Origin of the sequence: Perspicuibacillus lycopersici (genome assembly GCF_025660475.1) — a bacterium.
GTDB classification, from domain to species: domain Bacteria; phylum Bacillota; class Bacilli; order Bacillales; family Caldibacillaceae; genus Perspicuibacillus; species Perspicuibacillus lycopersici.
Map to the genome: position 1 here is coordinate 576716 of NZ_JAOUSF010000002.1, position 57671 is coordinate 634386.

Consider the following 57671-nt stretch of genomic DNA (forward strand, 5'->3'; position numbering starts at 1 on the left):
TAGCGATTTTACTAGCCAAAATCGCGATAATTTCTGTATTACTCACATGAATTTGTAGAAATGCTACAGAATAAAATTTTTTTCAGTAAAATTTTTTCGTTAGATTTTACTAAAAATATTTATCGTAAGTACGTAATTATTCGCATAATTACTCCTTTTTTATAGAGGGAAAAGGATTTTTCATGATAAAGTAGAAATATACCTATAACAATTGGTCGACGCGAGGAGAGATTTCGATGAAAACCTTTAAAATTGTTACTTTTCAGCTTTTCAACAAGATGGGTGCGTATATAAATATCCCGTTTCTAGATTCGTTAATCATCAATAATGAAAATGATAAAAACACATGGTTACTGGAGATTTTTTTCGAGGAAGCATATGTTACACCTTTTGAAGAATTTGCACCTGGTGAAGCGATCAACGTAGAGGTTATCATAACAAATAAGCAAAACGCTCCCGCGGTTTTAACTATGAAGATGATTTCTTTAAAGAAAATTGATACTTATTTCAGTGTGCTATTAGAGGGCTCCTTACATCACGGAAAACATGACTATGCCGAGCGATTACTGGAGAGCTTAATTGAAAAAGGCTTATCTGGTGAAGCACTATTAGAGGCATTTCAACAAAAAATAAAATCCAATTAAATCAAGAGAGACAGGGAGACTGTAATCCCCCTGTCCAGCAGTTATTATTCGTCTTTATTATCGTTATCGTTCATATCTAAGCCGTCTTCCACTAGATCTTCTGCAGGGGTGTTGTTGTCAACGCCTGTATCTCCGTCCCCATTAATATTTACATCGTTTGTTCCTGTACCATTACCATCTGTACTATCTGTACCATTTGTTCCAGTTGTACCGTTGCCTGTACCACTAGTTCCATCTGTACCATTTCCTGTGCCATTGCCTGTACCATTTTCAGTAGTACCAGCACCGCCATTTGTTCCTCCATCAGTGTCGGTATCTGTTGTAATATCGTCATTAATGTTTACATCATCATCTTCTGGAGGAGGATTCTGATCATCATCATTATTCGCACAGCCAACTAATAGCATAGCTGACAATAAAGTACCACCGAAAATTTTCAAAAATCGGTCCATTCGTCTACCCCTTTCAAAAAATATATTGACCATCTCAGTAGGTCAGTTGTTATATTGCCCAAAATAATAAAGAACTTACAGAAGTTTATGGGCAATTAATACAAATAATGGAAGTTGATCAAAAATTTATCGGATGATGTGAAATAGAGGAAGACAGAAATCTTTTTTTTGCAAAAAAAATGCTCGTCCATGTCGACAAGCATTTAACACTGTTTTTATTCTTTTTTGTCACCAAGTGCAAAGGTAATATCCGTCTCACAAGCAATTTCACCATTGACCGTTGCTATCCCTTTACCTTTTCCAATCGGACCACGAATTCTTGTAATTTCCACTTCTAAACGTAATTGGTCGCCTGGCTTTACTTGTCTTTTAAAGCGGCAATTGTCAATTCCAGCAAAAAATGCCAGTCTCCCGCGGTTTTCCTCTTTTTTTAAAAGTGCAACTGCTCCAACTTGAGCTAGTGCTTCTACAATAAGGACACCTGGCATTACCGGATATTCTGGGAAATGACCAGTAAAGAATTGTTCATTCATTGTTACGTTTTTCAAACCGACTGCTCGTTTTTCCTCTTCTACTTCTAAAATTTGATCAATTAATAAAAACGGATATCTATGCGGAATGATTTTTTGAATTTCTGTAATGTCTAACATAAATATACCTCCTGGTTTTAGTAGTTACTACTAATTGTACTGAAATAAAAAAAGAAATGGAAGACTTCGCTCCCATTTTTTCATATTTGCTATTATTTATTCGGCTCGGTTCCTTCATTCACAATATCAATAATATGTGTCCACGTGCCTTTTTTTAAGACATCCATTGGATTTCCATCTCCAATGATACCGTAGCCAATCATTGATCCGATGATGAAAAAGACAATAATTAAAACGAGAACAATTACTACTCGTAGCCAAATTGGGATTAGTCTTACCCGTAATTTCTTTGGCTTACTTTTTCTTTCTTCTCTCGATTCGTCATCTACTTTTTTTCCCTTTTTAACTGCGGATACTTCCTTCAGCTTCTTAAGGTCTTCACGCGATTGAATTTTTAATTCCGTATTTTCCACTTGGCCAAACCCCTTTAAAACATGGATTAGTCAGTACATCGTTTCCATCTCTGACTTTTCTCTTGCCATCTATTGTTAACCATCATTTTTCGCTCGGATTGTGATTATTCCATTTTATTACCGGATACCATTAATTAGTCCTTGCATTTGATCCGATAAAGTCACTGCTCTTGATTGGAATTGATATGCCCGTTGGGTTTGCATTAGGTTTGTCATTTCTACAGAGATGTCCACATTCGATTGCTCTAAAGCACCTTGCTTTATCCCAACCTGTTGTCTACCGGCTCCCTCTAAATTCGTCAATATGTCCGCTTCTTGACCAGCAAACGCATCAGGTATTGCTAATAAGTTATTTCCCGTGTTCATCAGCGCATTCGGATTATGGACCTGGACAACACCTAGCGTAAACTGTTCAGTTTGCCCATCGGTATTTACGACAGAAAGCTGGCCAGATTGATTTACTGTTAGTTCCGATACATTTCCGTTAATGATTATCGGGTTATTTTGTTCATCTAATACTTGATAGCCGTCACTCGTTACTAATGCCATTTCATTATTATTCATTGGGGATAAATAAAAGGCACCATCTCTCGTGTACTGTACTTGAATAGTATTACCATTTGGAACTAATACTTTAAAAAATTGATCTGCCTTTGTTAAGGCAAAATCTAATTGTCTTCCGGTATCAGTAACCGCTCCTTGTGATAAATTTGTTTGTACTTGTCCAATTCGGGCACCAGAGCCTTGACGAATGCCCCCTGGCGTTAATCGCCCAACCTCGTTTTCTATACCTGATTGATTATTAAATTGTTGATACATCAGCTCCGAAAACGAAACATTTTTCGATTTATATCCTGTTGTTTGGGAGTTGGCAATATTACTACTAATAATATCTAACTGCTTCTGTAATTGATCCATTGTGTTAGACGCGGTTATCATCATTCGACTCACTGCTATCACCTCATTTCGATTTTACATTTCATCCGAAACTATTTATTTAAAGGAAAGCTTTATATTTTACCTACATCATTCACTGCTTTGTCCAAACTTTGATCATAAGCCTGTAGTACTTTTTGATTTGCCTCAAAACTGCGATAGGCAGCTAACATTTCTGTCATTGTTTGCGAGGAATTAACATTGGAACGTTCTGTGTAGCCTTGATTAGTTGTAAACGAGAGACCATCAACCGTGTAAGCAGAAGGTAATTCTCCCTCAAAACTATAGTACCCATTATCGCCTTTCGTTAGTTGATTTGGATTTTCCGCAAAAGCTACCCCTAATCTTGTTACTAATTGGTTATTTTGCTCGATCCAACCATTTTGCGAAACAGTAAATTGATCACTTGCTAGCTGAATCCGATTGCCAGCCGCATCAAGAACATATTGTCCGTTCGGAGTGGTTAAATACCCGGAAGCATCTAACGTGAAATTGCCATTTCTTGTATATAAATTGCCCTCTTCCGGATTTTCAATCGTGTAGAAAATCGAACCAGTTATTCCCTCTTCCGTTGTTGGCATTATGAAACCATTGAGAGCAATATCTGTATTCACACCAGTTTCTCCTAAATCCCCTTGTTTAAAGTTCGGCGTCATGTCTTGAACGTAAACCCCGGTGTTAACTGCACCGACTAAAGTACTCGTCGGAATAGACGCATTTGAGCTTGGAGAAATGGATTGATTTTCCATCCGTTGAAGTAGCATTTCTGGAAATGCCCTAACCGAAGATTGATCTGCTTTAAACCCCGGAGTATTTACATTTGCTAAATTATTCGTTAACATTTCTGTACGTTTTTGCTGTGCAATCATTCCAGAAGCAGCGGTATAAAATCCTCGAAGCATGTCCTCACCTCATTTTTTGGTAAATTGGTTAATGTTCATTACATACGATTTTGTAACATTTATGTATACCGTTCTTTTTTCTATACTTCTTTTTATTATAAACGATTTTTCATATTTCGACATTATTTTTTTCAAAACGTGGCGGGAAATTATAAAAGTGTGTCGCGGTTTGAACGTAGTTTTGTTGTAGGAGGTTGGCGATGTGGAAGGATAGATTGGAAGTTATTTGTAATAAAGACCGCAAACTGAATACACTTCTCTCATTCATTCGAGCGAACAGACTAGTTTTCAAAAAAAAACACCCGCTAAAATTAGCGGGTGTTTTGCTCTCTATTAAACCAATTTCCGGTTAGAAATCCGATCAATATTATCTAGCATAATACCTGTTCCGTTTGCTACGCAATCCATCGGATTTTCCGCAACGATTACTGGTACTTTTAGCTCTTCACTTAATAGGCTGTCAATGCCATGAAGGAGTGCTCCGCCGCCAGTTAAAATAACACCGCGATCAATGATATCTGCAGAAAGCTCAGGTGGTGTCCGCTCCAATACTGACTTAGCTGCTTGGACGATTACGGATATTGATTCACGAAGGGCGCCTTCAATTTCAGCGGAATTGACTGTAATTGTTCGAGGAAGACCTGTTACCATGTCGCGTCCACGAATTGCCATTTCTTCATTGCGTGATCCTGGGAATACAGTACCGATATTAATTTTAATATCTTCCGCTGTACGTTCCCCGATAAGTAATTTATACTTGCGCTTAATATGTTGTAAAATTTCGGCGTCGAATTTATCTCCAGCCATTTTAATAGAGGAAGAAGTAACAATATCCCCCATCGATAATACCGCAATATCTGTTGTACCCCCACCAATGTCAACAACCATGTTGCCTGTTGGTTGGAAAATATCCATACCAGCACCAATAGCCGCTACCTTTGGCTCTTCTTCTAGGTACACTTTTTTGCCACCGCTCTTCTCTGCAGCTTCACGGATAGCTTTTTGTTCTACGCTAGTAATATTTGTTGGGCAACAAATTAAAATTCTTGGTTTTGATAAAAGTCCTTTGACATTTAACTTGTTAATAAAGTATTTTAACATTGCTTCCGTTACTTCAAAATCCGCAATTACGCCGTCTTTTAGTGGGCGAATTGCCACAATGTTTCCAGGTGTACGACCAACCATTTTTCTTGCAGCTTCACCAACCGCTAATACTCGATTTGTATTTTTGTCGATTGCGACAACCGCTGGCTCATTAAGAACAATTCCTCGGCCTTTTACATTTATCAAAACATTGGCAGTCCCTAAGTCAATTCCAATATCTCTGGCAAACATACCTATTAGCTCCTCCTTACACTAGTCCGTGCATTCAATCTTACTAATTGATTATTTTATCACATTTGCTACCGAAAATGGAGGATTTTCGTCATTTTTTTTATTATTTCTAAAAAAATTGCTGAATTGTAGTAGATATTCTATTATTTTGTCGAAAACTAATTCAACTCACACTAATAGTTTGCCCAATTTTACGCCAGAAAAATAGGCGCTGCTAGAAAGACAGCACCCTATTTTTCAAGAACTGTTTCTTTTGTACCCTTTTTATATTTTAATTTTGTTGCTTCTCCTCCCCGTAAATGTCGAATGGATTTATGGTAATCGAGAATATCCTTTACCTCATTCGCTAAATCCGGGTTAATTTCAGGTAACCTTTCTGTTAAATCTTTGTGGACAGTACTTTTGGACACGCCAAACTCTTTCGCAATCACGCGAACCGTTTTTCTCGTCTCCACGATATACTTTCCAATCTTGATCGTCCTTTCCTTGATGTAATCGTGCACACCACTCGCCTCCCTCTTTGGATGTGAGAAGTGTGAAATGAGACTCGCTCTCGCTTTGACGAACTACTATTTAATCCGCATAAAGAACGGTTCAATCCAAAACATTTGTCCTATTCGATATCATGCTGTTTTTTTATTTATGTACATTTGGTGGAAAAACTTTATGCGGCAGAAAGTAAATACTTTCTGTTTGTCTGATTTCTTTCCTTGGTCCCCACACCATCTAAGCTGCCATTTTACGATTCCTCACCTCAAACACTCTCTTCTTTCTTGAATGATATTCGCAAGGCTTTCCTGGGGTAAAACTTCCATTCCAGCATACACCCATTGACCTGCAGAAAATGGACAAACATCCCCAATTTTTCACCTCGCCTTTTTTTCTTATACGGTTGGCAAAGACCTCAGCTCGGTTTTTATTAACTATCTGCATGAATAGTACTCGAACTAGCTTGACCCTCCGTTTTTTCGAAAAAATTATTTCCAAGTATCGGTCACGAGGTTGGAACTGCTTCGTTTCAATTTGTTTAATAACAGGGGAATTTTGTCCCCTCGGAAACGAAACATCGTACCCCTATATCGTCACCTCACTTATTGGTTTTGTAACAGTTTATTAGCCTGTGCAAGGGAATATGCACGAAAAGCATAATAAGGACAAGGTGTCGCATAATTAATTTTTAATTTTCAATAGTTATTCTTTTATATGCAAATGATAGGATGAAGTGTGAGCAGATGACAGATGGACTGGAAAGGAATTTGCTTTTTGCTTTAACTATATATTTCTATCGGACAGATACTGTAGTTATTTTTTACTAAGTTTCTGAGTTATAAATAGAATACACATTTTTTCAGCGACAACATTCGACTACTTTCTATGCATTGGTTTATTTCCCTTGTCATACTTTTTGTATTTCCCAAGAAATATGTCGGAACTTGCTTTCAATGTCCATCGTAATTTCAATAAATTTTTTATACTTACAAGAAAAAGGGGCCTCCTATAGGAAGCCCTAACAAAATTTCTGCCACTTTCACAATTCCTCGTATGTATTGCCTATAAGCATTCAATCGCAAGGCAAATTCCACGAACGAGATCTTCATTTGACCAGCTTGGTATAGATCTTTTACTTTCAACCGCCAATGGATGTGATGCTGGAACATGAATAAATCCTGATGGAATATCGAGACCTTTCGTTGCTAAATAGTGTAATCCGGTATACATGACATTGTTGCACAGATAGGTTCCTGCTGTGTTGGATATTTGGGCAGGCAACTGATTTTCTCTTAACGTATTTACGATGCTGCGGATCGGTAATTTTGAAAAATATGCCGCTGGACCATCTGCTGCTATTAGTGCATCCTCATATTTCACACCATTATTGTCTGGTTCCCCATCCTTGCAGTTAATTGCCACCCGCTCTGGTGTAATACAATTTCTTCCACCCGCTAATCCGAGCGAAAGTATAGCATCTGGTTGCTCCTTCTCAATCGCCTCTAGCAAACGTTGAGGACTTTTTTCAAAATCAACAGGTAAGAGAACGCCACGGATTTCATATTCTCCGATGATTGCTCTATCTAGCTTCTGCACAATATGCTCGGTTGGATTTATCGGAAACTGTAAAAAAGGTTCAAATCCTGTAAGTAATAGTTTTTTCATATGTCATCCTCTCCCTTTATAAAACGTGATTATTATTTATTTTGTAATCGTATCACTTCCTCTTGTTTTTGAATACCCTTAATTTTTTGATTTATTGATAAAAATTAGAGAATCCACTATATTTCACACTTTTACTACTACCTACCCATCGCTATCGTCTTGGTTAACAGTAGATAACTAGTCATACTTCCATTTCCGCATTCATATCATGGTAAAAATTACATTTCTATGTCGAATAATTTTTGAAAGGATCATTTTAATTTCGTATTTTCATTGGAAAAAGTGAATGCATGCTTGTGAACTATTTTGTAGGGGGGAGATAGAATGAAACCGATTATTCAGATCTCACTAGATTTAACAAATATAGAAGAAGCTTTAGAGATGGCAGAGATTGCTGTTGCGGCTGGAGTCGATTGGTTAGAGGCTGGAACACCATTATTGTTAGCAGAAGGGTTACAGGCAGTGCAGGCATTACGGAGGAGATTTCCTAATCATCCAATTGTCGCCGACTTAAAAACGATGGATGGCGGCTATTTAGAGGCAGAGATGATGGCAAAAGCTGGCGCTACCCATGTTGTTGTCATGGGTGTGGCACATCCTGCTACTATCCGTGCAGTAGTGAAGGCGGCTAAAGATTATAACATTCAAGTAATGGGGGATGTGTTAGCAGCAGCAGATAAAGTAGCAACCGCGAAGCTATTAGAAGCTTGTGGGGTTGATTATATTATTGTTCATACTGGATTTGATGAAAGAGGAGAAAATCCTACATTAACACCGCTAGATGACTTAGCAAGTATTTTGAAAGCGGTATCTTTACCTCTCCAAGTGGTGGGCGGATTATCGATTACACAGGCTGCAAGTACGCCGAGACTAGGGGCACCACTTGTAGTAGTTGGTGCCCCATTAGTAATTGATCAGCAAGAATTTAGTCCTAGCACGAACAAAGCGGAACTACAAAAGATTCTCGAAACCTTAGTTCGTGAAGTAAAACTACAAGCATAAGGAGTTATCGCAATGAATAAAAAGCCACGAATATCTGTCTTTCCAAAAGGATTAATGGAAGAGCTCATCGACGGTCGAATGAGTGTGTTTGAGTGGATTATGCTCGCTGGTACACTTCATGCAGATGGATTAGAGATGTATCCTGCCTTTTTAAAGGAGACGAGTGACACATATTTAACACAAGTCAAAAAGGCAGCTGAAGCAGAATCATTACTTATTCCAATGATGTGTTCTTCCCCTGATTTTACCCATCCAGATGAAGCATACCGAGCTAAGGAAATAGAAAAAATGAAAGTCATGATTGATGTAATGGCTTTTTTAGGGCCAAGTGATTTTCGAAGCTGTAGAGTGTTATCCGGACAAAGGAGACCAGGGGTATCTGATGCAGATGGCGTGTTCTGGACAGTAGGTGCGATTAAGGAATTGTTACCGTATGCAGCAAGTAAGCAAGTCCATCTTGTTATGGAAAATCACTATAAGGATGGTCAATGGGTATTTCCGGAATTTGCGCAGAAATCAAGTCTTTTCTTACAGATTATTCAACAGATTGACTCCCCTTGGTTTGGCGTCAATTTCGATCCGTCTAATGCGATTTTTGCCGGAGAAAATCCGTTAGTTTTACTAGAACAAGTAAAAAATCAGCTCATTACGATGCATGCAAGCGATCGTTATGTGAAGGATGGATATTCGCTAGCAGATATAGGGGAGCATTCGGAAATCGGTTATTCCGAAGCATTGGCACATGGTGTAATTGGAAAAGGAATGAATGACTATGATGCGATTTTCGAAACGCTCCGTTCCATTAATTTTTCCGGTTGGATTTCGATTGAAGATGGTGTGAATGGTCTTGATGAATTAAAGGAATCTGTTGAGTTTTTAAAGGCGAAAGTAGAACAGTTTTTCCCATAATGGAGCACCGCATTTCGATTAATTTTAAAAGGAGTGAATAACATGAAGAAAAAGAAAACCAGTACGTTGCTTTTATTTTTCATCGTACTCGTATCAGGGCTATTATTTGCCTGCTCTAATGGCAACGACAATGGAGATGGATCTGTCGAGCTTCGCTTTATTGCAGCAAACCATCCTTGGACAGAAGCTATCGAACCATTACTACCTGAATTTGAAAAAGAAACTGGAATTAAAGTGAAATTTGAAAAGTATTTTGAAGACCAGCTAACGCAAAAATTAACGACTGAATTTACAGCAGGTTCAACAAGTATTGATTTATTTATGATGCGCCCGCTTCAAGAGGGGAAATTATTTAATTTAAATGGCTGGGTGGCAGACATTTCTAGTTATACTGACGATGCAGATTGGGAATACGGCGATTTTACTGATCCATCAGTGAACTCTTTAAAAGCGGATGACGTTTTATTTGGCATTCCAATCGTTACAGAGCGAGAGATTCTTTATTATCGCAAAGATATTTTTGAAGAAAACAATATTGAGGTTCCAAAAACAGTCGAGGAATTAATGAATGTCGCAAAACTTTTGAATGATCCTGCAAATGATTTTTACGGATTTGTTGCCAGAGGCCAAAGCGCAGCAGCTGTTACGCAATTTTCGAGCTTTTTATATGGGTTTGGTGGTGACTTCTTTGTTGACGGTAAGGCTACTTTAGATACTCCGGAAGCAATTGAAGCATTTCAATTTTACGGGGATATGTTAAGAGAATATGGCCCTCCAGGTGTACTTAATATGAGCTGGCCACAAGCTGCTGGATTGTTTGGCCAAGGGAAGGCTGCGATGTATACAGATGCAGATAGTATTTATCCGAACTTAACCGATCCAGAAAAATCGGTTGTTGGTGACAAGGTTGGGTTTACATTATTCCCTGCTGGTCCAAATGGGCAAACACCGTATAATGTCACCTCATGGGGGCTTGCGGTAAATAGTAAATCGGAAAATAAAGATGAAGCCATGGAATTTATTAAATGGGCAACAAGTAAAGAAGTAGTAGCAAAATTACAGGATAACGGTGTACCGGGACCTCGCCAATCGGTTTGGGATAACCAACAAGGAACAGATACATTCCCTTCCGAGCTAGTAGATGTTATTAATCAAGCAAATGCGATTGGTCGTGAGTATGATAGACCATTAGTGATTAAAGTAAATGATGCTCGCGATATTATCGGTACGGTCATTGTTGCTGCCATTCAAGGGGAGGATGTCGAAGCAGCAGCAAAAGCAGCAAACAAACAGTTCCAGGAATTACTAGATGATGAAAAGTAAATAAACGTATAGTGATAAGGTTCGAGGTCATCTCTCGTCGTCCTCGGACCTCCCTTGCTATGTACAGCGGACAAACTTATCAAAATCCGAAGGAGGGGTAAGCTCATGGGAATGTGGATTGAGAGGCATTTGAAATTTATTTTTCTCTTTCCTTCAATTATTTTCGTTTTACTAATGATTGCTTATCCAATTGGATACACCTTTTATCTTAGCTTCTTTGAATGGAGCATGTCGAGTCTCCAGCCACCAGAATGGGTCTTTTTCGATAATTTTAAAGCATTACTATTTGATGATCCACGATTTTGGCCAGCGTTTTTCCGAACCTTTTATTTCACTGCTTTAGCATTAGTATTTCAAACTGTTCTAGGAGTTGCTATTGCAATACTATTTAATCGGAAATTTCGAGGGAATCAGCTTGTTAAAACATTATTTTTACTACCTATGGTTGCTACTCCTGTTGCAGTCGGTTTAGTTTGGCTACTCATCTTTGAACCGTCCATCGGCTTTGCAAACCAATTTTTAAATTCACTTGGGATTAACCCACAGCTTTGGATTGCTTCACCTGAGCAGGCACTACCCTCCATTGCTCTAGTCGATACGTGGCAATGGACGCCAATGATTACTTTAATTACACTGGCAGGATTGTCTTCGATTCCTAGCGAATATTATGAAGCTGCCGCAGTGGATGGTGCGAATTCGTGGCAAAATTTTTGGAAGGTTACTTTTCCACTGTTGCTACCAACCATTTTTTCAGCTGTATTGCTACGTGTTATTGATGCGATTAAGCAATTCGACTTAATTTACGCGATGACACGTGGAGGTCCTGGATTTTCCACGGAAACATTGAATATTTACGGATTTGTTAATGGGTTTCAATATTTCAAGCTAGGTTATACAAGTGCCATTTTAGTGCTCTTTTTTATGATTGTTTTAGGCATTAGCTCCATCATTATGATTTTACGAAAGAAAACGGAGGTGACATTATGAGAAAAGCCAAACGTCTCACATATTTTAATTATGTACTCATCATTTTGGTAACGCTCATTTTTATTTTTCCGTTTATATGGATGCTAATTGCATCGTTTAAAACACAGGCACAAATTATGTCTACAGATACTGCTTTATTTTTTCAGCCTACATTCGATAATTACCGCTCCGTTTTCGGCGAGCATAATTTTCTTACGTATATAATCAATAGCTTTATCGTTGCTTTTGTTTCTACTGTTTTTGGGCTAATTTTAGGATTGCCTGCCGCCTATGCAATAGCCAAATATAAGCAACAAAAGCTTGGCTTTGTCATTTTGATTGCACGGATCATTCCTGGAATATCCTTTATGATTCCGTGGTTTATTATTTTCACGAAACTAAATTTAACAGATTCCTATACTGCTTTAGTGCTTAGCCATATGTTAGTTGGCCTACCATTTATTATCTGGATTATGATTCCGTCCTTTGAGGGATTACCTGCCGAATTAGAGGATGCTGCGCGGGTAGATGGTTGTACCCTGCAGGGGGCATTTGTGAAAGTGCTACTGCCACTAGTGATGCCTGGGATTATTACGTCTTCCTTAATGTCGTTTATATTGTCTTGGAATAATTTTATGTTTGCTCTCGTTCTATCAGGTGAAAAAACAAAGACATTACCTATTGCCATCTTCAACTTCATGTCCTACTCCGAGATTAATTGGGGTGCACTTATGGCAGCTGCTGTAATTATTACATTCCCAATTATTATCATCTCCTTATTTGTTCAACGGTATATTATTAGCGGAGTAACAGCAGGTGCGGTAAAAGGATAACAAAGAAATCTACTAATATTGTTTCACAAATTTGTCCAACGAATAGGAGCCGATCAAATGCTGATTGATTTAAAGGAAAAAGTAGCGATTATTACTGGTGTCGCAAGAGGAATAGGAAAAGAAATATTTTTAATGCTTGCAAATGAAGGGGTTAAAACGGTTGGTTTGGATCGAAATGCTGCCGATATAACAGCACTTGAAAGTGAAATAGCAAGGAAAAATTGGGACTATAAAACAGTAGTTTGCGATATTCGCAATAGTGAAGAGATTGCAAAAGCGGTACAAGATACGTTGGAGCATTATGGTAGGATCGATATTTTAGTAAATAATGCCGGGATTAGTGGCGATGGTTTGATTGAAAATTTACCAGAAAATGAATGGGATTTTTGTCATGAGGTGAATTTAAAGGGCACATTTCTGATGTGCAAGGCTGTAATTCCGACAATGAAAAAACAAAAATTTGGACGAATTATTAATGCTGCATCATTCGCCGCTATCATCCCTTCCATTGGTAGTGCTGCCTATGCATCCGCTAAAGCAGGCGTCGTACAATTTACAAGAGTGCTTGCAGGAGAGCTTGGACCTTGGAACATTACAGTAAACAGCTATGCACCAGGAATGATACCAAGTACATTAAATCATTTTAAAGAATTACCAGACGAGAGACAAAATCAGCTACTAGATACTTTAACCATTAGAAGATGGGGCGAGGAAAAGGATATTGCAAACCTTATTTGCTTCCTAGCATCTGATGCAGCCAGCTATATTACTGGTACATTAATCGATTGTAGTGGCGGGAAATACGCTACCCAATTTCCGAGTGTAGCCTATACCTAATTTGAGTATCCATCTATTTTAAGGAAGGAAGTTTTTCTATGAAAAATACCGATTTGTCTGGAAAAGTAGCGTTAGTAACAGGTTCTAGCCGTGGACTAGGAAGGCATTATGCACATAAATTAGCAAGTGCTGGAGCTGATATTATTATTCATGATATTCGTTCCGATGCAGCAGCAGAGTTTGGGGAAGCTCCCTCTGGTGAAGCAGTTGCCGAAGAAATTCGCCGTTTAGGTAGTGAGGCGATTTTTCTAACTGCCGATCTTACTGACCCTATCCAAGTAAAAGAGCTTGTTCAAACTGCCATCAATCATTTTGGTAAAATTGATATTCTTGTAAATAATGCTGGTGGCGATATTGGGGCAAATACACCAAGACCAAATCCAAATGATGCACTCGATATTGCCGTAGAAGATATCGAGTCTGTTGTAAGTCGGAATCTATTAACGACGATGTATATGTGTAAATTTGTCGGTAAGCATATGCAGCAAAGACAGACCGGAAAAATTATTAATATTGGTTCTGGGGCTGGTCATGTTCCGACGACAGAAGGTATAATCTATGCAAGTGCAAAGGCTGCCATTTCCCATTATACACAGTGTTTAGGTGAACAGCTTCGTCCCTTTAATGTGAATGTGAATTGCCTTGCGCCTGCTTCCACCTATACTGGTAGATTTCTTGCAACACGTAGTGTTAATAATCAAGAAGGATTATCCCGCTTACAGCAAATTGCCCAACCAAATGATATGGCAGAAATCGTATTATTTTTAGCTAGTGCCCCTTCCGATTATTTAACGTGCGAGACGATTGTTTGCAGGTAACCTCGAAATTTGTGAGAAGCATAATGATTCTTGGAATTGAAAAAAGACCTATCCACCCGGACATTTTCCGTTTGGATAGGTCTTTTCCATTGTATTTTTAACACTATGGATTGAACTTTTTTACTAATTATGATGCGCTTGTTTCATTGGCATCTTCTTCAGTAGTGTCTTCCTCTTGAATTGAGTCTTGGTGTTGTGGACCGTTGTCAGGTTGCATTTCGTCCTCGGTCTCTTCACCATTTACATTTTCGTCTTCTGTTGCACTATTTTCATCAGAAGCACTTTCTGTATTCTCTACATCAAGATTTTGTAAAGTAGTTAATGATTTTTCAAAAAACGCTAATGGGTTCACTGGTACATCATCTTTACGGATTTCGAATTGAAGATGTACTCCTGCTTCTTGGTTCAACAAGCTTTTTCCTGCTTTACCTAAAACTTGGCCTTGTTTAACTTGATCACCGACAGTAACTTGGACATCATCAAGGGATTGGTAACGTGTTTCAATACCTTCTGAATGTTCTACAATTACAACGTTTCCAAGCACGGTGTCTTGTTCAACTGCTTTTACAGTTCCACTTAAGGCAGCTAACACATCAAATGTTTCACCATTTTTCGCTACGACCGCAATACCAGTATTTGGTTGGAAGCTATTTTCGTAGGAAAGTAATGCTGCCTCTTGTTCTTCTTCAGAAGCCGCTGCATCATAGAATGGTGTTTTTACTTCTACATCATCTGCATTTGCTACTGGCCACTTAAAGTTTTCTACAGGACTGTTTACTTCTAATGCATCTTCTCCACCAATTTGATTACCTGGATTGTTTTGATAGCCAAATTGATTTTCCTCTGCATCATCTGTCCCTCTACCTTGGAACCAAAGGAAAGACGTCAAAATTATTGCTGCTGCCCCAATGTAAATTGCAGGATAAACCCAACGTTTTTTAAAGAATTTTTGTATGCCAATTTTGCGAGAAGGTTGTTTCTTTTCTTCCTCTCTCATTTTCATCACCTCAAAAACATTTTGAACAGAAAACTAGAAATATATACTTCAAAAAAATTTTTTTTGGTTATTTTTTGATAAAACTTATGATTTTATGCATAAATACGATATATTTTTATTTACAGGTGATAAATTTACTTACATATATTCATTAGACCTTAAGCAAAGAGGTCGTAATCCTTACCTATAAAAGGCTGATTGAATAATCATGAAATGGATCGTAGAGAAAATTATCAATAGAAAAGGTGGGAGTTTATTTGAAAAAATTATTGTGGTTTTTAGTGAAATTAGCACCGGTTCTTTATATGGGGCTTATTTGGACATTGTCTAGCTTTCCTTCAGATGCGGTTGTTACGTTTAATGTTGCAGATACTATTATTAAAGAGTCGCTTCATTTAATAGAGTTTGCCATTCTTTATGTATTGCTTGTATTATTCTTTTTAGTAGATGGAAAGCTAACAAAGAGGATAAATCTTTCGATCGCATTATTTGCTTGCTTTTATGGATTATTGGACGAAATCCATCAATATTTTGTCCCGTCTCGGACGTCAACTGTTATTGATTTAATAAAAGATGTGACTGGGGTTGCCATTTGTTATTGGGTAGTGTATCGAGGGTATTTATTAAAGAAAAATACATTCGGAAATTTCCTTGCTTCTATAGAAAAGTTGTTTTCAAAGTAATCGATATTTTTCTATAAAAAAAGGCGAAATCCGGTCCAATAAATCAATCCAGATTTCGTCTTTTCTATTAGTTATCATTTTTTTACTACATATTGTTCTAGTAAATGGTCAGCTTTTGAAATAGCAACTCCTTGATAGTAATATTTTATAATATCCTCATAGGTTTTTCCTTCTTTTGCCATACCATTGGCTCCATACTGACTCATGCCAACACCATGTCCGTATCCTTTTGTTGTAATGACGATATCATCGCCTTCTCGAACCCAGGAAAAGTCTGCAGAGCGTAGACTAAGCTTATCACGAATTTCTCTACCGGTAAGCTCTTTATCCCCTATTTTTACTTTTTCCACTCGTTTTCCCGGTGTACGTGATTCAATTTCTCCTATTTCTGAACTACTTACAGTTACCCCTAGCTTTTCTTCAAATTGTGCCACAGGGATTACCGTTTCTGCAGTAAACTCTTTTGATTCTGTGTCCCATGGACTTTCCACACTTTTTAAATATGGAAATGGATTGGTCCAATATGCTTCTGAGTTTTCCGTGTATCCGTTACTAGTCGAGAAATAAGATGCTGTAATCGGTTGATTGTCATATACGACGATTTGGCCTCTTGTTTCATAGACCGACTTTCTTATTTTTTCGATATATTTATTATAGTTGGCTCCCCATTTTTCTCTTAGTTCCTTATCATTTGTATATACTTGGTAGCCTTGATTGTCACCGACATCGGCTCCTTTTAATAGCGCTGGTTTTTGATCTGCCATAAGCTGCCTGACAATAAAAGTTCTTGCAGCTAAGCTTTGTGCTTTTAGTGCTTCTTCTTCAAATTCTGCTGGCATTTCCGAAGCAACTACGCCGACAATATACTCTTCTAGTGGAACGGTTTCTACTTTATCATTTGCACTTCGATAGACGGAAACGTCCACAGGAGATGCCTCCTTTAATAAAGCTTCCCAATCTTGCTTTGGTTCTGCTTCTGCTATTTTTCCACTTGCCTTTTCATGTGAAAACGGGAGAACTAGTACGCTAGGAATGGTTAGAATGGCTACAAATAGTAAAATAAAGACAATGACGATTGGTTTAACTTTTATCATATTTTTCTCCTCCCATATGATTTATTTTTGATTTTTTCTATACTACATCATATGGAGTAGGATAGGTATTTATACCAATCTATTAAAAAAACTACTAATTTGTTCGTCGAATTTTGGACTAGTCTAGTAAAGGCAGGTTGTTATTTTTTTCCAGCGGTGAATATATTATGTATTCGTTTGGGATACTGACGAAGTATAGTTGGTGTGATGGTTTTTTTCGAAAATTTTATCGATTAATTATCTAAAAATTATTAATAATTAATTTAATGTCTGCGTATTATTTATAAAAAGGAGTTATAAGCAACGGATAAGTCCACAGAGTAATAAATCCGCTCAAAAGTAAAATAAATTTTTTTCTTTAAAAATTTTCATTCTTATTTTATCAAAAAACGACAGAAAATGGATTAATAATATTTATGATCAATCGCATTTCTGTCATTTGAGTGTTTGTTTTTGTTAATTTTTTGTTTGTTTGTAATTAAAGTAAAAGGTTGGGTATTTGTTCAATATCCAACCTTACCTTTACATTATTTACTTCATGTTTGCAGCTATTTTTGATACGAGGATTGTTTCTTCCACTTGTTCTTCTTCTGTGATGCGTTCGATGTCTGCACCCAGTGCTGCTAGTTTGCCATGGAAGTTTACGTATCCACGATCAATGTGCTTAAGCTCCGTTACCTTTGTAATACCATCTGCAGCGAGTCCTGCAATGATTAATGCAGCTCCTGCACGAAGATCTGTAGCACCTACTTCTGCTCCTTGAAGGTTGGATGGACCATTGATAATGACGGATCTACCTTCGATTTTGATATCAGCATTCATACGACGGAATTCTTCAACATGCATAAAGCGGTTTTCGAATACTGTTTCGGTAATCATACTTGTTCCTTGCGCACGTAGAAGCAAAGCCATTACTTGTGCTTGCATATCGGTAGGGAAACCAGGATATGGCATTGTTTTAATATCCACAGCTTTAAGCTTTTCTGGTCCAATAACACGTAAGCCATCCTTTTCCTCGATAAACGTTACGCCCATTTCCTCTAATTTTGCAATCAATGACGAAATATGCTCTGGTACTGCACCTTTTACATATACATTGCCACCAGTTATTGCAGCTGCCGTAATGAAAGTACCTGCCTCAATTCGATCAGGAATAATCGTATGATCTGCACCATGTAAACTTTCTACCCCTTCAATTCGAATCGTTTCAGTTCCAGCACCTTTTACGATAGCTCCCATTTCAGTTAAATAATTTGCTAAATCCACTATTTCTGGTTCTTTTGCACAGTTTTCAATAATGGTTGTACCCTCTGCAAGTGTTGCAGCCATCATAATGTTTTCGGTTGCGCCAACACTTGGAATATCTAAATAAATTTTCGCACCTTTTAGTCTGCCAGATACTTGTGCGTCGATAAAGCCATTTCCAACTTTAACTACAGCACCCATTGCTTCAAATCCTTTTAGATGTTGGTCAATTGGTCTTGAACCAATTGCACATCCACCTGGTAAAGCAACCCGAGCACGGCCTAAACGTGCAAGTAATGAACCCATTACTAAAACGGAAGCGCGCATTTTGCGAACATATTCAAATGGAGCTTCTTCTGTTAACTCGCTTGATGCATCGATATGAACGGTATTATTTTCAAATGTTACTTCTGCATTCAAGTAACGTAAAACTTCATTAATTGTGTATACATCTGAGAGAGCCGGAACATCTCTAATAATACTTTTTCCGTTACTTGCTAATAATGAAGCGGCGATTACAGGTAAAACGGCATTTTTGGCTCCCTCAACTTTAACTGTGCCGTTCAATTTATTTCCGCCGCGGACGATGATCTTATCCAAATGTATTCCCCTCCGCGTCCAGTATCTTTTATATTAATATTCAATCGTTAGGATAGGTGTGCCAATGACAAAAGTCGTTTTTTCATTCCGATCATCGGATCTTAACGAAATTTGCATGTTAAATGAACCTTGCTCCGTTGGTAACTGATTTTTAAAATATGGACTATTTATTGTTAATGATACAAAATTTTGTTCTGCTAATTTTTCTACAATTTTACCGTTAAATTCTTTGTTTAATTGCTTTGATTTTTCCATAACAGCAATATTCATCTTATCACCGAAGTCACCTTTTATACAAGAGAATTTCATTGGAGTTTTCTGGAATATTTGAGGAAAAAATTGATCGGATTTTTCATCGACGATGTTTCCCATTGCATTATTCCATCTATATCCTTTCAATTCGTAAAGAACAAAACCTTGAAGATTGTTTTCATTGAGGTTTGCAACCACTTGTAATTTTTCTCTATATTGTTGTTCTTCGTTATTAGAAGTACCGATAAGCTGCCAATGACCATCTTCTAATGTTTTCTCCCACTTGAATTGAGGAAATTTCTTTTCCCATTGCTCTTTCAGCTTTTCTAAATCATTCGTTGTAAGAGATGGTTCTAACTCTTCTCTTGCAAAAAAGGACCATTCTGAGACACTACCATCACTTTTCTGTATTACATCAATCATTTTATTCAAATCTGATTGATTTGCTACTAGTGCCTCTTTCTCATTAAAAGTCAGAATAATTATAAAGAAAGCAACGCATACTGTCATTTGTACTAATAATTTTCTATTCATGTTATCCTCTCCCCTTACTACCATTGTTGGTTAAAAAGGTGAGTAGCATACATGGTAAAAGTCGTCACTGTTTGACAATATCCTGCTTCTTTCGATGAATGCAACTTGCTTGTGAAATCTTCACAACAAATTTATTTTAGCTCTCTTAAAAGCGATTGTATACTGCTATTTCATAAAATATTCAACATTTTTCTACATATAGTTACAAAGACCTACAAACACTCATTTACCTTTTTTTTGATTGATTACATTAATTACTACGGTTCCTTCACATACTATTGATATTACTAAAAGATGATGAAAAATTCCCTCACCTGTTACTCTAAAATGTACGGAATTTGCTGTGCCCAATTAATATAATCAAGGAAAAAATTACTAACAGCAGTACCTAACATTATTGCGACAAAAATTAATAAAAGTCTCGCTTGTGTCACTCGATTTGGTCTTAAAAACTTTTCATAATTAATCGCTTGTAATGCCCACCATGCTAACCCGATAAATAGTAAATGAGACAGAATACTTAACACACTGCTCATGCCAAATTCTGCAAGCAATTATTTCCTCTCCTTATGCCAAACTGGATTTTTCTTCTCACAAAATCAAATGGCTAGTTGTCCATCCTTTTATTGATTCCTTACAGCTTCCTTACTATTTTATTGCATCTTTCAGGATGTATTCGATTCGATGTTCCTATTTTACTTTTGCATTTGCTCGTGATATATAGACTTTCCGAAAAGAAGCAATAAAAAATATTATTACGAATAGGAGGTTTTGTTAAAATCCTCTTTGGTAAGAATAGATTCTCATTACACTATTTACCAGATTCGTAATAACGTTTCTATTGTATCACACGATATATATTAAAAAATTTACTTTTCTATTTCAAATTGAAATATTTATTATTACACAGAAGATTTAGTAGTAGTGGATAAAATAGTGTTTTCCTACTATTTATTGGGGATCTAGTTATTTTTTTCGTAGTTTTATGGAATAATTATCCACAATTTTACCGATAATTAACAGTTATTTACAGGTTTTACAGTATTCGTCCACAGAATTATCCAGTTTATCCACATTTTACACAGACTTATCAACAGGTTGGTATATTTATCCACATTTAATTGTAAATTTATTCACAGTACTTTTTTGTAATATTATGTTGGTATTTGTAATGAGCTAGCCTTTATAGAAATCTTGTAGGATAAAGAGGTATAGCTACGTGTATTCAGTCCGTTCAGCAAGTATAAACTTCTATTCTTCTCTCATGAAATAACTACAGTCCATCAATGCTACTCTCTAAAAAAATCCCCCCAACATTTTTGCTAGGAGGATTTTCATTGTTTATTTATTTAAATTGTGCGACATTTAATCGATTCATTGCGCGGCGAAGTGCTAGCTCCGCTCGTTTGAAGTCAACATGGGATTGATTATGTTGATTCAAACGTTCTTCTGCGCGTTTCTTCGCTTCAATTGCACGGTCAATATCAATTTCATTTGCTTTTTCAGCTGTTTGTGCAAGTATCGTTACTTTATCGGGACGAACTTCTAGAAAGCCACCACTTACGGCAACTAAATCTGTATTGCCATCCTTCTGTAATCGAACTGCACCAATCGCTAATGGAGCAACCATCGGGACGTGCCCAGGAAGAATCCCTAATTCACCACTCATTGCTTTTGTGCTTACCATTTCCACTTCTGAGTTATAAACTGGGCCATCAGGAGTTACAATACTAACATTCACTGTTTTCATTTTTCATCCTCCTTTTGAGCCAAGTTACACTTCTACACCCATTTGTTTCGCTTTTTCAATTACGTCTTCAATTGGGCCGACTAAACGAAACGCATCTTCTGGAAGATGGTCATATTTTCCTTCTAATATTTCCTTAAATCCGCGTACAGTATCTTTTACAGGTACATAAGATCCCTTTTGACCAGTAAATTGTTCAGCTACGTGGAAGTTTTGGGATAAGAAGAATTGGATACGACGAGCACGTTGTACAACTAGCTTATCTTCATCATTTAATTCGTCCATACCAAGGATTGCAATAATATCTTGTAATTCTTTATAGCGTTGTAATGTTTGTTGAACATCACGAGCTACATTATAATGTTCTTCTCCCACGATTTCTGGAGATAATGCACGAGATGTAGATGCTAATGGATCCACCGCTGGGTAGATACCCATTTCAGACAATTTACGCTCAAGGTTTGTTGTTGCGTCTAAGTGAGCGAAAGTTGTTGCTGGTGCTGGGTCAGTATAGTCATCGGCAGGTACATAAATTGCTTGGATAGATGTTACTGAACCTTTACGTGTAGAAGTGATACGTTCTTGTAATTTACCCATTTCTGTTGCTAGTGTTGGTTGGTAACCTACGGCAGATGGCATACGGCCTAATAGCGCAGATACCTCGGAACCAGCTTGTGTGAAACGGAAAATATTATCAATGAACAATAGCACGTCTTGCCCTTGTTCATCACGGAAGTATTCAGCCATTGTTAATCCTGTTAATGCAACACGCATACGAGCACCAGGAGGCTCGTTCATTTGTCCGAATACCATCGCAGTTTTCTTAATAACACCGGAATCTTTCATTTCATAGTAAAGGTCATTCCCTTCACGAGTACGTTCCCCTACACCAGTAAATACAGAAATACCACCATGCTCTTGGGCGATATTGTTGATTAACTCTTGGATTAATACGGTTTTACCAACACCGGCACCACCAAATAGACCGATTTTACCACCTTTAATATAAGGAGCAAGTAAGTCTACTACTTTGATACCTGTTTCCAAAATTTCTACCTCTGTAGAAAGTTCTTCAAATGTTGGTGCTTCTCTGTGAATTGGGTCCTTACGGAAATTACCTTGTAATTCGCCATCTAAATCGATTGATTCACCTAATACGTTAAATACACGGCCTAATGTAACATCTCCAACTGGTACAGAGATTGGCTTACCTGTATCTTCTACTTCCATCCCACGACCTAAACCATCTGTTGATCCCATCGCAATTGCACGGATGCTGTCATCCCCTAAATGAAGGGCAACTTCCAATGTAATGTTAATATCAACTTCAGATTCAGATTGGGCTTTATGATTAATGACTAATGCGTTATAGATTTCTGGTAGTTGTCCGCTAGCAAATTTCACGTCAACAACTGGACCCATAACTTGCAGGATGTGTCCCTTATTCATCATTTTCCCTCCTGACGATCAATTACAATTGATGCCCTGTTCTTTGAAAAATAGGATAGAAATATAACAAAATCTATTACTATTTCCAGTACTTGGGCGATTATTCTAAAGCAGCTGCTCCACCCACAATTTCGGTAATTTCTTGTGTAATTGCTGCTTGGCGTGCACGGTTAAATGTTAATGTTAAACTATTGATCAATTCACTTGCATTGTCGGTTGCATTCTTCATTGCAGTCATCCGTGAAGAGTGCTCACTTGCTTTACTATCTAATAGCGAACCAAAAATGATGCTTTCTGCATATTGTGGAAGTAAAACATCCAAAATTTCTTCAACACTTGGCTCGAACTCGTAAGAAAGGTGCTTCCCAGCAGGTGCAATGTCATTTAGCGGTAACACTTTTTGACTGATCACCTCATGCTGAATTGCAGATACATAATGTGTGTAGTAAATAAATAACTCATCATATGTACCATCTTCAAACATGCCAACTGCTTGCTTCGTAATCGCATTGATTTCCACAAAGGAAGGATGATCATTTACGCCAACAATATCAAGCACAACATTCATACCACGACTAACGAAGAAATCTCTTCCTACACGGCCGATCGCAATAATTCCATACTCGTCTTTTGATTGATGACGGCTCTGGATATCACGATTAAGTTTACGAATAACATTACTGTTATATGCACCTGCTAGTCCACGATCACTAGTAATGATGATATAGCCTGTTTTTTTCACTGGACGTTGTTTTAGCATTGGATGGGATGCATCGGATGCCCCGTTTGCAACGCTCGCTACAACCTCTTGAATTTTTTCCATATACGGAACAAAGGATCTTGCATTTTCTTCTGCTCTACTTAGTTTAGATGCGGAAACCATTTGCATAGCCTTTGTTATTTGACTTGTTTTTTTTGTAGAACTAATCCGACCTTTTATCTCACGTAATGATGCCACTGGTTCTCACCACCCTTTAAAAATATTCGGGCTATCATTTATTCGGTTGCTCCCTATCAAAATTGTCATGCTTCATTGTGAAGCAGTTCGGTTTCGTCAAGGAAGCAACATAGTTTTTTAACAGAATATGCTCCACGGATTATTTTTCCGTTACAACAAATCCTTTTTTGAATTCAGCAATAGTAGCAGACATCTCTTCATCAGCTGCTAATTCGCCTGTATTGCGAATATGTTCAACTACTGCAGGTTTCGTTTGATCGATCCATGCATATAGTTCTTTTTCAAAGCGATTAATATCTTCTACAGGAATATCATCTAGGAAACCTTTTGTTAATGCATAGAAAATCATAACTTGTTTTTCTACACGGATTGGTTTGTTTAGATCCTGTTTTAATACTTCTACAGTTCTCGCACCACGAGCAAGCTTAGATTGTGTTGCTTTATCTAAGTCTGATCCAAATTGAGCGAACGCTTCTAATTCGCGATAAGAAGCAAGGTCTAGACGTAGTGTACCAGATACTCTACGCAATGCTTTTATTTGGGCTGCACCACCTACACGGGATACAGATAAACCTGCGTTAATCGCTGGGCGAACACCTGAGAAAAATAAATCTGATTGTAAGAAAATTTGTCCATCAGTAATGGAGATTACGTTTGTTGGGATGTAAGCTGAAATATCCCCTGCTTGTGTTTCAACAAATGGAAGTGCAGTTAATGAACCGCCACCTTTTGCATCACTTAATTTCGCAGCACGTTCCAATAATCTGGAGTGAAGATAGAATACATCCCCTGGGAATGCTTCACGACCTGGAGGACGACGCAGTAACAAGGAAAGTTCACGATAAGCAACCGCTTGTTTGGATAAATCATCATATACAACAAGTACGTGTTTTCCGTTAACCATAAATTCTTCACCCATTGTTACACCTGCATATGGAGCTAAGTATAATAATGGAGCTGGTTGTGATGCAGCAGCAGTTACAACGATTGTGTAATCTAATGCACCATGCTTACGTAATGTTTCAACTGTTGCACGTACAGTAGATTCTTTTTGACCAATCGCAACATAAATACAAACCATGTCTTGGTCTGCTTGATTTAAGATTGTATCAATCGCAACAGATGTTTTCCCTGTTTGACGGTCACCGATAATCAATTCCCGTTGTCCACGACCGATTGGTACTAATGCATCAATCGCTTTGATCCCTGTTTGTAATGGCTCATGTACAGATTTACGATCCATTACACCTGGTGCTGGACTTTCAATTGGGCGAGTTTTCGTTGTATTGATTGGACCAAGTCCATCCACTGGTTGACCTAATGGGTTTACTACACGACCAATCAATTCTTCTCCAACCGGCACTTCCATGATACGACCGGTACGGCGAACTTCTGATCCTTCACGAATACCTGTGAAAGGTCCTAAAATGATAATACCTACATTATTTTCTTCTAGGTTTTGGGCAAGTCCCATTACTCCACTAGAAAATTCAACGAGCTCATTACTCATTACATTATCTAAACCATGGACACGTGCGATCCCGTCACCAACTTCAATAACGGTACCAACTTCTGTCACATTAATCTCTGCCTGATAATTTTCAATCTGCTTTTTTATCAGTGCGCTGATTTCTTCAGCTTTTACGCTCATTAATTTCACCCCTTATTACGATTGGTAGCCTACAAGTTCGCGTTTGAGGCGGTCAAGTTTCCCACGCAAACTACCGTCATAAATACGGTTACCAATTTGTATTTTTAGTCCACCTAATAGGTCAGAATTGATGTTGTTTTGAATCTCCAAGGCACTTTTATTGATTTTTTGTGCAAAAACAGAAGATAATGTTGCCTTTTCTACATCCGTTAATGGACGTACAGATTCAACCGTCGCCTCTGCAATGCCCTTTCTATCAAGAGAAAGTTCAATAAATTTTTCCACCATCGGAGTTATATGCTCGACACGATGACGTTCTATTAATAATTGCAATGTATTGATTATAAATGGTGAAAGGCTTGCGAATGCCTCCGTTACAGTTGCTTTTTTATGTTCTTTACTTACATTCGGTGACTGTAACAATGTGGTTAGTTCTGGTGTGGATTCGAAAACCTCTTTTACAACACGAAGATCGTTTTCCAGTTTGTCTACTTCATTGTTTTCAAGAGCAAGCTGGAAAAGAGCAATGGCATATTTATTTCCAGTTATTGTGTGTTTCACCGCTCTTCTCCTGCCTTCTTAATATACTCTTGAATAAGCGCTTCTTGATCCTTCTCATTCAATTCCTTCTCAATAACTTTAGAAGCAATTAATACAGAAAGCGATGCAACTTGTTCTTTCAAAGTAGCAACTGCATTTTCTTTTTCCTGTTGTATTTCCAAGCGAGCTGATTCTTTTAATCTCTCTGCTTCACTTCTAGCAGTTTGAATAATTTCTTCGCGTTGAAGTTCACCTTGTTTTTTCGCTGATTCAATTAGAGCTTGCGTTTCAAGTCTAGCTTCCTTCATCATTTGTTGATGCTGTTGTAATAATTCAGTTGCTTCTTGTTTCGCCTTTTCCGCTGAATCAATCTCATTTGCAACGTAATCTTCACGTTCTTTCATCATTTTCACTAATGGAGCCCAGGCAAATTTCTTAAGCAATAGCATTAATACTAAAAATGCGACTAGCTGATAAATCGAATCTAATGGAGCGAAGCCTGAGGAACCTAATACTAATTCATTTGTTAACACGCTAACATTCACTCCCTTCAAGAAGCTTACCATCTTTTTTCATAGTACATTTCGTTAAAATTATCATGATTTTTCCTATATTACATAAAGGAATGGCGAAGGTTCTTATGAATGATCTCCGCCATTAAAGTTAAATTAACAATTTCTTATGCAAATAATGCGATAAACGCAATAACAACGCCCATGATCGGAATCGCTTCTACTAAACCTACCCCGATAAACATTGTTGTACGTAATAAACCACTTGCTTCTGGTTGGCGAGCCATACCTTCTACTGTTTTTGAAACAATTAAACCATTACCAATACCAGCACCTAGTGCGGCTAAACCAATTGCAATTGCAGCTGCTAATGCACCCATTGTTGAAATCCTCCTTTAATTTATAAGAAATATTTTTAATATATTATTGCTGTTGTTCAATAGAAATTGAACTTTATATTAATGGTCATGGCTAACTTTATGAGCCATATAAACCATCGTTAACATGGTGAAAATAAATGCTTGGATTGCTCCAACAAATATACTAAATCCTTGCCATACAATCATTAATGGGAATCCGAGAATTCCACCAACAATGCTGCCTGTTCCTAAAGATACAAGCAATGCTAGCAATGTCTCACCGGCAAAAATATTCCCGTAAAGACGAAGACCTAGTGTTAAAGTATTTGAGAATTCTTCAATAATCTTTAATGGAAACATGAATTTCATCGGTTCGAGATATCCACGTCCATATTGTTTTGTTCCATTTAATTTCACACCATAAAAATGTGACAATGCAACAACCATTACTGCAAGTGTCATTGTAATCAACGGATCAGCCGTAGGTGATTTCCACCATAATTCATGGTCAATTACCACTGCAAACGGTAACCCGAGCATATTTGACACGAAAATATACATGATTAGAGTTAATGCTAAAATATGGAATTTAGCACCATTTTTCCAATCTAAGTTACTATTGATTATTCCTTTAACAAAATCTAAAACCCATTCTAAGAAGTTTTGAGCACCCTTTGGTCGCATTTGTAAACTTCTCGTACAAAGTACAGCGATAAGAAAAACAATAAGTGAAGATACAGTAATCATTAGAATATTGGATGGATTATAATGCAGCCCAAAGATCTCTCTTATTGGTGCCTCATGGTTCACTTCAATCACCTCTCTTCCTGTTGTTTACCTTTTATTACTCGTAAAAAAATTAAATCTATGATTATGACAAAATAAGTAGTCATTATCCCAATAATTGATGATAGGATGTTAAAATACTCCGGGTATCGAATTGCTATTAATACTACTAAAGCTGCTGATGCTAGTCTAGAAATAGAACCGAGGGAGTAAACAGTTCGTCCATTTGCCACCGCTTCACTTAGCTTGATTGATTTTCTATACAATAACCATAAGTTAAAGAAACTAATAGTTGTACCAAGTATAAGCCCAGCAAAAACTGTTTGGTATGTAGTAAAACCCCATCCTAACACGAACAGAGCAAGTAGGAAAAATAAATACTTTGTACTGCGGGTAAAAATAACTTTAATATCAGGCATTATCTACGATTCCCCCAAGAGAAGCAATACAATGATTATACATTAGCAATAGCTAATATGTATGAAAAATTGGTGAGTCTTTGGTGTCAATATTTTCATAATTAATTCAAGAAATCTTCCAGTAAAACCTACCTGACGAAATCTAAATTATGTATTTCATGATAACAATGTAAGAATAGTGAAAAACTTATAAACGGCATATGTAAGCCTTATCAATCCATACTCTTGAAGAATACAATAGTCTGCCTACCATGTCAATTAATACATATGAAAAAGTAGTGCTATCTATTTTTGAAACGGACTTTTTTCACATTTTTGTCACATTTATCGGAAAATTATTTAGGGCGCCTAAATTTGTTGTTCTTTTGTCACATTTTCCGTAAATATTATCTATTGCTAGATAAAAATATTCCTGTTTAATAGATGGATGTCTTCTTATTCCATTCTTCACATTGCACTAATTGTTTATTCAGTTGTTAATGATAGCAAACAATTGCCCATTTTTTTATTACTAGAATATTAAGCGTTTGTAAATTTTGTGTAAAGATGGTGTATAAGAGAAGAATAAATTAATAGAAAACTAGTGACAAACAATACTTTATTTGAACTACTGAGCAGACTGAATACATGGAGACTATCGCGGGACAGCGAGACAGGTAACTCATTGAAAAGCAGAGACGACTGTTCAGCTACGTACAAACTGAAGCCAATCCGTATAAGATAAAAGGAAATATGGTAAGTTTACAAACCAATGTTGATTTTTCGTACGGAGGGATGGTGAAGTTTGCTAGTAGTGAGTCAACCGCAGCTAGTCTCACCGCTCGCCCGAATGGATACACGGAGTGGATTCAGTCAGCGGGTTGCACAAAAATAAGAATTATTCATTATAAAAAAACCCAAGAACGTATTATAACCGCATTCTTGGGTTTACTATTGGACTAATTTCACCATTAACGTATTTCTATTAATTGTTGTATCGTATCCTCTTGTCCTGCCTTTTTTGCAATTACAACTGCTAAGTAGACACCTGGTAGAATATTTTTTGGCTTCGTTAATTCTTTTCGAATTAATCCTCTATTTACATTATGCTCTGTATCAATATAGTCGATGAATGCCTGGGTATCTGGGTTGAATAATGCGATACCTAGCTCATCAGCCCCTCCGGGTAAATATACTTCATATTGGTATATATTTGCTTGATCTCCCTCGGTAAAGGAGAATGCCATTATTCTTGGGTAATTTGGTTCTTTTACAACATATTGATAAGGAATTGCAATTTTTTCTGCGTTTGCTTGCATTTCAATATAGCCATTATAAATTTCATTTATTTTATGATTTGCCTTTACTTCCATCGTAATGGTAATCGTTCGTTTTTCCTTTGGTTTTAAATAAAATGGTGGTGGAAAATCCCATGATATTTCGTCAGATCTAAGTGGTGTGGAAAATGTATATCGAACGGTTTGATCACTAATATTTTCTACTGTGACCGTTCGTTTTCTTTCTTCAAACATGGAGCCCTTTGCTTTTCCGTAAACTAATGCTCCCGGTTCTACAATCGAATTTGCCTTCAAGGCTTTCTCGATTTGGATTCTACCTGCACCTTGTTCATAGGTTTGATACCGTTCATTTTCCTTATTGACTAACGGTTTACTAGAATTCATTAGCACTGCCTTGATTTGATCTGGTTTCCATGTTGGATGAGATTGTTTAAGCAATGCTGCTGCTCCTGCTACATGAGGAGATGCCATACTCGTTCCTTGTAATGGTAAATAGCCACCTGGGACTGTACTAATAATAGCGACACCTGGTGCTAATACGTCTGGTTTAATATCCCATGTAAAAGTTACTGGACCACGGGAACTGAAGCTCGCTAAAACATCCTCTTCCTTTTTCATAATCACCTTTGCTAGAGCTGGAGTTTCTCTCATTAGCTTTACTAGCTTTTCTCCATCCGTCTTTGTTAATGTAGCAACTGGAATTTTTACCTCTTCCTCTAACTCTGCCAGTAATTCTCCATCTGTATTATTATAGATAATAACCCCTCTAGCACCCGCTTCAATCGCATTTTTTACTTTTTCTGTAAAAGTTAGTTTTCCTCTTTTAACGATGACAATTTTTCCATCTGCATCTGTAATATCTTGTTTCCTTCCTAATTTCCCATTAACAAGGGAAAAGGATTGATTGGTCATCCACTGTATTGCCCCATACATTGGCGTTAATTGGAATTGGTGTTGAAGATAATCGAGATATGGTATTTTCAACGGCGGAGTGGATGCACCTACAGAAATTGCTTGATGGGACGTTCCTGGAGAACCGACAGTCCAAAGATCTGGCCCGGAATTCCCATTGGACGTTACAGCAACAATTCCATAACTAACAGCCTTATCAAGCGCTAAACTTGTCGGCAAATCTGGTCCATTAATACTTATTCCGAGTGACAAATTAAGTACATCTACTTTATCCTTAATCGCTTGATCTATCGCAGCAATAATTGCCTCGGTTGAACCATACCCTCCTGGTCCTAAGGCACGATATGCATAAATACTCGCATCTGGCGCCATTCCGGTCATTCTTCCCCGTGCGGCGATGACACCTGCAACATGGGTTCCGTGAAAGGTATTATATGGACCTGCATTGATTGTTTCCATCGGATCTTTATCATTATCAATAAAGTCATAGCCTTTTTTGTAAGCATGCCGCAAATCCGGGTGTGTATAGTCAATACCCGTATCAATAATGCCAACTTTAATTCCCTTGCCGGTAAGATTTTGCCCCTTTTCATCAAGCTGATGTCGTACATTATCCGTCCCTATATAATATATACCGCTCGTACCCTCATGAGGAAGGGATGTCGTTGGATACTTTTTCACATCCAGATGATACGTATAAGAAGGATAAACAGCTTGTATGGTGGAAACAGAGGAAAGTTTTTTCATTTGCTCTTTTGGACCGGATACAGAAAAACCATGAAATACACATTCATATATGTAGTTTAGTTCTACTCCAGGATACTCTTTCAAAATTGATTTGATTTCATCTCTCGTTTTTGGTTGATCCAATAAAATGATGGCCGTTTGTTCTTCTTGTTCGTTCGTAGGAATTGGTGGGTGCTTCAGACTACTTGGTTCAAATGTGTTTGATTGGTGAATGCTCTGATTGGAGAAAAATTTTGATTGCTTGGTGCTCTTTATTTTTGCTACTTGCTGTGTTTGTATAAAATTTATTTGGTTTTCATTTGTGGAAAAATGGATGGGTATTCGATCCCATTTTGCTGCCTGGATCGTTTTCATTGGGTAACATATGACTATTGTTATGATTGCTAGTATGTAAAAAAAGATTCGTAGCCGCTTCATTGTTCCCCCTCCATTTTTTTATTTCATATCATAATTTCTAGTATGAGTAGGGAAGTCTTCAATTATTAAGTTAATTTATGGATGTCGATTGAATGGCTTTAAAGGCAAAAAAAATGCATAGCCAATAGACTATGCATTTTTACCCGAACTTATTTCGTTCCGAATAAACGGTCTCCTGCGTCCCCAAGACCTGGAACAATATAGCCTTTTTCATTTAATTTTTCATCAAGTGCTGCAATATAAATATCCACATCTGGATGTGCATTTTTTAAAACTTCTACTCCCTCTGGTGCGGCGATTAAGCACATGAAGGTAATGTTTTTCGCTCCACGATTTTTCAAACTGTTAATTGCTTCAACAGCAGATCCACCTGTTGCGAGCATTGGATCAACTACGAAGAAATCACGTTCTTCAACATCATTCGGCAACTTCACGTAATATTCTACTGGTTTTAAAGTTTTTGGATCACGATATAGGCCAACGTGACCTACCTTTGCTGCTGGAATAAGTTTTAAAATTCCATCGACCATACCGATTCCGGCCCGTAAAATAGGTACGACTCCTAGTTTTTTCCCGGAGAGGACTTTTGATTTCGTTTTGCTTACAGGAGTCTCAATTTCAATTTCATCTAGTGGAAGATCTCGCGTAGCTTCAAACGCCATTAATGTTGCAATTTCATCGACTAATTCACGAAACTCTTTAGTACCAGTATCTTTTTGTCTTATATATGTAAGCTTATGTTGGATTAGAGGATGATCAAATACGTATACTTTTGCCATTACGTTCTCTCCTTTTAAATTTTCTTTTACTACACTGTAAATGGATTGATTAAAACCATTCCTACAGTTTTCCGAATTACACTTCGCTTCATTTTACATAAAAACCGAAGTTTCGGCAATAGTTGACAAACTTTTTTAACAAGTGGTTCTCTGTGTAATCGGGCTGAGGTGAATTGCTTCTGCTTTCCTGCATTCGTTTATTATGACCAAAAGAATAGCCTCCATAACGGAGGCTAGTTAATTTTTACACGTATAGTGGAAATTTATTTGTTAATGCTGTTACGCGTTGGCGTGCTTCTTCGATTGCAGCTTCATTATCAAGATTTTTTAAAGTGTACGCAATAATTTTTCCTACTTCTACCATATCTTTTGTTGTAAAGCCTCTCGTTGTAACTGCTGCAGTTCCTACACGAATACCGCTAGTTACAAATGGGCTTTCCGGATCAAACGGAATGGTGTTTTTGTTAACGGTAATGCCTACTTCATCTAATGCTTTTTCCGCCACTTTTCCAGTTAACCCGCGGGAACGGAGATCAACTAGTAATAGGTGATTATCCGTACCACCAGACACTAGCTGGAAGCCTTCCTCTTTTAACGTTTCGCCAAGTTGTTTTGCATTGTCTATTACATGTTGTATGTATTCCTTAAAGCTATCCTGCATTGCTTCTCCAAATGCTACTGCTTTTGCAGCAATTACGTGCATAAGCGGACCACCTTGGATACCAGGGAAGATTGCTTTATCAATTTTTTTCGCAAATTCCTCTTTACATAAAATCATTCCACCACGAGGACCACGTAATGTTTTATGTGTAGTTGTTGTAACGAAATCTGCATAAGGAACTGGGTTTGGATGTAAACCTGTTGCAACCAATCCTGCAATATGTGCCATATCCACCATGAAATACGCACCGACTTCATCTGCTATTTCACGGAATTTTTTAAAGTCAATTACACGCGGGTATGCACTTGCACCAGCTACGATTAATTTCGGTTTATGTTGCAGTGCCTTTTCACGGACATCTTCATAATTAATGGTTTGGGTCGCTTCATCAACCCCATATTCTACAAAATTGTATTGGATTCCACTGAAGTTTACAGGGCTTCCATGTGTTAAGTGTCCACCATGGGATAGATTCATTCCAAGTACTGTATCCCCTTGTTCTAATATGGTGAAATATACTGCCATATTGGCTTGCGCACCAGAATGTGGTTGAACGTTTGCATGGTCTGCACCAAAAATGGCTTTCGCGCGGTCTCTTGCGATATTTTCTGCAACATCAACATATTCACAACCACCATAATATCGACGACCAGGATATCCTTCCGCATATTTATTGGTCAGAACAGATCCTTGTGCTTCCATTACTGCATTGCTTACAAAGTTTTCGGATGCGATTAGTTCAATATTGTTACGTTGTCTTTTTAACTCATTTTGGATTGCTTGAAAAACTGCTGGGTCTTGATTTGCAATATTTGTCATCCTACCATACCCCTTCCTGGAATCCACTTTTTCTTCGGCATTTTTTGATTGTCATATCAAATCAGCAAACTGCATAGGTTTGCATCTTCCCAAACCACAATCGGTAAAAATACCGTTCTTAAACGTAATTTTACCATGAATCCCTTCCATTTTATCACGGTTTAAAATAAAGAGAAACCGCGAAATAGTTTACGTGCAGGATTGATTTCCTTCAGTTGCAGTGTATACTGCTCGTTCGCCGCCAATTAGTTTTGGTCTCGTTTTCGCAATCGTTACGTGGGCGTGACCAATGTTTTTTTCGCTAACTCGAAGCGGGACGGCTACATGATTTAAATGCATGCCGATAAAGGTGTCACCAATATCGATGCCATAGTCTGCTTTGATGAACTCAACTACAACAGGTTCATTCATATTTTGATAGGCATATGTTGCCATAGAGCCCCCTGCCTTTTGGACAGGAACTACAGACACTTCCTCTAATCGAAGTCGCTCTTGGACGCTCCGTTCTACGACTAAGGCGCGATTTAAATGTTCACAGCATTGAAAAGCAAGATCAATCGATGTTTTATTAGAAAAATTCCTCAATTCATCAAAAATTAGTTTGGCGATATCCATTGTTCCAGCTGTACCGATTCTTTTTCCAGCGATTTCCGATGTGGAGCACCCTAAAACGAACAATTGCTTTGGCTTTGCTTGTATTTGTTTTTCGAATTCTGCTAAAATCTTTTTCCATTGATTGCCCCATTGAACTAGTTCCTTTTCCATACCATTCCCTCCTGCATCAGTGAATAAATTTTCATCATATGTTAATAGTAATTCTTTCCATATATTTTGTTAACTACGCAAAAAATGGGTGTCCTATTCTCGACACCCATCTTTACACATATTATCGGTTATTCGTTATCGTTTATTTAATTTTAAACTGTGTAATCGTCTTTTGTAATTTTTCTGCGTCAACCTTTAATTCTGTCACTAAATCATCAATGGTTTCCATTACAGATAACTGTTCTTGGGAAGATGCTGCGACTTGCTGTGCACCTGCAGATGTTTCCTCTGCTATCGCCGAAACCTCTTGGGATTGATGATAAGTAATTTCGATACTATTCATTTGCTGATCGATAAGGTTCGCGATTCCTTTAACAGCATCTGCCACCTCATAAACATTAGTGGTCATATTTTCCATCATGACATTTGCTGATTCCCCATTTTGTACTTCTTCTTTCACATGATGCACTTGCTCGGAAATTTGTTTTACCACCTGTTGGACCTCAGTTTGGATGTTCGTAATTAATTCACCAATACCATTTACTGCTTTAGCACTTTCATCGGCAAGCTTACGAACCTCGTTTGCAACGACAGCAAAGCCTCTTCCATGTTCACCTGCGCGGGCAGCTTCTATCGATGCATTTAATGCTAATAAATTCGTCTGTGCAGCAATATCCCCTACTACCAATGTTATTTGTTCAATTTCTGCAGCATTTTTTTCGAGACGCTGAACCACTTGTAACGAATGTTCATTTCCTGCAGCTAAATCCTTAATTCCACTAATTAAGGAAGTTACAACTGCTTTACTATTATTTAATGATTGAAGCATTTCACTAGACGCAATTTCACATTGCTTTGCACTTTGTTGAACAGTTTTAGCAAGTGTTACGACATTATCAACCGATTCTGCAGTAGATTGAACTGCTTCTGCCGAGCTCTCTGCCCCACTAGAAATGTCCCCTATCGTTCTGACAATATTTCCTACTTGTTCTGCCGCTTTACTAGATTCATTGGAAATCTGTAATACCTTTTGATTGGTTGCTTGAAAATTTTCGTCAATGACTTTGACCATCTGCCGAATATTTTCTAGCATAAAATTAAAGGCTAGTCCAACTGCCCGAATTTCATCATCCGATTTGGATACAAAAGCATTGCTCGAAATATCTCCTTTTGCTGCCTGCAACACGGCAGCTTCTAGTCGTTTTAATGGCTTTGTAATAAAACCCGCAAGAATGATTGCTAATATACCCGACCAGATAATCCCTGCCGCAAGGGTACCAATCGTAAAATAAAATTGATTAACATTTTCAAAAAACAAGGGCTGTATAAAGTAAATAAAAATAGCACTCGTTGTATAGGTAATAATGGCTAATGCGATGGTCAAAAGGACCAATTTTTTCTTTAAGCTAAATTTATATTTTCTTTTTTCAGCCACCTGTATTCCCCCTAAGTATGATCGGCCGTTAGTTTTATAATTAATTTATCAATTAGCTGCTGTAATTCATTAAATGTTTGACGATAATTTTGTAGTGAACCACCATATGGGTCAAAAACATCACCTTGGTCATTTTCAACAAATTCCTTAATTGTGTAAACCTTTGCATTTGTTTCTGGATATTGCTGGATGATGTAATTTTTGTGGGAATTCGTCATCGTTAAAATAATATTTGCCCAATCTAGCATTTCCTGATTTAGCATACTAGATTGATGAATATGGGTAATTTCATTTTCTTGTAATACTTTTTTCGCATGTGAAGACGCATCCGCTCCATCAGAAGCAAAGATACCAGCAGATTTCACTTCTATTCCTGTGATATTTTTACTTTTTAAAATTGCTTCTGCCATTGGACTTCTGCATGTATTTCCAGTGCAAACAAACACGATTTTTGTCATTATTTGCCTCCAAATCTATTATAAGTGATATATGTAGTAAGATAAAGGATTTGTAGGTAAAAAATCCTATTTTTCACAATTTTTCTGATAAGTAGCTTACTTCTTTGATTATGGGAGCAATAATTTTATACCAAAAAACAATAAAATTGTACCTCCAAGTGCTTCTCCATAATTACCTAATAAACCTTTAATTTTTTTCCCAAACAGTAAGCCTGCCCAAGTCAGACACATCGAAAATAATCCGAATAGGAGAATAGCAGTAACCATTTCCGCGCCGAATATACCTAATGTCAACCCAAGTGAGAAGCTATCAATACTGACACTTAATGCAAACATTAACACACCGATACCAACTGGCTTAAATCGTGTTTGTTCTTCCTCTTGAAAGCTCGAATAAAACATTTGCAAGCCAATAAAAATGAGTAAGAGTCCCCCAGCATAGGTCGCTATCCTTCCGAACTGCTCGGACAATATTTTTCCTGTAATGATTCCTAATAATGGCATCAATATATGAAACAAACCAACCATGATACCGATTTGAAATATTTGTTTTAATCGTAGTGGAACCATGCCCATTCCTAGCCCCACAGAAAAGGCATCCATGCCAACAGCAAATGCCATAATGGATAATGTGAATATTTCATTAACAACTGAAGCCATTCTATCCCCCCTATATCGCCTTTCACGCTTGGACTAGCTTTTTTATACATATGCAGCTAGTGGAGGGATTAGACTTGGCTTTTTTCAGAAGTTATTGTTACATTTTGTTTGTATATACGTTCTAATTTCCGTTCTTTATTTTACACTATAGAGTATATGCTCTTATTCAAGCTTCCACATCCTATAGAAAGCAGCTCTTTTTGTCTTCTCTTGATTGGAATTGATCGCCTAGGTTTTATTTCTGTGAATGATGTTCACTTATTACATGGTGGCCAGCAGCCTTCGTTAACCGATTCATTATCGCAGAACCAATCCCATTTTCCGGGAATGTTTCACTTAAAATAATATCAATTGGTTCTTGATCAAATTTCCTTAAAACATCATAAAGATTGTGGGCAACTGTTGATAATTCCGCTCGTTTTCCACAGCTTATAATACGATCTGCCACATAGAAATCCAGTTGTTCATCTGTAGTTAAAATTCCGACGCTATTCCCTTTGTCACGATATTGCTGTGCGACAGATTGGAGGAATTCCCGACTTCCTTCTACTAATACCATCGGTGCATTTGGTGCATAGTGTGTATATTTCATCCCCGGCGCCTTAGGTTTACTATCTTCAGATACTAAGGCAGGATCTACCCGCACTTCTCCAATTAAAGCTTCCAGCTGCTCTTTCGTCACACCTCCTGGACGTAAAATCGTTGGAATATCGTCCGTACAATCGAGGACAGTAGACTCCACTCCAACACCCGTTTCACCACCATCGACAATTCCGGAAATTTTTCCAGTTAAATCAAGTGCAACGTGTGCAAAATTAGTAGGACTTGGTTTTCCTGATAGATTGGCACTCGGTGCTGCAATCGGCAATCCACTCACCTCGATTATTGCGCGCGCGACCGGATGGCTCGGCATTCGAATCGCAACCGTTGCCGAGTTTGCTGTTGCAACCGTTGATAGTACACCTTGCTTTTGTTTCAATATAATGGTTAGCGGCCCTGGCCAAAAATGCTCCATTAATGTTTGTGCATGTTCTGGTATTTCTGTCACAAAATTATCCACATCACTCGTTTTACTAATGTGAATAATTAACGGATTATCACTCGGTCTACCTTTTGCTTCATATATTTTTTTCACTGCTTCGTCACTTTTTGCATTGCCACCTAATCCGTATACGGTTTCTGTCGGAAAAGCAACGACCTCATTTTGTTGTAGTAATTTTGCTGCCTCGATAATCTGTGGATATTTTTCAAGATTGTCCACATAGTTATCCACTTTCCATATTTTCGTTTCCATTTTAAACTCCTTCTTTTTGCACAAAAAGTATAACGCTATTTTCCCTACAATTATAACCTATTTTAAGATAATTTTTTACCATTTGATTTCCTTTTCGTAGTGGATTATTCAGATTTTATCCACAAACTGTGTATAACTTTACAAAAACTGTGTATAACTTTGTTAATATCTGCAAAATCACACATATTTTATTCCGTTAATTTACAGTTATCCACTAGATTTTCCCAACCCGTTCATTATTCACTTGTTTTTGTAAAAAAATGATTTGTTTTTCTATCTAGTATAATTTCATCCCCTTTGAAAGATTTTTCTTTTTATATGTATAAGATTAATAGATTCTGTTAAGAATGTTTGACAGAAGGGAGAGAAATACTAAATGAAACGAATTCATAGTGCTATCATTGCCTTATTCTTTGTTTTTTTAACAATTGCTAGTTTTTTTAGTTTATATATGCCAAAAAGTTATGCTGCTGGGGAAGATGTGCTTGTCATACCGAATGAAGCAATCCGGTTGCGAATTCTAGCAAATAGTAATTCCGATGCAGATCAAGAGATTAAGAGAGCCGTTCGCGATCGTGTGAATCAGCAAATTACGGAGTGGGTTAGTGACCTAACCTCTTTACAAGAAGCTAGGGAAGTCATTTCTAGTAATTTAAATGAGCTAGAAGCAATTGCCATCAAGGTTTTAGCAGAAGCAGGCGTGAACCAGTCGGTAAAGATTGAATTTAATAATGTAAACTTTCCTACGAAATTATATGGTAACTTTTTATACCCTGCTGGTGAGTACGAGGCAGTTCTTATTACCCTCGGGGAAGGGGTTGGAGATAATTGGTGGTGTGTATTATTCCCACCGCTTTGTTTCTTAGATTTTTCTAGTGGCTCTGCTGTTAGTGAAGGATTTGAAGATAATGACAGTGCTGACTCAAAGAATAATACTTCTGCAAGCGTAAATGATGATGAAAGCAATTCCGATCAGGTGTATGTGGAGGAAAAGGAAGACGATGTAGAGGTGAAATTTTTCTTATTTGAGTTATTTGATAAGATTGTATCGATTTTTACTTAAGCATATAAAAATTAATATTTGATTAACTGATCCGTATGCTCATTACCTCCCCCCCTTTGGTAAAAGTATACGGTTTTTATTACTAACTAAATTCGATTAAATAATACAGAGGCTGGAACAAAACGAAAAAACGCTATTCTCCTTTGATTGAGTAAGATATTTTTATGATGAGAATAAAATCGATTTCCGTTTAAGGGGACTTTTCCCCCTTGCCGGCCTCTTATTTCATCCATTTAGAGATTTTTTGCTTGAAGTATATAATCGACAGCTTCTGTTAATAAGTCCGGAAAATCACTAGGAAAGTCGTGTCCTAAGCCTTCTATTACAATCAATTTGCATGGTATACTGTAGGCTTCAAACATTTTGACTAATTCAACCGTATTTTTATAATACGGGTCTTTATCACCTGTAATGATACAGCCTCTCATTTCTGTTTCCGTATTCGTATGTAAAAGAGCTTCTATTGAAGCGACATCTTGAATGGAAGGTATTACTGCAATAAATCCTTTCATGCTTGGTGTTGGGTTGGTAAAACTTAACTCAATTGTTAATTTACCGCCTTGTGATGCCCCAGCGAGAATATCCTGTTTTGTGTTGCCTTTCTTTTTATATTCGGCAAATGTTGTCGAGATCTCCTCTTTTGAAACTTCTGGATCATCCCAGCAGTAAGAATTGTACCCAAAAATCTGTGATGATTGTGGAAAGCCATAAAAATACTCTTTTAATCTATTATTATCAAACCAATATGGAGCATAATCCCCCACATTCGAGCCTCTCCAATGTAAAGAAAATATCCCGATAGCAGCATTACAATTACCGTAAGTATACAATTGTGCCTGTGAGTTTTGACCACTGCTTTCAAGAATATCCCCACATCTTTTTACAATCGTTTTAAATGATTCGAGATTGTGTAAACTATTTAAATCTTGGTCCCGAGTTAATCGTATTGGGTTCCACCAGACACCTTTTTTTAGTCCTTCCTCTAGGACCGCAACCGCATTCTCTTGTCTTCCGAGAAGAGAATATACACAGGCTTTCCAAAATATCGTACGATCTAATCGTTCTGGAAATTGATCTTCTGCTTTGTTTATCACGGAAAGGACATCATCATAGTTTTTGTTTTTAAACAGCTTAAAAACTTGCTTTTGCAGTGCAACAAATTTTTCTTCGGACATAAGACACACCCCATTGTCTTTTTCATAGTATGTTGGCTTCAAGATTGTTACTATTAGTAAATAGCCCGCAGAAAGAATACACTCCGAGCATCCACTCGGGGCGAGCGTTAACCTTCCCGCGGGAGTTTTCGTGTATTCCGTCTACTCAGTAGTTCATTCCCTATTTTTATTTTAACTAAATGCCAACAATCCAACGAAAACACACTTTTCATAATTATACCATTTCAATCAATTGCCATTCTAAATTTTCTTAATATTTATCCCGAAAAATAAAACCGCAATGTCCGTTGCGATTTTATTGATATGGAGATGAACCTCTTTATTACTTGATGTATGCATAGACCATGCGATCTTTTCCGTTGATATCTTGGACAACTTCTACCTCAGCGAGTGGGAATTGATTCTTTATTAGCTGCTTTACTGCATCCCCTTGGTCATAACCGATTTCAAAGGCAACTAATGCTTCTTCCTTGATCACCTGTTGCAATTGGCCAATGATTTTGCGGTAGCAATCCAAACCATCTAACCCGGCAAATAATGCCGTTTCCGGTTCGTAATCTTTTACAACGGTTGATAGGCTTTCTTTATCTAAAATTGGTATGTATGGTGGATTCGATACGATGCAATCAAATCTTTTATTACCAATAAACGGTGTTAGTAAATCCCCCTGTACAAAATGAATATCTGCCCCTAAACCCTCTGCATTTTTTATCGCCGTTTCTAATGCCTTTGGCGATATATCGGACGCTGTAATATTAAGGCTAGGCGCCTCTAGCTTGAGACTGATTGCAATCGCCCCACTGCCAGTACCTACATCGACAACATCTAGTGGTTTTTTGCGATCAGTAAATCGTTGTTTTATCCGATTTAATGTGCCATAAACTAGCTCTTCCGTCTCCGGGCGTGGAATCAACACACTTGGATTCACTAAAAATTTCCGACCATAAAATTCTTCATAGCCGATCAAGTATTGAATCGGAACACCTTCTGCATGTTGGAAAATTAGCTTTTCAAACTGCAAATATTCTTCTATTGTTAGCTCTTTCCGTAAATTCGCCAAAACCTGTGCTCTTTCCATTTTTAATACGAAACGCATTGCAATTTCCGCAACATTTTCTTCTCGACCACTTTCGTTTAAAAAAGAAGAAGCCCACTTTAGAGCTTCAAATACGATTAATTTATTATTCTTCATCCTGTAATTTCGAGGCTTGTTCTTCCATAATCAACGCCTCAATAATTTCGTTCAGTTTACCTTCTAAAATTTGGTCGAGTTTCTGGATAGTTAAACCTATTCGATGGTCTGTCACACGGTTTTGCGGGAAATTATAAGTACGAATACGTTCCGAACGATCTCCTGTTCCAACAGCAGATTTTCTTGTTGCATCATATTCTGCTTGTGCTTCCTGCTGGAACTTATCATATACGCGGGCACGTAATACCTTCATTGCTTTTTCTTTATTTTTAATTTGTGATTTTTCGTCCTGACAGGATACAACGATTCCTGTTGGTAAATGGGTTAAACGAACAGCAGACATTGTTGTATTTACACTTTGTCCTCCTGGACCACTTGAAGCAAATGTATCCACGCGAATATCTTTATCATGAATTTCAATTTCTACCTCTTCTGCCTCTGGTAAACAAGCGACCGTTGCAGTGGATGTATGGATCCGTCCACCTGATTCTGTTTCAGGAACCCGTTGTACACGATGGGCACCATTTTCAAATTTCAGCTTCGAATACGCACCTTTACCGTTAATCATGAAAATGATTTCCTTATATCCACCTAATCCTGTAGGACTAGCTTCAATAACATCAATTTTCCAGCCTTGTGATTCTGCATAGCGGCTATACATCCGATAAAGATCTCCTGCGAATAATGCAGCCTCGTCTCCACCTGCAGCACCACGAACCTCCATAATAACGTTTTTGTCATCATTCGGGTCTTTTGGAACTAGAAGAATTTTTAAGCGCTCTTCTAATTGCTCGATCCGTTCTTCCAGTCCAGATAATTCTTCTTTTACCATTTCCCGCATTTCTGGATCAAGCTTTTCTTCTAACATTGATTTTGCTTCATTTAATTCTTCTTTTACCGTTTTATATTCACGATAGGTTTGGACGGTTTCTGCAATATCGGATGATTCCTTCGAGTATTCACGTAATTTTTTCGCATCACTTACAACGTCCGGATCGCTTAGTAATTCATTTAATTTCTCGTAACGATCCTCTACAGCCTGTAATCGATCAAACATGGGTGTTCACCTCATCTATCAAAACTTTTTCCTTCTCTATTTAGCATTTCGTTAAATTAATATATTTGATTCATCCTCTTATTATAGAGGAAATCAGTAGTAATCGTCAAAATACCGTATATCCATTGTGTATGTGCTATAACTTATTAAAAAGAGACTAGCAGACAATACCGTTGTCGTTATTCTACCGTACTGTTTACTACCTTCTCCTTATTTGTATGTTCATTTTTGCTCGGTGTGTCTGGAACCTCATGATGATGACGGCAACGTGGCTCATAGCTTTCGCTTGCCCCTACTAAAATAACTGGATCGAAATAAGATGCTGGTCGATCATTGATCAATCGTTGCGTTCTACTTGCTGGTGAACCGCAAACCGCACAAACAGCCTGTAATTTTGAAATTTGTTCTGCGATACTTAGCAACGCTGGAATTGGACCAAATGGTTCCCCACGGAAATCTTGATCCAAGCCTGCTAAAATGACACGATAACCACTATTAGCTAGATCTTGAACAATATCAACTAATGATTCATTGAAAAATTGTGCTTCATCAATTGCAATCACATCAATATCCTTTGAAATATGTGTATATATTTCTTCCGCATGGCTAATTGGTATTGCAATTACTGCTTCGCCGTTATGAGAAACTACTTCCTCTTTACTGTAGCGATCATCAATTTTCGGTTTAAAAACTGCAACCTTCTGTTTTGCAAAGTGACAACGGCGAACTCTTCGAATTAATTCTTCTGATTTACCTGAGAACATACTCCCACAAATCACTTCTACCCATCCAGATTGTTTCATTACGTACATGAAATAAAGCGCTCCTCCCGTTAAGACCAATACAAAAGATATCTTCCAACCAATCTTTTACAGCCTGTTTCGTTCTATAGTATTTAGGAATAAATGGTATTCTCTATTATTTGTTACTTCTCTATATTAATCCATCTCTACTTGAGATTATAGCGATTTTTTCTATTTGATAAAAATGCCAATTGTACTGTATTTCCATATTTTTTCTTCATTTCCTTTGTGATACCAATAAATCAGAAGTAAGAGAAAAAATTTGGTCCGTCTGTTTTCTAAAGAATTGTTGCTATTTCAAAAAAAGAAATATTGTATGAATTGCTGAGCAGACGGAATACACGAACGCTTATCGAAAAGCGAAGGCGACTGCACGGCGACGTACAAACAGGAGCCAATTCTCAGGCGATAAAGGAAACACGGGGAGTTTACAAACCGATGTTGACTTATCGTACGGAGGGTTGGTGAAGTTTGCTAGTCGCTAGGAGCCGCAGCTAGCCTCAACGCTCACCCGAATGGACGCGCGTAGTGTAATCAGTCTGCGGGCTACATCATAATAGCGACGATACAAAAATACTCTAGGAAAAATCCATAAAAAAACAGGCAAGCCATTGGTTCTTCTTGCCTGTTTTATATTTGGATCGAAAGTTTTACTCCACTTGTTGGAGTATGCTAGATTATTTAATACCGTATTTTTTGTTGAAGCGTTCAACACGACCATCAGCACTAGCGAATTTTTGACGTCCAGTGTAGAATGGGTGACATTCAGAACATACTTCGACACGTACTTCATTTTTCACTGAACCAGTTTCAAATTCGTTACCGCAAGCACATTTAACCATTACTTTTTTGTAATTTGGATGGATTCCTGCTTTCATCCTTTTCAACTCCTTTGGCCCTGAATCATTCTGAAACAGAGTTAATCTATTAACAAATATATTTACATTTGAAAAAACACTGTTTTTATTATAACAAGGGATTTCTTGAAATGCAATATTTGAATTCGCTTTGTTAAAATTTAACATCAATACGAAAAAACAAAGAATAAGCGGCACAATCCACGCATTTTACAACGTACGTTTATTAATACCGTTCGTCTTTAATTCCGTCGCAAGCGAAGCCATGAAATCTTCGTTTCCTTTCGATTGCTGTAATTTTCTCATAAATTTCTCAGCAAAATCAGGTGAATCTGACATTGATTTACGGATTGCCCAAAGTATTTCCAAGTGATTTTTCGGTAATAGTAACTCTTCTTTCCGTGTACCAGAACGGCGAATATCAATTGCTGGGAATATTCTTCTTTCCGCAAGTGCACGATCTAAATGCAGTTCCATATTACCAGTACCTTTAAATTCTTCATAAATAACGTCGTCCATTCGGGAGCCTGTATCGATTAATGCTGTAGCTAAAATGGTTAAGCTACCGCCCTCTTCAATATTTCTAGCTGCCCCGAAGAAGCGTTTCGGACGATGGAATGCTGCAGGATCAATACCTCCAGATAACGTTCTACCACTTGGTGGAATTACTAGGTTATAGGCACGTGCTAATCTTGTGATACTATCCATTAATACGATAACATCCCGTTTATGCTCTACTAAACGCATTGCGCGGTCTAAAACCAATTCCGCAACCTTAATATGATTTTCTGGAACTTCATCAAAGGTTGAACTAACTACTTCTGCATTTACAGAGCGTTCAATATCTGTTACTTCCTCTGGACGTTCATCAATCAAAAGTACGATTAGCTCTGCATCCGGATGATTTGTTGTAATACTATTTGCAATTTGTTTTAATAGCATTGTTTTACCGGCTTTTGGAGGCGCAACAATTAATCCCCGTTGTCCAAATCCAACAGGTGTCACTAAATCCATAATTCTAGTGGAAAGGACATTAGGCTTTGTTTCTAAAATGATTTGTCGATCCGGATAAAGCGGTGTTAATGCAGGAAAGTGAACGCGTTCTTTTGCTGTTTCTGGATTTTCTCCGTTTACTGCTTCTACATGTAGTAGGCCGAAATAACGTTCATTTTCTTTTGGGGGACGTACTTTTCCAGATACTTTATCCCCGTTTCTTAAATCAAATCGACGGATTTGCGATGCTGATATATAAATATCTTCTGAGCTCGCAGAGTAGTTAATTGGACGTAAAAATCCAAATCCCTCAGATTGGATGATGTCTAATACACCTTCCATAAAGAAATAACCTTCTTGCTCTGCTCGTGCTTTTAATATTGAGAATATTAATTCTTTTTTCGTCAGTTTACTGTAATAGGATACCTGAAATTTCCTGGCAAGCTCGTACAGTTCTTTTAATTTCATATTCTCCAATTGTGAAATGTTTAATGTTTCTTCCAAAATGTACACCACACTTTTTAAAATAGTAAAACAATGATTTCGATAAAAACAATCATTAAAGGATAAATAACCATATTTAATTTTTATTTCATTAAGGATTGTTCTTTTATGAAGGAAATTACAGAAGGGATTTCAATAAGCTGTGGGGGCAGCTTTAATTTTTTATATAATTCTATTCTTTTTCTCTCTCTTGAAATGTAAAGAGGTAACGTCGTGTCCATTAATATAGTACCATAAAATAATAACAAGCAAAAGAACACTATGAAGAAATACTCCAAAATATTTTTACTTTTTTTGACAAAATTCTGCAAAAATTAATGAAAAGATTATAATAATAACATTTATTTTGGTTTTAATGATAGTAACTTATCCATAATACAGAGTAGGTTCCCAGCCATAGCAAAACGAAGGGATTCCTGTTGTTGGCGGGAAACCAATAGGGATATTGTCTTACTTCATGACTAAGTTCGGTTTTTTCTTGAGGCTATGTCTTCCGTCAATGAAACGAACGGTTCCAGACTTCGCACGCATAACTAAGGAATGTGTTAAACCGTAAGAGCTTTTAAATTGCACTCCCTTTAGTAGCTCACCATCCGTTACTCCTGTTGCTGCAAATATAGCATCATCGCCACGAACTAAATCTTCCATTCGTAACGTTTTTTCTATTGTAATCCCCATTTTCATACAGCGCTCAATTTCCAATTCGCTTTGTGGGATTAGTTTTCCTTGTATTTCGCCACCGAGACATTTTAATGCAACGGCTGCAATGACGCCTTCTGGTGCACCACCGCTTCCAAATAAAATATCGACTCCTGTATGATCAAAGGCAGTGTTAATCGCTGCAGCAACATCGCCATCATTGATTAATTTAATCCTTGCACCAGCCTCACGTAATTCTCTAATAATCTTTTCATGTCGCGGGCGATTTAGCACTGTGGCTACTACATCTTCGACATCTTTATTTTTTGCGAGTGCAACTGCTTTTAAATTATCTAATATAGATGCATTCATATCAATTTGTCCTACTGCTTCGGGACCAACTGCGATTTTGTCCATATACATATCAGGTGCATGTAACAAATTTCCGTGATCTGCAATAGCTAATACTGCTAATGCATTCCATCCACCAGATGCCACGATATTTGTTCCTTCTAACGGATCAACTGCTACATCCACACGGGGACCATATCCGTTGCCTAATTTTTCTCCAATGTACAGCATTGGCGCTTCATCCATTTCTCCTTCGCCAATTACAACTGTTCCCTTCATTGGAATTGTATCAAACACATCACGCATTGCAGAAGTCGCTGCATCGTCTGCCTCATTTTTTCGTCCTCTTCCCATCCATCTTGCTGAAGCGAGAGCAGCTGCTTCCGTTACACGCACTAATTCCATCGACAAACTTCTTTCCATCGCGAATCCCCCTGACAACTGATAATTAGTATGACACATTCACACAATAATTGTATCATATTACATATCAATTGCATTAGTATGTTTGTCGATTTCTTTTATTTTTTAATATTTTATCCATTTCGAGCTTAAGAGTTTTTTACTTGCTCCACTTCCTCTTCGGATAGTCTTTCTCTCCAAATATTTGCCCCTAATCCTTTAAGCTTCTCCACTACTTGACTATAACCACGATCAATATGTTCTACTCCGGTTATTTCCGTTAATCCATTGGCCATTACACCTGCAATTAAAAGCGCAGCTCCTGCACGTAAATCACTCGCTTTCACCTTTGCACCTTGCAGTTGAACAGGTCCTGTAATAATTGCAGACCCGCCTTCCACTTTGATACTAGCATTCATTCTTCTTAACTCGTCAATATGTTTAAAGCGTGCAGAATAAATAGTATCTGTAACGACACTTGTACCTGTTGCTTTTGTTAGGAGCGAAGTAATTGGTTGCTGTAAGTCCGTTGGAAATCCAGGGTAGACTAAAGTTTTTATATCTACCGATTTCATCTTCTCTGCACGTGAGATAAATAATTGATCGTCGCCTGCTTCCACAGATACTCCCATTTCTCTTAGTTTCGCAATTAATGATTCTAAATGAAGTGGAATGACATTATCAATTAATACTCCCTCACCCATCGCAGCAGATAAGATCATATATGTACCAGCTTCAATTCTATCTGGAATAATCGTATGACGGCAGCCATGTAAATGCTCCACACCATCAATCCGGATTACATCTGTTCCGGCACCTTTAATTTTTGCCCCCATATTCGTTAATAAGGTTGCAACATCAATTATTTCTGGTTCTTTAGCGGCGTTTTCAATGATCGTTCTTCCTTTGGCACGAACAGCAGCAAGCATAATATTAATTGTTGCTCCAACACTTACTACATCTAAGTAAACACGTGCACCACGTAGCTCTTCCGCTCGTAAATAAATCGCACCTTGTTCATTGGTTACCTTTGCACCTAATGCTTCAAACCCTTTAATATGCTGATCAATTGGACGTGGTCCTAAATGACAGCCTCCTGGTAGTCCAATTACTGCTTTTTTAAAGCGTCCAAGCATTGCACCCATTAAATAGTAAGAGGCACGAAGCTTTTTCACCTTTCCGTTTGGAAGTGGCATGGATGTCATGGAGCTTGGATCAACCGTCATATCCTGGCCATCCAATTCAACCACTCCACCGATTTCTTCTAATAAATCTCGTAAAATTTCTACATCCGAGATTTCTGGAAGTCCTTCTATTGTTACAGGAGACTCAGCCAATATACTTGCCGGAATTAATGCAACTGCACTATTTTTTGCACCGCTAATTCGGACAGAGCCTTTTAGCGGGGAGCCGCCGATAATTTTAATCTTTTCCATTTTTATCTCCCTTCTAATGACACTTCATACCGTAAATCAACGTTTGTTCACATTGTCGGTCTAGCTGGCATCAAACGGTATATTATATTATTTCCAAGTTACACTAACAACAAAATAAAAGATTCTATTTTTCTCCGTTATATCAAATGTCGCAAATAGATTCAACAGGAGACATATTGAAAAGGAGATTTTATCATTTATCCTACAGCTTTGGTTAATTAATGAAAGGTCCCAAGGGATCACATTCCACCCTATCATACCAAAATATTGATAGTAAGTAACTAATAATGGTGACGTGTCATAAAGGAGACAATTTTTCAATGGAATCTTGGCGTAAATGAAATAATATCATTTAACTGTTGATGCGTGTATTCCAGTCTGCAAGAAATTTTTCAATACCTTGCTCGGTTAATGGATGCTGGAATAATTGTAATAATACTTTGTACGGAATGGTCGCAATATGTGCTCCTCTTAAGGCAGCTTCTGTTACATGCTGTGGATGACGAATAGATGCTGCAATTATTTCTGTTGGAATATCATGAATCGAGAACATTTCTGCAATATCAGAAATTAAATCGAGCCCATTTTGACCGATGTCATCTAGCCTTCCTAAAAATGGCGATACGTAGCTGGCACCTGCACGGGCAGCTAATAATGCTTGATTTGCACTAAAAATTAACGTCACATTTGTTTTTATTCCCTCTTTTGAAAAAACAGAAACTGCTTTTAGTCCTTCGACAGTCATTGGTACTTTAATTGTTATGTTTGGCGCTATTTTCGCTAGCTCTCTTCCTTCTGCAATCATTCCTTTTGCATCTAATGAAATTACTTCTGCACTGACAGAGCCTGATACGATGGATGTAATTTCTTTTAGTCGTTCTTCGAAAGTTACCCCTTTTTCTTTCGCGACTAGTGAAGGATTTGTTGTCACACCCGCTAATACTCCAATAGCATAAACTTCTTTAATTTCCTCAATGTTTGCAGTGTCAATGAAAAATTTCATTTTTCCCTCTCCCCTTTATTCGTATCGTAATTATGAGCCCATAGACAGAAATATACTTCTCTATCCTGCGAAATATCCCCCTTTATTATCACAATTAATATATTTAAAAAATTCAGACACTAATGCCCCTAATGAAGACCGCCCTCTTTTCGGAAGGCGGCCTTGATTATCTATCCTGCTTATAAATGAATTCCTAAAAGGAAATTATGCTTTACCTACAGAACCGAATTCTTTCATTTTACCGATAACTGTTTCTTTAATTGCTTCTCTAGCTGGTCCTAAGTATTTTCTTGGATCATATTCATTAGGTTTAGCAGCTAATACTTCGCGAACTACTTTTGCAGAAGAGATTTGGTTTTCTGTATTCACGTTGATTTTTGCTGTACCTAAAGAAATAGATTTTTGGATATCTTTTGTTGGGATACCAGTTCCACCGTGAAGAACTAATGGCATACCTGTTAGGTTACCAATTTCTTCCATTTCTTTAAATCCTAGGTTTGGTTCACCTTTGTAAGGTCCATGTACAGAACCAAGTGCTGGAGCAAGTGCATCGATACCAGTACGTTTCACTAATTCTAAACATTCTTGTGCATCTGCATAAATAATGCTTCCGCTAACATCATCTTCTTGTCCACCAACTGTTCCAAGTTCAGCTTCAACAGATACACCATGAATATGTGCAAGTTCTACAACTTTAGAAGTGATTGCAACATTTTCTTCAAATGGATGATGTGAAGCATCAATCATTACAGATGTGAAACCAGCTTGAATTGCTTGTGCACACATTTCAAAGCTAGAGCCATGATCTAAATGAATTGCAACAGGAACTGTTGTTTTATATTCTTCCATTAGCGCTTTAACAATAGCAACTACAGTTTTGAAACCGCCCATATATTTTCCAGCGCCGGAAGAAACACCGATAATTACTGGTGATTTTGTTTCTTCAGCTGCTTGTAGAATCGCTTGAGTAAACTCTAAGTTATTTGTGTTGAATTGACCTACAGCGTAGCCTTCTGCTTTTGCTTTTTTCAGCATTTCAGTCATTGATACTAAAGGCATTGTTTGTTCCTCCTAATTCGAATTTGCCATTGCCTTATTTATATTTTTCCATTATGTAATGTTATATGTATAAATAATAAAGGAAATGGTATTTTATATCCTACTATAGTATGATACCAAATTCACGTACATTTTTCCATTAAAGGTTTGACAGAAATAGCAAATATACGATTAGGATTTCTTATGTATTCGTTTCCTTTCATTTCAAGAAGATTTTAATGGCATATGGGTTCTTACCGTTTCACGTAATTCCGTAATATCAAAAGGCTTAGCAAAATATGTTAATGCACCTAATTCCATCGCTTCGGAAATCATATCTAATTCTCCGTATGCTGTCATAATAATAACTTTTATCTCTGTATTTATTTTCTTTAACCGTTTCAATATTTCAATACCATCCATTCCCGGAATTTTAATATCTAATAACACAATATCCGGCGAGTACATCTTTACAATTTCTAACGCTTGTTTACCATTTGCTGCTTGGAATGTACGATAACCTTCCTTTTGAAAAACTTCGTTCAGTAATATACGAATACCAAACTGATCATCCACAATTAAAATTTTCTCCGCCATAATCATTCCCCTTTCTAATGCTGTATGTAACCGTTAGATTTCTGATTGTATTGTTAGTATCTATATTTGATTATTCGACAGTGTTTAGCTTTTTCCTTTTATTTTTCATAAATTTTCCTTTTTTTCGACTAAAACTCTTTGTTAAAATGTGCTTTAGAAGGAGGGAGTTATTTGCTAAAAATTTTTACAACCCAATTAATCGGCCGCTTGAAAAAAATTGAAAGTGAACAGGAATATGCACTTGAAGATGGTGCTCGTTTACTCGCCCAAGCACTCGTTGGGGATGGTGATATTTATATTTACGCTGAACAAGAAATGGCAGGCATTTTATCCGAGTCAATGAATGGACAAGAACCGCTACATAATGTAAAAAAATTGACGGTTGATTTACTTCCCACCTTAACAAGTGCTGATCGTGTTTTCATTTTTTCGCGATTCACTAATGAAGAAACCGTTGTTACGGTTGCAAATACGTTATATGAAATGCACATCCCATTCGTTGCTGTGAGTTCGATAATCGGAAAGGATGACAATCCATTAGAAGAATTGGCAGATATATTTATCCCTTTATATATGGATAAAGGACTTGTACCTACCGACACAGGTGATCGCACAGGATTTCCCCATTTAATCGCTGCGTTATATGTATATCATAACGTAAAGCTTTTACTGGAAGAAATGTTAGAGGAGTAATTATTGTCTATGAAAAGGAAAAAGCAATCGGGAATTCCGATTGCTTTTTCTTGTTTATTAATTTTCTTTATTATCCAATGATGCTTTTACGAAATCTCTGAATAACGGATGTGGATTAGTTGGTCTTGATTTAAATTCTGGATGGAATTGTGATGCCACAAACCATGGATGATCTTTAATTTCAATGATTTCCACTAAGCGGCCATCTGGACTAACACCAGAAAATACGAATCCTTTTTGCTCCATTAATTCTCGGTATGCATTATTAAATTCATAACGATGACGATGACGTTCGTAAATTAGCTCGTCCTCATAAGCTGCAAATGCTTTTGTTTCTCCAACGATTTTACAAGGATACAAGCCTAAACGTAATGTCCCACCAAGATCCTCTACATCCTTTTGTTCTGGTAACAGGTCAATAATTGGATGCTCTGTATCCGGATTAATTTCTGCAGTATGTGCATCTTTTAGTCCGAGTACATTACGGGCAAATTCAATCGATGCTAATTGCATACCAAGGCAAATGCCAAGGAACGGAATTTTATTTTCCCGAGCAAATTTCGTTGCAGTAATTTTTCCTTCAATCCCACGGTCACCAAATCCACCTGGAACAAGAATACCATCTGCATCTTCAAGTAAATCCCGCACATTTGCTTCATTTACATTTTCTGCATTGATCCAGTCAATCGCAATATCAGCGTCATAACGGTATCCTGCATGCTTTAATGATTCTACTACCGAAATATAGGCATCCTGTAATTCAACATATTTTCCTACTAATGCAATTTTCACTTGTTTCTTCAGATTTCTTACTCTATCTACTAAATTTACCCATTCAGTCATATCTGGTTCATGAGATACAATCTTCAAATGGTTACAAACTATTTCATCTAATCCCTGAGCCTGCATAGCAAGTGGGATAGCATATAATGTATCTGCATCTCTTGATTCGATTACTGCTTCTTTATCAATATCACAGAATAACGCAATTTTATCTTTCATATCTTGGGAAATTGGCATTTCCGTACGAACGACAATTACATTTGGTTGAATTCCTAAGCTGCGTAGCTCTTTCACACTATGCTGTGTTGGTTTTGTTTTCATTTCCCCTGCAGCCTTAATATATGGCACGAGTGTACAGTGGATATACATCACATTTGATCCGCCTAAATCGCTTTTCAGCTGACGAATGGCTTCTAAAAACGGCAAGGATTCAATATCACCAACAGTACCACCGATTTCAGTAATGACGACATCGGCATTCGTCTCTTTTCCTGCGCGGAATACACGGTCTTTAATTTCATTTGTAATATGTGGAATAACCTGTACAGTAGCACCTAAGTAATCCCCACGACGTTCTTTTTTCAATACAGATGAATAAATTTTCCCTGTTGTCACATTAGAATATTTATTTACATTAATGTCAATAAAACGTTCGTAATGCCCTAAGTCTAAATCGGTTTCTGCGCCATCATCCGTTACAAAAACTTCCCCATGCTGATAAGGACTCATTGTCCCTGGGTCTACGTTGATATAGGGGTCAAATTTTTGAATCATTACTTTTAACCCACGGTTTTTTAAAAGTCTGCCTAGGGATGCAGCAACAATACCTTTTCCAAGTGAAGAAACAACTCCACCCGTTACAAAAATATATTTGGTCATTAATGTCTCCTCCTCATAATTACTTACCATCAGTGTTTGCTAAAAATATAAATAGTTTTCATGCTTTTATTTTCTATTAACAATAGAAAAATAAACATTTCGTGTTTTACTCAGGCTGATACTCGGATATTATTCAGCTATCATAAAATAAAAAAAATAAAAAAAACAAAAAAGCTCCACTTACAATGTAAGGGAGCTGATTTATTTTTTTCATTCATTGTTAATCGCTATTTATTGAGCCCAAATAAGATAATACAAGCTTAAATCGGAAATGTCAAGGAAGGATTATTCTTCCTCTTCCTCGTCATCTTCATCATATTCATCTAGGCTATCGACATCGTCGTCATCAAAATCATCGTCATCCTCGATTAATAAATCTTCATCAATAAGTTCATCGTCATCAAAATCGTCGTCATCATCTAAATCATCGTCATCATCGTCAAGGAATTCATCTTCATCGTCCTCAGTATCATCGAACTCGTCTAAATCATCGAATTCTAATACTTCATCCTCTTCCTCGATATCGTCAATATCATCAAAATCGTCTAAGTCTTGAAGAGCTTTCGCTTTCTTCTTCTTCACTTTAACAATTGGTACAATATCGTCTTCGATCTGATCCATCGGATACCAGCCTTTAATTCCCCAAGTATTGCCACCAATATTCATAAAACGACCATCTATGTTTAAATCGGTATAAAATTGCGTGATTCGCGCTTTTACTTCTTCATTTGATAAATCCATTAGCTTCGAAATTTGATCAATCATATCTGTGAAAGATATAGGTTGCTTTTTCTCTTCTAATAATTCATATGCAACTTCAATAAGTGACATTTCTTGCAAATCTTCTTTAGTTAATTGATCCAAACTCACCTTTGCACGTCCTTTCTATCTTTACAAGAGCAAATCAATCATACCACTATGTACAATTGGATTAAATGATTGCAACTAAAAAACATTTTTTGCCATTCTTTAGCGATATTATTCATTATAAACAAAACTTTTTAGTTTATGCTAGTGCTTGCGAAGGGTTTATCCCATTTCTTTTATTCGATAAGGGAGTAAATTATTCCTTCCTATTATTTAAACCATTTACTTACACGAATTTCAAGCTTTTCCGAGAAAAAATCGGAATCAATCGGTTCTTTTCCATGCTTTCCATGCACGATACATAAAAAATATCGAGAGTAGTAAAAATGGGATGGCACCAAGTTGAAGATTATAAAAAAATGAAACGATGGCTAAAACAATTAAAATGATGATAATGAAAATTAATATTTTCAAGAGGCATTCACTTCCTGATCTTTAACAATGGTCTACCATAGTAAATATATAAAACAATTAGTATATATACAATAATTATATATTAAGAAAGAAAAATAATTTATGAATTTCTCTCGATAAAATATGGAAATAAATTGTATACCCTTTATTATAGAACATTTGCCGTGTTTTTCCCTAGTTTTTTTCCATTATTGGAATGTTTTCTTCTAGATAAAAGAAACTGACTCCACAAGACTGTTCAAAAATTCCCTTGTGGGTCAGTTCGTACGTTGAAAGATTAATACCTTCGCTTTTAGTGAACTCTTTGTGTATTCATTCTGTTCTGCGTTTCGTTTAATAAACTTATCTCATGAAGGAACAACCCTCTTATAGAAAAAAGCCTAATTAAACATTGCGTCTGTATTGGCCACCAACTTGATATAATGCTTGGGTTATTTGTCCGAGACTGGCTACTTTTACCGTTTCCATTAACTCTGCAAAGATATTACCATTTTCTACCGCAGTCTGTTTTAGCCTTGTTAAAGCTTCCTCTACTTTTTCATAATGACGCGCTTGGAAATCTTGTAAATTTTTGATTTGGGTTTCCTTCTCCTCCTTTGTCGCACGTGCTAGCTCCATATTATTGAGCTCCTCTTCCTTCGGCGGATATGGATTTAGATACGTATTTACGCCAATGATTGGAAGCTCCCCTGTATGCTTTTTCATTTCATAATACATGGACTCATCCTGAATTTTTCCACGTTGATATTGGCTTTCCATTGCGCCAAGTACACCACCACGGTCATTTAATCGTTCAAACTCCTGTAATACCGCTTCCTCCACTAAATCTGTTAGCTCTTCAATAATGAAGGAACCTTGTAATGGATTCTCATTTTTCGAAAGTCCGTATTCTTTCGTAATAATCATTTGAATCGCCATCGCCCGACGAACCGAGCCTTCTGTTGGCGTTGTGATTGCTTCATCATATGCGTTTGTATGCAAGGAATTACAATTATCGTATAAAGCCATCAATGCCTGTAATGTCGTGCGAATATCGTTAAAGTCGATTTCCTGGGCATGTAATGAGCGACCAGAGGTTTGGGTATGATATTTAAGCTTTTGACTACGTTCATTTGCTCGATATTTTTCCTTCATTACAATCGCCCAAATTCTTCTCGCTACTCGGCCGATGACACTATATTCTGGATCTAAGCCATTTGAGAAAAAGAAGGATAAATTTGGTGCAAAGTCATCGATTTTCATTCCTCGGCTCAAATAATACTCCACATAGGTAAAACCATTCGCTAATGTGAAGGCGAGCTGGGTAATTGGATTTGCCCCCGCCTCTGCAATATGATACCCAGAAATCGATACAGAATAATAATTTCGGACATTGTGATCAATAAAATATTGCTGAATATCTCCCATCATCCGTAAAGCAAATTCAGTAGAAAAAACGCACGTATTTTGTCCTTGATCTTCCTTTAATATATCTGCCTGTACCGTTCCGCGAACAGTCGATAACGTAAATGCTTTTATTTGTTCGTATTCTTCTTTCGTTACCGAGCGCTTAAGCTCTTCCTCCTTTTTCTCCACCTGCTGGGCTATTGCAGTATTCATGAACATCGCTAAAATAATTGGCGCTGGTCCATTAATCGTCATCGAGACTGATGTCGATGGGTGACATAAATCAAAGCCTCGATACAATTTTTTCATATCATCTAATGTACAAATATTTACACCGCTTTCACCGACTTTTCCATAAATATCCGGACGATATGCAGGATCTTCTCCATATAATGTTACCGAATCAAAGGCAGTGCTTAACCGCTTTGCAGCATCATCCTTTGATAAATAATGAAAACGGCGATTGGTGCGCTCAGGTGTTCCTTCTCCTGCAAATTGCCGTTTTGGATCTTCCCCTTGGCGTTTAAATGGAAAGACACCGGCTGTAAACGGAAAGGAGCCTGGTACATTTTCTTTATACACCCACCGCAAAATCTCTCCATAGTCCTCATATTTCGGTAAAATAACCTTTGGAATTTTTAATCCCGATAAACTCGTTGTTTTTAGCTCTGTGATAATTTCCTTATCCCGAATTTTAGTCACGAGCTGATCCTTTGCATATTGCGCTTTTAACGATGGCCATTGTGTCAATATTTGCTTTGTTCGCTCTGATAGGTGTGTCGCAATTTCCTCCTTCATTTCCTCTAAAGTGGAAAGGATCGCTTTGTCCGTTATCTTGTTCTTCGCAATCTCAATTGCACCCTCTACTTGAAACAATTGACGTGCATATGCTACTTGCTCTGATGCCTGTTGGTGATAGTTTCGTATGGTATCGACAATTTCGCGCAAATAATATCTTCGGCTATTTGGAATAATGATGTTTTGCTTTTCAACTTTTTCTTCTATCGAATAAGACGTGGACCAATTTTTCGTCGTTTTTTCATTTATTTTCGCGATTAATGCAGCAAATAATGCATTTGTTCCTGCATCATTAAACTGACTTGCAATCGTTCCATATACCGGCATCCTTTCATAGTCTAGATGGAATAGCCCGTGACTACGTTGATATTGCTTTTGCACTTGCCGCTTTGCATCCTCGGAGCCTTTTCGTTCGAATTTATTAATAACAATTAAATCAGCATAATCAATCATATCAATTTTCTCTAATTGCGACGGTGCACCATATTCACTTGTCATCACATATAACGCTACATCA

56 protein-coding genes (1 of these 56 cut by a window edge) are annotated in these 57671 nt (G+C 37.3%); 11 read left to right on the top strand and 45 right to left on the bottom strand.

All coding sequences use genetic code 11. The features are described 5' to 3' along the window. Positions 1 to 236: 236 nt before the first annotated feature. Positions 237 to 644, top strand: coding sequence for a YwpF-like family protein (locus OEV98_RS06860; protein ID WP_263072482.1), 408 nt, complete (start codon positions 237 to 239; stop codon positions 642 to 644). 44 nt (positions 645 to 688) lie between these two features. On the opposite strand, the gene OEV98_RS06865 is transcribed toward OEV98_RS06860, so the two are convergent. From OEV98_RS06865 to OEV98_RS06900, 8 genes are all read right to left on the bottom strand, one after another. Continuing rightward, positions 689 to 1096, bottom strand: a complete 408-nt coding sequence (locus OEV98_RS06865; RefSeq protein WP_263072483.1) for a hypothetical protein — start codon at positions 1094 to 1096, stop codon at positions 689 to 691. Between the two features lie 215 nt (positions 1097 to 1311). After that, positions 1312 to 1746, bottom strand: coding sequence for a 3-hydroxyacyl-ACP dehydratase FabZ (gene fabZ, locus OEV98_RS06870; RefSeq protein ID WP_263072484.1), 435 nt, complete (start codon positions 1744 to 1746; stop codon positions 1312 to 1314). A gap of 92 nt (positions 1747 to 1838) precedes the next feature. Continuing rightward, on the bottom strand, positions 1839 to 2159 hold the full coding sequence (locus tag OEV98_RS06875; protein ID WP_263072485.1) for a DNA-directed RNA polymerase subunit beta: 321 nt from the start codon (positions 2157 to 2159) through the stop codon (positions 1839 to 1841). Between the two features lie 117 nt (positions 2160 to 2276). Next, positions 2277 to 3101: a flagellar hook-basal body protein gene (locus tag OEV98_RS06880; RefSeq protein WP_317633797.1), complete on the bottom strand. Its 825-nt coding sequence runs from the start codon at positions 3099 to 3101 to the stop codon at positions 2277 to 2279. A 68-nt stretch (positions 3102 to 3169) separates the two neighbouring features. Next, the gene (locus OEV98_RS06885; RefSeq protein ID WP_263072487.1) at positions 3170 to 3997 is read right to left on the bottom strand and encodes a flagellar hook-basal body protein; all 828 of its coding nucleotides are present in this window, start codon (positions 3995 to 3997) and stop codon (positions 3170 to 3172) included. Between the two features lie 333 nt (positions 3998 to 4330). Next, positions 4331 to 5332, bottom strand: a complete 1002-nt coding sequence (mreB, locus tag OEV98_RS06890; protein WP_263072488.1) for a rod shape-determining protein — start codon at positions 5330 to 5332, stop codon at positions 4331 to 4333. Positions 5333 to 5562: 230 nt separating this feature from the next. Further along, positions 5563 to 5835, bottom strand: a complete 273-nt coding sequence (spoIIID, locus tag OEV98_RS06895; protein WP_263072489.1) for a sporulation transcriptional regulator SpoIIID — start codon at positions 5833 to 5835, stop codon at positions 5563 to 5565. Between the two features lie 1048 nt (positions 5836 to 6883). Next, on the bottom strand, positions 6884 to 7486 hold the full coding sequence (locus OEV98_RS06900; RefSeq protein ID WP_263072490.1) for a pyroglutamyl-peptidase I: 603 nt from the start codon (positions 7484 to 7486) through the stop codon (positions 6884 to 6886). 324 nt (positions 7487 to 7810) lie between these two features. Here OEV98_RS06900 and OEV98_RS06905 point away from each other — a divergent pair, with 324 nt between their 5' ends. The 7 genes from OEV98_RS06905 (at position 7811) to OEV98_RS06935 (ending at position 14174) form a co-directional block, all read left to right on the top strand. After that, positions 7811 to 8488, top strand: coding sequence for an orotidine 5'-phosphate decarboxylase / HUMPS family protein (locus tag OEV98_RS06905; RefSeq protein ID WP_263072491.1), 678 nt, complete (start codon positions 7811 to 7813; stop codon positions 8486 to 8488). A gap of 12 nt (positions 8489 to 8500) precedes the next feature. Continuing rightward, on the top strand, positions 8501 to 9397 hold the full coding sequence (locus tag OEV98_RS06910; protein WP_263072492.1) for a sugar phosphate isomerase/epimerase family protein: 897 nt from the start codon (positions 8501 to 8503) through the stop codon (positions 9395 to 9397). 42 nt (positions 9398 to 9439) lie between these two features. Beyond that, on the top strand, positions 9440 to 10720 hold the full coding sequence (locus tag OEV98_RS06915) for an ABC transporter substrate-binding protein (RefSeq protein ID WP_263072493.1): 1281 nt from the start codon (positions 9440 to 9442) through the stop codon (positions 10718 to 10720). A gap of 105 nt (positions 10721 to 10825) precedes the next feature. Continuing rightward, complete coding sequence (locus OEV98_RS06920) at positions 10826 to 11707, top strand: carbohydrate ABC transporter permease (RefSeq protein ID WP_263072494.1); 882 nt, start codon at positions 10826 to 10828, stop codon at positions 11705 to 11707. Further along, positions 11704 to 12519: a carbohydrate ABC transporter permease gene (locus OEV98_RS06925; RefSeq protein WP_263072495.1), complete on the top strand. Its 816-nt coding sequence runs from the start codon at positions 11704 to 11706 to the stop codon at positions 12517 to 12519. The genes OEV98_RS06920 and OEV98_RS06925 overlap by 4 nt, the downstream gene beginning before the upstream one ends. Before the next feature lie 57 nt (positions 12520 to 12576). Further along, on the top strand, positions 12577 to 13356 hold the full coding sequence (locus OEV98_RS06930; RefSeq protein WP_263072496.1) for an SDR family NAD(P)-dependent oxidoreductase: 780 nt from the start codon (positions 12577 to 12579) through the stop codon (positions 13354 to 13356). A gap of 38 nt (positions 13357 to 13394) precedes the next feature. Beyond that, positions 13395 to 14174, top strand: coding sequence for an SDR family NAD(P)-dependent oxidoreductase (locus OEV98_RS06935; protein ID WP_263072497.1), 780 nt, complete (start codon positions 13395 to 13397; stop codon positions 14172 to 14174). A 127-nt stretch (positions 14175 to 14301) separates the two neighbouring features. Here the strand turns inward: OEV98_RS06935 and OEV98_RS06940 are convergent, their stop codons facing one another. Then, positions 14302 to 15171 (bottom strand): M23 family metallopeptidase, encoded by an 870-nt coding sequence (locus OEV98_RS06940; protein ID WP_263072498.1) that lies wholly within the window; start codon positions 15169 to 15171, stop codon positions 14302 to 14304. A gap of 257 nt (positions 15172 to 15428) precedes the next feature. Here OEV98_RS06940 and OEV98_RS06945 point away from each other — a divergent pair, with 257 nt between their 5' ends. Further along, positions 15429 to 15854 (top strand): VanZ family protein, encoded by a 426-nt coding sequence (locus OEV98_RS06945; RefSeq protein ID WP_263072499.1) that lies wholly within the window; start codon positions 15429 to 15431, stop codon positions 15852 to 15854. Between the two features lie 74 nt (positions 15855 to 15928). Here the strand turns inward: OEV98_RS06945 and spoIID are convergent, their stop codons facing one another. From spoIID to OEV98_RS07050, 21 genes are all read right to left on the bottom strand, one after another. Next, positions 15929 to 16948 carry a stage II sporulation protein D gene (gene spoIID / locus OEV98_RS06950; protein ID WP_263072500.1) on the bottom strand — a complete coding sequence of 340 codons (1020 nt, stop codon included), beginning with the start codon at positions 16946 to 16948 and terminating at the stop codon, positions 15929 to 15931. Positions 16949 to 17479: 531 nt separating this feature from the next. Then, entirely contained in the window at positions 17480 to 18793 is a 1314-nt protein-coding gene (gene murA, locus OEV98_RS06955) for a UDP-N-acetylglucosamine 1-carboxyvinyltransferase (protein WP_263072501.1), read from the bottom strand. A gap of 33 nt (positions 18794 to 18826) precedes the next feature. Continuing rightward, positions 18827 to 19579: a YwmB family TATA-box binding protein gene (locus OEV98_RS06960; protein WP_263072502.1), complete on the bottom strand. Its 753-nt coding sequence runs from the start codon at positions 19577 to 19579 to the stop codon at positions 18827 to 18829. 317 nt (positions 19580 to 19896) lie between these two features. Beyond that, complete coding sequence (locus tag OEV98_RS06965) at positions 19897 to 20133, bottom strand: DUF1146 family protein (protein ID WP_263072503.1); 237 nt, start codon at positions 20131 to 20133, stop codon at positions 19897 to 19899. Positions 20134 to 20924: 791 nt separating this feature from the next. Then, the gene (locus tag OEV98_RS06970) at positions 20925 to 21329 is read right to left on the bottom strand and encodes a F0F1 ATP synthase subunit epsilon (protein WP_263072504.1); all 405 of its coding nucleotides are present in this window, start codon (positions 21327 to 21329) and stop codon (positions 20925 to 20927) included. Positions 21330 to 21353: 24 nt separating this feature from the next. Then, entirely contained in the window at positions 21354 to 22775 is a 1422-nt protein-coding gene (gene atpD, locus OEV98_RS06975; RefSeq protein WP_263072505.1) for a F0F1 ATP synthase subunit beta, read from the bottom strand. Between the two features lie 100 nt (positions 22776 to 22875). Further along, positions 22876 to 23733: an ATP synthase F1 subunit gamma gene (gene atpG / locus OEV98_RS06980; protein ID WP_263072506.1), complete on the bottom strand. Its 858-nt coding sequence runs from the start codon at positions 23731 to 23733 to the stop codon at positions 22876 to 22878. A 139-nt stretch (positions 23734 to 23872) separates the two neighbouring features. Beyond that, entirely contained in the window at positions 23873 to 25384 is a 1512-nt protein-coding gene (gene atpA, locus OEV98_RS06985) for a F0F1 ATP synthase subunit alpha (RefSeq protein ID WP_263072508.1), read from the bottom strand. A gap of 15 nt (positions 25385 to 25399) precedes the next feature. After that, the gene (locus tag OEV98_RS06990; protein WP_263072509.1) at positions 25400 to 25945 is read right to left on the bottom strand and encodes a F0F1 ATP synthase subunit delta; all 546 of its coding nucleotides are present in this window, start codon (positions 25943 to 25945) and stop codon (positions 25400 to 25402) included. After that, complete coding sequence (gene atpF / locus OEV98_RS06995; protein ID WP_263072510.1) at positions 25942 to 26457, bottom strand: F0F1 ATP synthase subunit B; 516 nt, start codon at positions 26455 to 26457, stop codon at positions 25942 to 25944. Before atpF ends, OEV98_RS06990 begins: the two co-directional genes overlap by 4 nt. Positions 26458 to 26603: 146 nt before the next feature. Beyond that, positions 26604 to 26816 carry a F0F1 ATP synthase subunit C gene (atpE, locus tag OEV98_RS07000; RefSeq protein ID WP_263072511.1) on the bottom strand — a complete coding sequence of 71 codons (213 nt, stop codon included), beginning with the start codon at positions 26814 to 26816 and terminating at the stop codon, positions 26604 to 26606. A 78-nt stretch (positions 26817 to 26894) separates the two neighbouring features. Further along, positions 26895 to 27605, bottom strand: coding sequence for a F0F1 ATP synthase subunit A (gene atpB / locus OEV98_RS07005; protein WP_263072512.1), 711 nt, complete (start codon positions 27603 to 27605; stop codon positions 26895 to 26897). A 5-nt stretch (positions 27606 to 27610) separates the two neighbouring features. After that, on the bottom strand, positions 27611 to 28000 hold the full coding sequence (locus OEV98_RS07010) for an ATP synthase subunit I (protein ID WP_263072513.1): 390 nt from the start codon (positions 27998 to 28000) through the stop codon (positions 27611 to 27613). Between the two features lie 950 nt (positions 28001 to 28950). Further along, a complete protein-coding gene (locus OEV98_RS07015; protein WP_263072514.1) occupies positions 28951 to 31353 on the bottom strand; it encodes a S8 family serine peptidase in 2403 nt (800 codons plus the stop codon). Between the two features lie 149 nt (positions 31354 to 31502). Next, positions 31503 to 32132: a uracil phosphoribosyltransferase gene (upp, locus tag OEV98_RS07020; protein WP_263072515.1), complete on the bottom strand. Its 630-nt coding sequence runs from the start codon at positions 32130 to 32132 to the stop codon at positions 31503 to 31505. A 244-nt stretch (positions 32133 to 32376) separates the two neighbouring features. Next, complete coding sequence (gene glyA / locus OEV98_RS07025; protein WP_263072516.1) at positions 32377 to 33612, bottom strand: serine hydroxymethyltransferase; 1236 nt, start codon at positions 33610 to 33612, stop codon at positions 32377 to 32379. A 189-nt stretch (positions 33613 to 33801) separates the two neighbouring features. Beyond that, entirely contained in the window at positions 33802 to 34377 is a 576-nt protein-coding gene (locus OEV98_RS07030; RefSeq protein WP_263072517.1) for a TIGR01440 family protein, read from the bottom strand. 142 nt (positions 34378 to 34519) lie between these two features. Next, entirely contained in the window at positions 34520 to 35812 is a 1293-nt protein-coding gene (locus OEV98_RS07035) for a methyl-accepting chemotaxis protein (RefSeq protein ID WP_263072518.1), read from the bottom strand. 11 nt (positions 35813 to 35823) lie between these two features. Further along, positions 35824 to 36270, bottom strand: coding sequence for a low molecular weight protein arginine phosphatase (locus tag OEV98_RS07040; protein ID WP_263072520.1), 447 nt, complete (start codon positions 36268 to 36270; stop codon positions 35824 to 35826). Positions 36271 to 36378: 108 nt separating this feature from the next. Beyond that, on the bottom strand, positions 36379 to 36930 hold the full coding sequence (locus OEV98_RS07045; RefSeq protein ID WP_263072521.1) for a manganese efflux pump MntP: 552 nt from the start codon (positions 36928 to 36930) through the stop codon (positions 36379 to 36381). Between the two features lie 235 nt (positions 36931 to 37165). Continuing rightward, positions 37166 to 38224 (bottom strand): L-threonylcarbamoyladenylate synthase, encoded by a 1059-nt coding sequence (locus OEV98_RS07050; protein WP_263072522.1) that lies wholly within the window; start codon positions 38222 to 38224, stop codon positions 37166 to 37168. A gap of 376 nt (positions 38225 to 38600) precedes the next feature. Between OEV98_RS07050 and spoIIR the strand changes: the two genes are divergently transcribed. Beyond that, the gene (gene spoIIR / locus OEV98_RS07055) at positions 38601 to 39287 is read left to right on the top strand and encodes a stage II sporulation protein R (protein WP_263072523.1); all 687 of its coding nucleotides are present in this window, start codon (positions 38601 to 38603) and stop codon (positions 39285 to 39287) included. 233 nt (positions 39288 to 39520) lie between these two features. Here the strand turns inward: spoIIR and OEV98_RS07060 are convergent, their stop codons facing one another. The 11 genes from OEV98_RS07060 to OEV98_RS07110 all read right to left on the bottom strand — a co-directional run bounded on the left by OEV98_RS07060 (position 39521) and on the right by OEV98_RS07110 (position 51337). Beyond that, positions 39521 to 40462 (bottom strand): DUF3089 domain-containing protein, encoded by a 942-nt coding sequence (locus OEV98_RS07060; protein WP_263072524.1) that lies wholly within the window; start codon positions 40460 to 40462, stop codon positions 39521 to 39523. 322 nt (positions 40463 to 40784) lie between these two features. After that, positions 40785 to 41654, bottom strand: coding sequence for a peptide chain release factor N(5)-glutamine methyltransferase (prmC, locus tag OEV98_RS07065; protein ID WP_263072525.1), 870 nt, complete (start codon positions 41652 to 41654; stop codon positions 40785 to 40787). After that, entirely contained in the window at positions 41644 to 42711 is a 1068-nt protein-coding gene (gene prfA / locus OEV98_RS07070; protein ID WP_263072526.1) for a peptide chain release factor 1, read from the bottom strand. The genes prmC and prfA overlap by 11 nt, the downstream gene beginning before the upstream one ends. 179 nt (positions 42712 to 42890) lie before the next feature. Beyond that, complete coding sequence (locus OEV98_RS07075; protein ID WP_263072527.1) at positions 42891 to 43523, bottom strand: thymidine kinase; 633 nt, start codon at positions 43521 to 43523, stop codon at positions 42891 to 42893. Between the two features lie 668 nt (positions 43524 to 44191). After that, positions 44192 to 44392 (bottom strand): 50S ribosomal protein L31, encoded by a 201-nt coding sequence (gene rpmE, locus OEV98_RS07080; RefSeq protein WP_263072528.1) that lies wholly within the window; start codon positions 44390 to 44392, stop codon positions 44192 to 44194. Positions 44393 to 44581: 189 nt separating this feature from the next. Beyond that, positions 44582 to 45868 (bottom strand): transcription termination factor Rho, encoded by a 1287-nt coding sequence (rho, locus tag OEV98_RS07085; protein ID WP_263072529.1) that lies wholly within the window; start codon positions 45866 to 45868, stop codon positions 44582 to 44584. A 450-nt stretch (positions 45869 to 46318) separates the two neighbouring features. Beyond that, positions 46319 to 47281, bottom strand: coding sequence for a class II fructose-bisphosphatase (gene glpX, locus OEV98_RS07090; protein ID WP_263072530.1), 963 nt, complete (start codon positions 47279 to 47281; stop codon positions 46319 to 46321). Between the two features lie 128 nt (positions 47282 to 47409). After that, positions 47410 to 48696, bottom strand: a complete 1287-nt coding sequence (locus tag OEV98_RS07095) for a UDP-N-acetylglucosamine 1-carboxyvinyltransferase (RefSeq protein ID WP_263072531.1) — start codon at positions 48694 to 48696, stop codon at positions 47410 to 47412. A 352-nt stretch (positions 48697 to 49048) separates the two neighbouring features. After that, positions 49049 to 49699 (bottom strand): fructose-6-phosphate aldolase, encoded by a 651-nt coding sequence (gene fsa, locus OEV98_RS07100; RefSeq protein ID WP_263072532.1) that lies wholly within the window; start codon positions 49697 to 49699, stop codon positions 49049 to 49051. Between the two features lie 204 nt (positions 49700 to 49903). Then, a complete protein-coding gene (locus OEV98_RS07105) occupies positions 49904 to 50758 on the bottom strand; it encodes a class II fructose-bisphosphate aldolase (protein ID WP_263072533.1) in 855 nt (284 codons plus the stop codon). Between the two features lie 204 nt (positions 50759 to 50962). Continuing rightward, positions 50963 to 51337 (bottom strand): response regulator, encoded by a 375-nt coding sequence (locus OEV98_RS07110; RefSeq protein WP_263072723.1) that lies wholly within the window; start codon positions 51335 to 51337, stop codon positions 50963 to 50965. Positions 51338 to 51505: 168 nt separating this feature from the next. Here OEV98_RS07110 and OEV98_RS07115 point away from each other — a divergent pair, with 168 nt between their 5' ends. Next, positions 51506 to 52027, top strand: a complete 522-nt coding sequence (locus tag OEV98_RS07115; RefSeq protein ID WP_263072534.1) for a DUF2529 domain-containing protein — start codon at positions 51506 to 51508, stop codon at positions 52025 to 52027. Positions 52028 to 52084: 57 nt separating this feature from the next. Here OEV98_RS07115 and OEV98_RS07120 read toward each other — a convergent pair whose 3' ends face one another. The 4 genes from OEV98_RS07120 to icmF all read right to left on the bottom strand — a co-directional run. Continuing rightward, the gene (locus OEV98_RS07120) at positions 52085 to 53689 is read right to left on the bottom strand and encodes a CTP synthase (RefSeq protein ID WP_263072535.1); all 1605 of its coding nucleotides are present in this window, start codon (positions 53687 to 53689) and stop codon (positions 52085 to 52087) included. Positions 53690 to 53974: 285 nt separating this feature from the next. After that, the gene (gene rpoE, locus OEV98_RS07125; RefSeq protein WP_263072536.1) at positions 53975 to 54559 is read right to left on the bottom strand and encodes a DNA-directed RNA polymerase subunit delta; all 585 of its coding nucleotides are present in this window, start codon (positions 54557 to 54559) and stop codon (positions 53975 to 53977) included. A gap of 261 nt (positions 54560 to 54820) precedes the next feature. Further along, entirely contained in the window at positions 54821 to 54970 is a 150-nt protein-coding gene (locus OEV98_RS07130) for a hypothetical protein (protein WP_263072537.1), read from the bottom strand. Positions 54971 to 55354: 384 nt separating this feature from the next. Further along, positions 55355 to 57671, bottom strand: the 3' portion of a protein-coding gene (gene icmF / locus OEV98_RS07135) for a fused isobutyryl-CoA mutase/GTPase IcmF (protein ID WP_263072538.1). Its footprint extends 953 nt past the window's final position; only the last 2317 of its 3270 coding nucleotides appear in the window; its start codon lies beyond the right edge, outside the window; the stop codon is at positions 55355 to 55357.

Bases quoted from the DNA above. Each gene is read 5' to 3' on its own strand.
- OEV98_RS06940 (WP_263072498.1), bottom strand. From the start codon at position 15,171: ATGAGAGAGGAAGAAAAGAAACAACCTTCTCGCAAAATTGGCATACAA.
- OEV98_RS06865 (WP_263072483.1), bottom strand. From the start codon at position 1,096: ATGGACCGATTTTTGAAAATTTTCGGTGGTACTTTATTGTCAGCTATG.
- OEV98_RS06970 (WP_263072504.1), bottom strand. From the start codon at position 21,329: ATGAAAACAGTGAATGTTAGTATTGTAACTCCTGATGGCCCAGTTTAT.
- prmC (WP_263072525.1), bottom strand. From the start codon at position 41,654: ATGAAGAATAATAAATTAATCGTATTTGAAGCTCTAAAGTGGGCTTCT.
- OEV98_RS07105 (WP_263072533.1), bottom strand. From the start codon at position 50,758: ATGCCTTTAGTATCAATGACTGAAATGCTGAAAAAAGCAAAAGCAGAA.
- fabZ (WP_263072484.1), bottom strand. From the start codon at position 1,746: ATGTTAGACATTACAGAAATTCAAAAAATCATTCCGCATAGATATCCG.
- OEV98_RS06930 (WP_263072496.1), top strand. From the start codon at position 12,577: ATGCTGATTGATTTAAAGGAAAAAGTAGCGATTATTACTGGTGTCGCA.
- OEV98_RS07045 (WP_263072521.1), bottom strand. From the start codon at position 36,930: ATGGCTTCAGTTGTTAATGAAATATTCACATTATCCATTATGGCATTT.
- OEV98_RS06915 (WP_263072493.1), top strand. From the start codon at position 9,440: ATGAAGAAAAAGAAAACCAGTACGTTGCTTTTATTTTTCATCGTACTC.
- OEV98_RS06910 (WP_263072492.1), top strand. From the start codon at position 8,501: ATGAATAAAAAGCCACGAATATCTGTCTTTCCAAAAGGATTAATGGAA.
- OEV98_RS06900 (WP_263072490.1), bottom strand. From the start codon at position 7,486: ATGAAAAAACTATTACTTACAGGATTTGAACCTTTTTTACAGTTTCCG.
- atpA (WP_263072508.1), bottom strand. From the start codon at position 25,384: ATGAGCGTAAAAGCTGAAGAAATCAGCGCACTGATAAAAAAGCAGATT.
- OEV98_RS06880 (WP_317633797.1), bottom strand. From the start codon at position 3,101: ATGATGATAACCGCGTCTAACACAATGGATCAATTACAGAAGCAGTTA.
- spoIIR (WP_263072523.1), top strand. From the start codon at position 38,601: ATGAAACGAATTCATAGTGCTATCATTGCCTTATTCTTTGTTTTTTTA.
- OEV98_RS07050 (WP_263072522.1), bottom strand. From the start codon at position 38,224: ATGGAAACGAAAATATGGAAAGTGGATAACTATGTGGACAATCTTGAA.
- OEV98_RS07015 (WP_263072514.1), bottom strand. From the start codon at position 31,353: ATGAAGCGGCTACGAATCTTTTTTTACATACTAGCAATCATAACAATA.
- mreB (WP_263072488.1), bottom strand. From the start codon at position 5,332: ATGTTTGCCAGAGATATTGGAATTGACTTAGGGACTGCCAATGTTTTG.
- OEV98_RS07075 (WP_263072527.1), bottom strand. From the start codon at position 43,523: ATGTACGTAATGAAACAATCTGGATGGGTAGAAGTGATTTGTGGGAGT.
- OEV98_RS07060 (WP_263072524.1), bottom strand. From the start codon at position 40,462: ATGTCCGAAGAAAAATTTGTTGCACTGCAAAAGCAAGTTTTTAAGCTG.
- OEV98_RS07095 (WP_263072531.1), bottom strand. From the start codon at position 48,696: ATGGAAAAGATTAAAATTATCGGCGGCTCCCCGCTAAAAGGCTCTGTC.
- glyA (WP_263072516.1), bottom strand. From the start codon at position 33,612: ATGACAAATATTGCAAATCAAGACCCAGCAGTTTTTCAAGCAATCCAA.
- atpD (WP_263072505.1), bottom strand. From the start codon at position 22,775: ATGAATAAGGGACACATCCTGCAAGTTATGGGTCCAGTTGTTGACGTG.
- spoIID (WP_263072500.1), bottom strand. From the start codon at position 16,948: ATGATAAAAGTTAAACCAATCGTCATTGTCTTTATTTTACTATTTGTA.
- glpX (WP_263072530.1), bottom strand. From the start codon at position 47,281: ATGGAAAGAAGTTTGTCGATGGAATTAGTGCGTGTAACGGAAGCAGCT.
- atpE (WP_263072511.1), bottom strand. From the start codon at position 26,816: ATGGGTGCATTAGCAGCTGCAATTGCAATTGGTTTAGCCGCACTAGGT.
- OEV98_RS07040 (WP_263072520.1), bottom strand. From the start codon at position 36,270: ATGACAAAAATCGTGTTTGTTTGCACTGGAAATACATGCAGAAGTCCA.
- prfA (WP_263072526.1), bottom strand. From the start codon at position 42,711: ATGTTTGATCGATTACAGGCTGTAGAGGATCGTTACGAGAAATTAAAT.
- OEV98_RS06925 (WP_263072495.1), top strand. From the start codon at position 11,704: ATGAGAAAAGCCAAACGTCTCACATATTTTAATTATGTACTCATCATT.
- rpmE (WP_263072528.1), bottom strand. From the start codon at position 44,392: ATGAAAGCAGGAATCCATCCAAATTACAAAAAAGTAATGGTTAAATGT.
- OEV98_RS06920 (WP_263072494.1), top strand. From the start codon at position 10,826: ATGGGAATGTGGATTGAGAGGCATTTGAAATTTATTTTTCTCTTTCCT.
- OEV98_RS06885 (WP_263072487.1), bottom strand. From the start codon at position 3,997: ATGCTTCGAGGATTTTATACCGCTGCTTCTGGAATGATTGCACAGCAA.
- OEV98_RS06935 (WP_263072497.1), top strand. From the start codon at position 13,395: ATGAAAAATACCGATTTGTCTGGAAAAGTAGCGTTAGTAACAGGTTCT.
- fsa (WP_263072532.1), bottom strand. From the start codon at position 49,699: ATGAAATTTTTCATTGACACTGCAAACATTGAGGAAATTAAAGAAGTT.
- OEV98_RS07030 (WP_263072517.1), bottom strand. From the start codon at position 34,377: ATGGAAAAGGAACTAGTTCAATGGGGCAATCAATGGAAAAAGATTTTA.
- OEV98_RS07120 (WP_263072535.1), bottom strand. From the start codon at position 53,689: ATGACCAAATATATTTTTGTAACGGGTGGAGTTGTTTCTTCACTTGGA.
- OEV98_RS06905 (WP_263072491.1), top strand. From the start codon at position 7,811: ATGAAACCGATTATTCAGATCTCACTAGATTTAACAAATATAGAAGAA.
- OEV98_RS06860 (WP_263072482.1), top strand. From the start codon at position 237: ATGAAAACCTTTAAAATTGTTACTTTTCAGCTTTTCAACAAGATGGGT.
- upp (WP_263072515.1), bottom strand. From the start codon at position 32,132: ATGGCAAAAGTATACGTATTTGATCATCCTCTAATCCAACATAAGCTT.
- OEV98_RS07010 (WP_263072513.1), bottom strand. From the start codon at position 28,000: ATGCCTGATATTAAAGTTATTTTTACCCGCAGTACAAAGTATTTATTT.
- OEV98_RS06960 (WP_263072502.1), bottom strand. From the start codon at position 19,579: ATGAATAGAAAATTATTAGTACAAATGACAGTATGCGTTGCTTTCTTT.